Genomic DNA, 55,847 nt, shown 5'->3' on the forward strand with positions numbered 1-55,847 from the left:
CCGCGGTCGTCACGGTTGAAGCCACCCGACGGACGGTCGTCACGGCGGAAACCACCGGACGGACGGTCGTTGTCACGACGCTCGAAAGAACGGCCACCGCGGTCGTCACGGTTGAAGCCACCCGACGGACGGTCATCGCGGCGGAAACCACCGGACGGACGGTCGTTGTCACGACGCTCGAAAGAACGGCCACCGCGGTCGTCACGGTTGAAGCCACCCGACGGACGGTCGTCACGGCGGAAACCACCGGACGGACGGTCGTTGTCACGACGCTCGAAAGAACGGCCGCCACGGTCGTCACGGTTGAAGCCACCCGACGGACGGTCATCGCGGCGGAAACCACCGGACGGACGGTCGTTGTCACGACGGAAGCCACCCGAGGGGCGGTCGTCGCGGCGGTAGCCGCCACGGTCGCCACCGCGGTCGCCGCCACGGTCACGGCGCTCGTAGTTGCCGCGCTCGTCGCGGAACGCCGGGCGCTCCTCACGGCGCTGCTCCTCGGCGCGAGCGGCACGCTCGGCCTCGACGGCGGCCGCGGCGACCTCGGCCTCGGCGGCCTCGGTGACCTCGGCGACAGCGGCCTCGGGGTCCTCGCCGCGCTCACGGGCGGCGCGGGCCACCAGGCGGTCGGCCTCCTCGCGGAGCTCGACGGCGCGGCGCTGCAGGCGCTCCAGCTGCTTGGTCAGGTCGACGACCTCGCGCTCGGCCTGCTTGGCCGAGTTGTTCGCGGAGTCGGCCTGGACCTCGGTCAGCGAACGGGCGCCGGTGATCTCGGCGACCTCGGGGTCGAACGCGCCGGCACCGCCGACGATGTGGCGCGAGGCGTCGACGCCCGCGTCCTCCATCAGACGGAAGATCTGGCGGCGCTGGTGCGGCAGGGCCAGGGAGACCACGACACCGGAGCGGCCGGCGCGGGCGGTGCGGCCCGAGCGGTGCAGGTAGTCCTTGTGGTCGCCGGCCGGGTCCACGTTGAGGACCAGGTCGATGCCGTCGACGTGGATGCCTCGGGCGGCGACGTCGGTCGCGACGAGCGCGTTGACGTAGCCGTCCTTGAAGTCGGCCAGGGTCCGCGTACGGGCGCCCTGGGTCATGCCGCCGTGCAGCGCGTCGGCCTTCACGCCGGAGTCGCGGAGCTGCTCGGCGATGCGGTCGGCGCCCAGCTGGGTGCGGACGAAGATGATGGTGCGGCCCTTGCGGGCGGCGATCGCCGCGGTGACCGGGGCCTTGTCCTTCGGCTTCACGACGAGGACGTGGTGCGTCATGGTCGTGACGGCACCGGCGGACGGGTCGACCTCGTGCGTGATCGGGTCCACCAGGTAGCGCTTGACCAGGCTGTCGATCTCGTTCTCCAGGGTGGCGGAGAAGAGGAGGCGCTGGCCGCCGACCGGGACCTGGTCGAGGAGCTCGGTGACCTCGGGCAGGAAGCCCAGGTCGGCCATCTGGTCGGCCTCGTCGAGGACGGCGATCTGGACGTTCTCCAGGGAGCAGGCGCCGCGGTTGATGATGTCGCGGAGACGGCCCGGGGTGGCGACGAGGATGTCGACGCCGCGCTCGAGCGCGTAGATCTGGTTGCCCATGGACGTACCGCCGCAGACGACCTTCATCTTGAGGCCGAGCACGTCGCCGTAGGGCTGGAGGGCGTCCGCGACCTGCATCGCGAGCTCACGGGTCGGGGTGAGGATGACGCCGCGGGGCTTCTTCTTGTCGGTGTGACCGCCGGCCAGGGTGGCGAGCAGCGGGAGACCGAAGGAGAGGGTCTTGCCGGAGCCGGTGCGGCCACGGCCGAGGATGTCCTTGCCGGCCAGGGCGTCCGGGATGGTCGCCGCCTGGATCGGGAAGGGGGTCGTCACGCCGTTCTGCGCGAGCTTGCGCACGACGCCCTCGGGCAGACCGAGGTCGCCGAAGGTGATGGTGGGCTCGGCGGGCTCCTGGGCGGAGTCGTCCGCGTCGGTGCCGAGGTCGTCGCCGTCGACGGCGTCGATCATGTCGTCGGCCTCGATGACAGCCGTCTCGACGCTCTCGGTGGCCACTACGGCCTCGACGATCTCGTCGTTCTCGGGCATGACGGCGTGGTCAGAACTGAAAATGGACATGCGAAATGCGAAACCTTCCGGAGTCTCGGCACGCGCCCGTCAACTCCGTGAATTCGCAAATCGACCGCCTCAATGCGGTCAGCCACGGCTAGGGAGAGTACGCGCCACACGGCGCTCTTCTGTGTCGGCGCCGGGCAATGGGATCAAACGATCTACCACCATACGCACCCTCCCCCACCTATGGCAAACCGGACTACGTCACACCGGCCCGACCTGCGGTGACGCGGACGGCTCCGAAGGGGCTCCCGGCCCGTCCGCGGCCCGCATCGCGCCCAGCTGGGTCTCGGGCCCCGGGGTCGGCGGATCGGTGGGGTTCGAGGTCGGCTCCGGCGTCGGCTCCGGGGTGGGTTCCGTGGTCGGCTCCGGGGTGGGTTCCGTGGTCGGGTTCGGCGTCGGCTCCGGCGTCGGGGTCACCCCGCCGCCGCCCGGGCCGCCGGCCCCGCCGCCGTTGTCACCGCTCCCCGCGCCGCCGTCACCGCCGCCGCTGCCCCCGCTGTCCCCGTTCCCGCCGGCGCCCCCGCTCCCGCCGTTCCCGCCGCTCCCGCCGCTGCCTCCGTCGACAGGACCCCCGCCCGAGCCCTGACCGCCGCCCGCGCCGCCGGCCCCGCCGCCCGCCTCCCCGGGCTTCGAGGAGCCGTCGGTGCCGACCGGCCCCGTCGAGGGCGCCACCGCGCCCGGCGAGGGCTTCGCGGAGCCCGTCGGCGAGCCGCTCGGCACCGGGGACTTCCCGCCCGCGCCGTCCGGCTCGGGCCCGCCGTGCTCCGAGCCCCCGTCCCAGGAGCCGCCGCCCCCGTCCTGGCTGCCGGCGCCGCCCGCGGCCTCGGCCGCCACACCGCGCTTCCCCCCGGACGCGCCGGGCGCCGGCTTCGCCCCCTCGTCACTCACACTCATACAGCCGCTCAGACCGGCGCAGGCGGCGACGGCCAGCGCCGCGGCGACCCATCGCACGCGGGCGGGCAAACGGGTGGGCAAATGGCGCACGGGGGCACCTCCAGGACACAACAGGCAGGGAAGGAACGCGTCGTCCTGCCCAACTCCCTCGGCGCCGCAAGGGACACGCCCCGGCTCAGCCGTAGCCCAGCGCGTGCAGCCGCTCGTCGTCGATGCCGAAGTGGTGGGCGATCTCGTGCACCACCGTGATCTCGGTCTCGGCGACGACGTCCTCCCGCGACTCGCACATCCGCAGCGTCGGCCCCCGGTAGATCGTGATCCGGTCCGGCAGCACCCCGGCGTACCACTCGCCGCGCTCGGTCAGCGGCGTTCCCTCGTACAGCCCGAGCAGCTCGGGATCGTCCGGGGCGGGCTCGTCCTCCACGAACACCGCGACGTTGTCCATCAGCCGGGCGAGTTCCGGAGGGATCCGGTCCAGGGCCTCGGCGACAAGTTCCTCGAACTCCTCGCGCGTCATCTCCAGCACGCGCCCATTGTCCCCCCGTCAGGGGGACTCGCCGGGGGTGCGCGGAAACCGTTTTGGCGATCGCGGCCGACATCCCATATGCTTCTCACGTCCCCGACGCACTGAGAAGTGCGCAGGTGGGCCCTTAGCCCTCATCGTCTAGTGGCCCAGGACGCCGCCCTTTCAAGGCGGTAGCACGGGTTCGAATCCCGTTGGGGGTACGCAGTAAACGTGTGCGAGACTTGCTCTCGCACCACGCAAGGCTCTGTGGAGCAGTTGGTTAGCTCGCCACCCTGTCAAGGTGGAGGTCGCGGGTTCAAGTCCCGTCAGAGTCGCTGAAGCTGGAAACAGCTTCGTGGCTGGGTAGCTCAGTTGGTACGAGCGATCGCCTGAAAAGCGATAGGTCGCCGGTTCGACCCCGGCCCCAGCCACAAACAGAAGGCCCCGTTCGCAAGAACGGGGCCTTCGTCGTTCCCCGCCGTTCCCGGTTCTTCCAGGACGAGTTCGTACGGGTTCCCGGGACGGGTCCATACGGGGAAGGGGCCCGCGCCCCCTCCCCGTGGACGGTCACGCCTCCTCGCGCTCCCGCGTGCGGCTCCCCCGCCGGCCCCGCAGCGCGAGTGCCCCCGCCACCACGGCCACCACCGCGACGAGCAGCGCCCAGTCCGGCACCGCCCGCCCCAGCTCGGCCACCCGCTGCTCCACCGCGAACGAGGCGTCCACCGAGAGCAGCCCCGGCAGCGCCGTCGTCCCGTCGAAGACGAGGAAGAGCGTGCCGAGGGCGATGAAGAACAGGCCCGAGAGGACCGAGGTCGAGTGGAGCGTGAGGGGGCCGACCCGGAGCGGCCGGCCGCGCAGCCAGCGCCGTCGGCCCAGGTCGAACCGCTCCCAGAGCAGCGCGAGGACGAAGAGCGGGACGGCCATCCCCAGCGCGTACACGGCGAGGAGCAGCCCGCCGTACACCGGGCTGCCGCTCAGCGCCGCCACCGTCAGGACGCTGCCCAGGATCGGGCCCGCGCAGAAGCCCGCGAGGCCGTAGACCAGGCCGAGGGCGTAGACGGAGAGCGCCGAGGTGGGCCTGATCCGGCCGCTCGCCTCGGCGATGCGGCGGGAGGCGAAGCCCAGGCCGAGGAGCTGGAGGACGCCGAGCGCGACGATCAGCCAGCCGCCGACGGTCACCAGGAGGTCGCGGTTGCCGTAGAAGAACCGGCCCGCGAGGGAACCGGCCGCGCCCAGCGGCACGAGGGTGGTGGCCAGGCCCGCGTAGAGGATGCCGGTCCTGGCCACCAGCTTCGCGCGCGTGTCGATCGAATACGCGAAGAAGGCCGGCAGGAGCAGGGCGCTGCACGGGCTGAGGAGGGCGAGCAGACCGCCGAGGAACGCGGCGAAGTACCCGATGCCGGAGGTCACCGCTCGCCCTTCGCGGCGGCGCTCTTCGCCGCCGCCTCGATGGCCTCGGTGAAGGTCTCCAGGGGCTGCGCTCCGGCGATCGGGCGCCCGTTGACCAGGAAGGACGGCGTGGAGGTGGCGCCGAGCGCGTACCCCTGCTCCTGGTCCTTCCTGACCGCCGCACGGGCCGCCGTCCCGTCCGTGTCCTTGGCGAACCGGGCCGCGTCGGGGACGCCGGCCTCCTTCGCGAGGGCCGCGAGGCGGTCCTTCCCGAAGCCCTTCTCCTTGGCGCCCTCGGCGTACGCGGCCTTGTGGAACTCCCAGAACCGGCCCTGCTGCCCGGCCGCCCAGGAGGCGCGGGCGACGGCCTCCGACTCCTCGCCGAAGATCGGGAAGTTCCGCCACTCGATGCGCAGGACGCCCTCGTCCACGTACTTCTTCACGAGGACCGGCTCGGTGTCCCGGGCGAACTTCCCGCAGTAGCCGCACTTGAAGTCGGCGTACTCGATGAGGACGACGGGCGCGTCGGCCCGGCCCAGGGCGAGCTTGTCGGCGGCGTCGCGACGGGCGTACGCCTCCAGCTCGGGGTAGACGCCGGCGGACGGGTCCGCGGAGACCTCGGCGACGGCGGAGGAGCCTCCCGCGCCGCCGGAGGACGGGGCGGTGGCGGTGTAGGAGACGACGCCGAGCAGTACGGCGGCGGCCGCCACCGCGGAGACGATCACGATCGGCTTGGACTTGGACGTGGACATGCGGAAGTGCTCCTGAGGAGGGAGAGGGAAGGGCGAACGAGAGGGACGGCTCGGTGCGGCCGTCCGTCTACACCCTCATCAGGGTCGACAGCTCCACGGGTGACGGCGCCACGCGCTCGGGCGGCTCCCGCCCCGGCGTGCTCCCCCGCCCCGCCGGCTCCCCGTGCCGGGCCGAGGACGGCGTCCGGTCGGCGGCCGGTGCGGGCAGCAGCTCCGCGCAGCCGCCGGGGCGCGGCGGTACGACGGGACCCGAGGCCCCGGTGATGGCGTGGCCCGGATCGCAGCCCGGCACGACGGCACCCATGACCGGGGCAGCGCCGGGGGCGGGGGAGATGCTCGGAGCGAGGGCCGCGGACGCGGTCTGCCCCGTCCCGTGCACCAGCAGGCCCAGCACCAGACCCGCCAGGGCGGCGAGGACCGCCAGGGCGCGGGTGGTGCGGAACATGCGATACCTCTCGGGTCCGGTCGACGTGCCCGAAATAGTACGCACCCCCCACCCGGAAATCGGTTCGCCGCTTCTCGGCCGCAGGTGCGATCCTGGGATCCGTATGTCTACTTCCTTCGCCGCCCTCCAGTCCGTCCTGGCCGAGGTCTCGCTGCGGGACTCCCACCGGCTCGGCCGTCGTCTCGAAGGCGCCCGCCGCATCCGTAAGCCCGAGGCCCGTGAGGCCGTCCTGGACGAGATCGCCGCCGAGGCGGCCAAGGCCAAGGAGCGCGTCGACGCGCGTGCCGGCCGTGTGCCCGCGATCACGTACCCCGAGCAGCTGCCCGTCTCGCAGAAGAAGGACGAGATCCTGGAGGCGATACGCGACCACCAGGTCGTGATCGTCGCCGGTGAGACGGGGTCGGGCAAGACGACCCAGATCCCGAAGATCTGCATGGAGCTGGGCCGGGGCGTCCGGGGCATGATCGGGCACACGCAGCCCCGCCGGATCGCCGCCCGCACGGTCGCCGAGCGCGTGGCCGAGGAGCTGCGGACCCCGCTGGGCGAGGCCGTCGGCTGGAAGGTCCGCTTCACCGACCAGGTGAACCCCGACGCGACCTTCGTGAAGCTGATGACGGACGGCATCCTGCTCGCCGAGATCCAGACGGACCGCGAGCTGCGCGCCTACGACACGATCATCATCGACGAGGCCCACGAGCGGTCCCTCAACATCGACTTCCTGCTCGGCTATCTGGCCCAGCTGCTGCCGAAGCGCCCCGACCTCAAGGTCGTCATCACCTCCGCGACGATCGACCCGGAGCGCTTCTCACGCCACTTCGGCGAAGCTCCGATCGTCGAGGTCAGCGGCCGTACGTACCCGGTCGAGGTCCGCTACCGGCCGCTCCTGGAGGAGGACTCCGAGGAGTCCGACCGGGACCAGATCACCGCGATCTGCGACGCCGTCGACGAACTGCAGAAGGAGGGCCCGGGCGACGTCCTGGTCTTCCTCTCCGGCGAGCGCGAGATCCGCGACACCGCGGACGCGCTCACCAAGAGGAACCTCTTCAACACGGAGATCCTGCCGCTGTACGCCCGGCTCTCCCACGCCGAGCAGCACCGCGTCTTCCAGGCCCACTCCGGCCGCCGGATCGTCCTCGCGACGAACGTCGCCGAGACCTCGCTGACCGTCCCCGGCATCAAGTACGTGATCGACCCGGGCACCGCCCGCATCTCGCGCTACTCGCACCGCACCAAGGTCCAGCGCCTGCCGATCGAGCCGGTCAGCCAGGCCAGCGCCAACCAGCGCAAGGGCCGCTGCGGCCGTACGAGCGACGGCATCTGCATCCGGCTGTACTCCGAGGACGACTTCCTCACCCGCCCGGAGTTCACGGACGCCGAGATCCTCCGGACGAACCTGGCCTCCGTCATCCTCCAGATGACCGCCGCCGGGCTCGGCGACATCGAGAAGTTCCCCTTCATCGACCCGCCGGACCACCGCAACATCCGGGACGGCGTCCAGCTCCTCCAGGAGCTGGGGGCGATCGACCCGAACGAGAAGGACCCCAAGAAGCGGCTCACCCAGCAGGGCCGGAAGCTCTCCCAGCTGCCCGTGGACCCCCGGCTCGCCCGGATGGTCCTGGAGGCCGAGAAGAACGGCTGTGTCCGCGAGGTCATGGTCATCGCGGCCGCGCTCTCCATCCAGGACCCGCGCGAGCGGCCCTCCGAGAAGCAGGCGCAGGCCGACCAGCAGCACGCCCGCTTCAAGGACGAGACGAGCGACTTCCTCGCCTTCCTGAACCTGTGGCGGTACGTCCGCGAGCAGCAGAAGGAGCGCGGCTCCAGCTCCTTCCGCCGGATGTGCAAGCAGGAGTACCTGAACTTCCTGCGCATCCGCGAGTGGCAGGACATCTACGCGCAGCTGCGGACCGTCGCCAAGCAGATGGGCATCCACCTCAACGAGGAGGACGCGCCGGAGCAGTCCGTGCACGTCTCGCTCCTCGCCGGCCTGCTGTCCCACATCGGTCTGAAGGACGTGAAGGAGTCCAAGGACGGGGCGAAGGACGGCTCCCGCCGCGAGGGCGGCCGGGGCGGCGAGTACCTGGGCGCGCGGAACGCGAAGTTCGCGATCTTCCCCGGCTCCGCGCTCTTCAAGAAGCCCCCGCGCTTCGTCATGTCGGCCGAGCTGGTCGAGACCTCGCGGCTCTGGGCCCGGGTCAACGCCCGGATCGAGCCCGAGTGGATCGAGCCGCTCGCCCAGCACCTGGTGAAGAAGACGTACAGCGAGCCGCACTGGGAGAAGGACCAGGCGGCCGTGATGGCCTTCGAGAAGGTGACGCTGTACGGCGTGCCGATCGTCGCCGACCGCAAGGTGAACTACGGCCGGATCGACCCGGAGGTCTCCCGCGACCTGTTCATCCGGAACGCCCTGGTCGAGGGCGACTGGCGGACCCACCACAAGTTCTTCGCCGACAACCGCAAGCTGCTCACCGAGGTCGAGGAGCTGGAGCACCGGGCCCGGCGCCGGGACATCCTCGTCGACGACGAGACGCTCTTCGACTTCTACGACAAGCGCGTCCCCGAGCACGTCGTGTCCGGCGCCCACTTCGACTCCTGGTGGAAGCACAAGCTCCACGAAGGAGGCTCTGCGGCGGAGTTCCTCGACTTCGAGCGCGAGATGCTCATCAACGAGAAGGCGGGGGCCGTCACCAAGGACGACTACCCCGACTCGTGGCGGCAGGGCCCGCTGAAGTTCCGCGTGACCTACCAGTTCGAGCCGGGCGCGGACGCGGACGGCGTCACCGTCCACGTACCGCTCCAGGTGCTCAACCAGGTGACGGACGAGGGCTTCGAGTGGCAGATCCCGGGTCTGCGCGCGGAGGTCGTCACGGAGCTGATCCGTTCCCTGCCGAAGCCGATCCGCCGCCACTACGTCCCGGCGCCGAACTTCGCGAGCCGCTTCCTCGACGCCGTCGTGCCCGTGCAGGAGCCGCTGGCGGGCGCGCTCGCCCGGGAGCTGCAGCGGATGGTCGGCGTCCCGGTCACCGCCGAGGACTTCGACTGGGCGAAGGTGCCCGAGCACCTCAAGGTGACCTTCCGGATCGTCGACGAGCGGCGCCGCAAGCTGGCCGAGGACAAGGACCTGGAGGCGCTGCGGCTCCAGCTGCGCCCCAAGGCCCGCAAGGCGCTCTCGCAGGCTGCCGCGGCGGCCACGGGCGGCCGGGACGGCTCCGGGCCCTCCCTGGAGCGCACGGGCCTCAAGGACTGGACGATCGGCGCCCTCACGAAGGTCTTCGAGACCCGGCGGGCCGGGCAGCCGGTCAAGGCGTACCCGGCGCTCGTGGACGAGGGCGAGAGCGTGGCCGTGCGGCTCTTCGACACGGAGGCCGAGCAGGCGCAGGCGATGTGGCGGGGCACCCGGAAGCTGATCATGCTGAACATCCCGGTGAACCCGGCGAAGTTCGCCTCGGACAAGCTGACCAACCAGCAGAAGCTGGCGCTGTCCTCGAACCCGCACGGTTCGATACAGGCGCTGTTCGACGACTGCGCCACCGCCGCGGCCGACAAGCTGATCGCCGACCACGGCGGCCCGGCCTGGGACGAGGAGTCCTTCCGGAAGCTGTACGACAAGGTCCGCGCGGACCTCGTGGACACGACGGTCCGGACGGTGGGTCAGGTCCAGCAGATCCTGGCGGCCTGGCAGGCCTGCCAGCGCCGGCTGAAGTCGACGAACAGCCTGGCCCTGATCAACAACCTCACGGACGTGCGCGAGCAGCTGGCCTGGCTGGTGCCGGCGGGCTTCGTCACCCGAACGGGGCTCAAGCGGCTGCCGGACCTGATGCGCTATCTGGTGGCGGTGGACCGGCGGCTCCAGCAGATGGCGACCGGGGTCCAGCGGGACACCACCCGGATGGAGAAGGTCCACGAGATGCTCGACGAGTACGCGTGGCTGCTCGAACAGCTCCCGAAGGGCCGCCCGGTGCCGACCGAGGTGACCGACATCCGCTGGATGATCGAGGAGCTGCGGGTGAGCTATTTCGCGCACGCGCTGGGCACGGCCCACCCGGTCTCGGACAAGCGGATCGTGAAGGCGATCGACGCGGCGGCGCCCTAGGGCGTGTTGCGAAAGTCCCGCCTGCCCGACGGCGAGTTCGACCGCACCCCCTGACCTGCTGTACAGTCTGTCTCGCAGCCGCTCACGAGAGGCTGCGAGCAAGGCTCTGTGGAGCAGTTGGTTAGCTCGCCACCCTGTCAAGGTGGAGGTCGCGGGTTCAAGTCCCGTCAGAGTCGCTTCAACGAAGGCCCGCATCGCGAGATGCGGGCCTTCGTCGTGTTCCCGGGTGTATGCGCCGTGTATTGACGGCGCGGGGCGCCCGCCGGTACCCCGGACTCAGGGAGTCGGAGCCCCGGCGGAGGTGGTGGCGCATGGCGGCGGCGTCAGCGGCACGGCACGACACGCGTGCGCTGCTGCGTGCCCATCTGGCGGCCGCTTCCCGGTTCGGACACGTCACGGACCGCTGCGCGGTCTGCCATCGCCTCCTGCGGCTCGTCATGGAGCTTCCCGACCCCGAGGAGGACGAGGGGCCCGAGGGGGACGAAAGTCCCACCGACCCATGACCAACGGCGGGTTGGAAGCGTTCCCGCGAGTGGCAGGCTGGTGATTGGCAAGGCTTCGCCGGTGTGACGGGAGTCACCGAAAGAGTTTCAGGAACCCCTTCACTTACACCCCTCCTACACCGGCCCGATTTAATATGTGCAATTGCACCACCAGGCGACGGAGTGGCGCAGGGCACAAAAAAGATCGCGCCAGACCCGGCGGAGTCCAGCGCGATCGTTGACGAAGGCCTGTTGGGGCAGGAATCCGTCGGCAGTACTAGGGGTGGGCGACCGGATTGGGGGATCCGGACAGGCCCGGTGTTACAGGGTGCTGCGGGGTGTTGAGCGAGCCTCAGGCCTCGCTGCGCTGCTGCGGAATACCCGCGAGCAGTGCGCGAACCTCGGCCTCGCGGTAACGGCGGTGCCCACCCAGGGTGCGGATGGACGTGAGCTTGCCCGCCTTCGCCCAACGGGTCACCGTCTTCGGGTCCACACGGAACATCGTGGCAACCTCGGCAGGGGTCAGCAGCGGCTCGGCATCAGGGGTGCGAGCGGTCATGAGCGGCCTCCTCGGAGAACCGAACCAATCTCGGTTCTTTCCTCTAAATTCTGCACCTTGACCCGCGTTGCCCGAAATGGCAGAAGCGGGTCGAGTCGGTTATAGGACGAACGGCTTGTCCTCGGCACTACAACTACACCATCCGTCCAGCCACGTCGGCCAAACCGATGGAATTGCCCTCGCAGGTGTTCATCAGCGGCGGAAGTCGATGGACCATGCCATAACGGACAGTCACGCGCCTGTGACGATCAGTCACAGGGCGATCAGGAGTCCTCAGACCCCCCATAGAGTGCAATGCTGAGCGTTCCGCCCAAACTTGGGCGGAAGGAACCCTCCCCGGACTCCTTGTCCTATTTTGGCACGAGGATGGGTGATGGACGCAAGGGTGCGTTAAGTGCTGTCCGTCACGCTTGAGCCAAAGGCCCGGATCGGGACCAACGTCCTCGTCACCCATGTGCCGAAAGACCCCGGCGCGCAGCACGCGCCGGGAGAGCCGGGAGGCACCCGGAGCCGATCGGTCCGGATGCCTGAAGATCATTTACCCCAGCCGGACATGTCTTGTCGATGGCGACCTGACGAAGATGCCCGACTGATGTCAGTTCGCGCCCCGCAGGTCCCTGACGACCCGCCAGCGCTCCGCCAGCCGCCCGTAGACCTCGCCGGCCCGCTCGCCGTCCCCCGCCCGCAGCGCCGCGATCCCCTCCGCCATCTCCGCCGCCGACCGCTCCGCCGCCAGCCACTCCTCCCCGACCGCGTGCACCAGGCCGCCGAAGTCCAGCTCCACGAGCGCCCGCGGATGGAACTCCTCCAGCCACCGGCCCACGTCGACCAGGCCCTCCGTCATCGGGCCCTCCTCGATCGACTCCCGCAGGGCCCGCAGCGCCCGGGCCAGCCGCCGCCGCGCCTGCGCCATCGTCGTCCGGTAACGCAGCACCGGCGGCCGCCCCGGCTCCGTCCCGCCCTCGCCGGCCGGCACCCCCGGCTCGTACCGCCGGTCCTCGTCCCCGAAGAGCGCGAACCAGCGCAGCGGCACCTGCCAGACCGCCGTACGGATCCACGGCCGCGCGTCCGGGTTCCCGGACAGCCAGCGCTCGTAGTCACCGGCGATCTGCGAGCGCACGACCGGCGGCAGCATCGCGTCCAGCACCGGCCCCGGATACCCGTCGGCCACCAGCTCCTCGACGGCCAGCCAGCTCCGCAGCCGGGTCCGCCACGGGCAGATCACCACCACCCCGTCCAGATGTGCGACGAACGCCTCCCCGCTCTCCTGGACCGGCACCGGCACCGGGGGCGTCGACAGGAGGTCGGCCAGCGAGCGCCGCAGCTCCTCCTGCGCCCCCGGGGTGCGCGGCCGGCGCGCGTACCGCGCCCAGTGACTCCGCTCCGGCTCCGGAAACGCGGCCAGCGGCTCGTACACCCGCAGATAGGACGCATAGGGGACGAGGACCGAGGAGGCGACCGACATGCGGCGAATCCTTCCACGGAGGCACTCCCGGAGGGGATGATCCCGGAGTACAGAGGGTGATCCTGAGCACTGCTGCCGATCTACGCACAGGTAGGACTTACTCTCTTGCCGAACTGGTCCTCCCCCACCCGCAGGGAGGGCCGCAACCGCCGCTTCGTACTTGGGAGTCACCACCGTGACCGATGTGACCGGCGTTCCTGTCGTTCCCGCAGACGTGCTGCACACCCTGTTCCACTCGGAGCAGGGTGGCCACGAGCAAGTCGTGCTCTGCCAGGACCGTGCCACCGGCCTCAAGGCCGTCATCGCCATCCACTCCACCGCCCTGGGCCCGGCCCTCGGCGGAACCCGCTTCTACCCGTACGCCACCGAGGCCGAGGCGATCGCCGACGCGCTCAACCTCTCGCGCGGCATGTCGTACAAGAACGCCATGGCCGGCCTCGACCACGGCGGCGGCAAGGCCGTCATCATCGGGGACCCGGAGAAGATCAAGACGGACGAGCTGCTGCTCGCCTACGGGCGCATGGTGGCGTCCCTCGGCGGCCGCTACGTCACGGCCTGCGACGTCGGCACCTACGTCGTCGACATGGACGTCGTCGCCCGCGAGAACAAGTGGACCACCGGCCGCTCCCCCGAGAACGGCGGCGCCGGCGACTCCTCGGTCCTCACCGCCTTCGGCGTCTTCCAGGGCATGCGCGCCTCCGCGCAGACCCTGTGGGGCGACCCGACGCTGCGCGGCCGCAAGGTCGGCGTCGCGGGCGTCGGCAAGGTCGGCCACTACCTCGTCGAGCACCTCCTGGAGGACGGCGCCGAGGTCGTCATCACCGACGTGCGCGAGGAGTCGGTCCGCCGGATCACCGACAAGCACCCGCAGGTCACCGTCGTCGCCGACACCGACGCGCTGATCCGCGTCGAGGGCCTGGACATCTACGCGCCCTGCGCGCTGGGCGGCGCCCTGAACGAGGAGACCGTCCCGTTCATCACCGCGAGCATCGTCTGCGGCGCGGCCAACAACCAGCTCGCCCACCCCGGCATCGAGAAGGACCTCATGGAGCGCGGGATCCTCTACGCGCCCGACTACGTGGTCAACGCCGGTGGCGTGATCCAGGTCGCCGACGAGCTGCACGGCTTCGACTTCGACCGCTGCAAGGTGAAGGCGACGAAGATCTTCGACACCACCCTCGAAATCTTCGCACGTGCGAAGGCTGACGGCATTCCGCCGGCCGCCGCGTCCGACCGGATCGCCGAGCAGCGCATGGCGGAGGCCCGACGGGGCTGAGCCCCGGCCCGGCCGCACAGAGGTTCGACCCGCCGTCGGGGGCGCCCGGAGGGCTCCGGAAGGACACCGGAGCGACACCGGAGAGACATCCCTCACCCCCCTCGGCGGGTCGACCCTCAAGAAGAGGTTAAAATCGCGATTGACCAGCGAGGAAAGGGCACCTCGAAGGTTCTGTACCGAGGTATGTGATGCGCACGGCGTACCGTAGACCCGAGGAAACAGGTACCGTTGAAGCCCTACGGGCCGGTCTCTCTGTCGAGAGTCCGTTCCGAATCATGAACGCGTGTCAAGACTCTGGGGCCATCGAGCCCCGTCACCGAGGGGGTCGAGCCATGGGGCGCGGCCGGGCAAAGGCCAAGCAGACCAAGGTCGCCCGCCAGCTGAAGTACAGCAGCGGCGGGACTGACCTGTCGCGTCTGGCCAATGAGCTGGGCGCTTCGACTTCGAACCAGCCGCCGAATGGCGAGCCGTTCGAGGACGACGACGAGGAAGACGACCCGTACGCGCAGTACGCGGATCTCTACAACGACGACGAGGACGAGGACGACGAGTCCGGTCCGTCGTCCCCGCGTCGCGCTTGACCTTCTGAATCACCGAAACCCGGTCCGGTACACCCGGCCCGGGTTTCTGTGCTGCCCGCGCGGTACGGACGGCGACGACGGCCACGGGTACATGCCGACGGCCCGGCGCCACCCCTGAGGGGTGCCGCCGGGCCGTCGCCGTAGGCCCGCCCGCTTCCGGGCGCCGTGCCTACTTCGCGTAGTCGCCGACCAGCTCCGCGCCGGTCGTGTGCGCGCCGCGCTCGGTGATCTCGCCCGCGACCCAGGCCTCGACCCCGCGGTCCGCGAGGGTCGTCAGGGCCACGTCCACGGACTCGGCCGGCACGACGGCCATCATGCCGACGCCCATGTTCAGCGTCTTCTCCAGCTCCAGGCGCTCCACCTGACCGGCCTTGCCGACCAGGTCGAAGATCGCGCCCGGGGTCCAGGTGGAACGGTCGACCGTGGCGTGCAGGCCGTCCGGGATCACCCGGGCCAGGTTGGCGGCGAGACCGCCGCCCGTGATGTGGCTGTACGCGTGGACGTCCGTGGTCCGGGTGAGGGCCAGGCAGTCCAGCGAGTAGATCTTGGTGGGCTCCAGGAGCTCCTCGCCGAGGGTCCGGCCCAGCTCCTCGACCCGCTGGTCCAGGGTCATCCCGGCGCGGTCGAAGACCACGTGCCGGACGAGCGAGTACCCGTTGGAGTGAAGACCCGAGGAGGCCATGGCGATGACCGCGTCCCCCGTACGGATGCGATCGGCGCCGAGCAGCCGGTCGTGCTCCACGACACCCGTGCCGGCGCCGGCGACGTCGAAGTCGTCCGGGCCGAGGAGGCCCGGGTGCTCCGCGGTCTCGCCGCCGACGAGGGCACAGCCGGCGAGGACGCAGCCCTCGGCGATGCCCTTGACGATGGCGGCGACCCGCTCGGGGTGGACCTTGCCGACGCAGATGTAGTCGGTCATGAAGAGCGGTTCGGCGCCGCAGACGACGATGTCGTCCATGACCATGGCGACCAGGTCGTGGCCGATCGTGTCGTACACGCCCATCTGGCGGGCGATGTCGACCTTCGTGCCGACGCCGTCGGTCGCCGAGGCGAGCAGCGGACGCTCGTAGCGCTTGAGGGCGGAGGCGTCGAAGAGACCGGCGAAGCCGCCGAGGCCGCCGAGGACCTCGGGGCGCTGGGTCTTCTTCACCCACTCCTTCATGAGCTCGACGGCGCGGTCGCCCGCCTCGATGTCGACGCCCGCGCTCGCGTAGCTGGCGCCGCTTCCGGCACTGGTGGACTCAGACATGCTGAAGAACTTTCGTGTCGTACTGCGGGGTGTGCAGCGGGGTCTTACGGGCGGCGCAGGGCGTCGGAGGCCGCGGTGGCGGCCGGTCCCGCGGCCAGCTCGGTCTCCAGGAGCTGCTTGCCGAGGAGCTCGGGGTCCGGAAGCTCCATCGGGTACTCGCCGTCGAAGCAGGCACGGCAGAGGTTCGGCTTCTGGATGGTGGTCGCCTCGATCATCCCCTCCAGGGAGATGTACGAGAGCGAGTCCGCCCCGAGCGACTTGCCGATCTCGTCGATCGACATGCCGTTGGCGATGAGCTCCGCGCGGGTGGCGAAGTCGATGCCGAAGAAGCAGGGCCACTTCACCGGCGGCGAGGAGATCCGGATGTGGATCTCGGCCGCGCCGGCCTCGCGGAGCATCCGGACGAGCGCGCGCTGGGTGTTGCCGCGGACGATCGAGTCGTCGACGACCACCAGGCGCTTGCCCTTGATGACTTCCTTGAGCGGGTTCAGCTTCAGCCGGATGCCGAGCTGGCGGATGGTCTGGGAGGGCTGGATGAAGGTGCGCCCGACGTAGGCGTTCTTCACCAGGCCGGCCCCGAAGGGGATGCCCGAGGCCTCGGCGTAGCCGATGGCCGCCGGGGTGCCCGACTCCGGAGTCGCTATCACCAGATCGGCCTCGACGGGCGCCTCCTTCGCGAGACGGCGGCCCATCTCCACGCGGGAGAGGTAGACGTTCCGTCCGGCGATGTCGGTGTCGGGGCGAGCCAGGTACACGTACTCGAAGACACAGCCCTTGGGCTTCGCTTCCGCGAATCGCGAGGTACGGATGCCGTTCTCGTCGATCGCGATCATCTCGCCCGGCTCGACCTCGCGGACGTAGCTGGCACCGCAGATGTCGAGGGCGGCGGACTCGGACGCGACGACCCAGCCGCGCTCCAGCCGGCCGAGGACCAGCGGGCGGATGCCCTGCGGGTCGCGGGCCGCGTAGAGCGTGTGCTCGTCCATGAAGACGAGGGAGAAGGCGCCCCGGACGTCGGGGAGGACCTTCGCGGCCGCCTGCTCGATGGTGAGCGGCGTGCCGTCCTCGTCGACCTGGGCCGCGAGGAGCGCGGTGAGCAGGTCGGTGTCGTTGGTCGCGGCCACCCGGGGCGAGCGGCCTTCCTTCTTGGGAAGGTCGGCGACCATCTCGGCGAGCTGCGCCGTGTTCACCAGGTTGCCGTTGTGGCCGAGCGCGATGGAGCCGTGGGCGGTCGCCCTGAACGTCGGCTGCGCGTTCTCCCACACGGACGCCCCGGTGGTCGAGTAGCGGGCGTGACCGACCGCGATATGACCTTGGAGGGAGCCGAGAGAGGTCTCGTCGAAGACCTGGGACACGAGGCCCATGTCCTTGAAGACGAGGATCTGGGAGCCGTTGCTAACCGCGATACCCGCGGATTCCTGGCCCCGATGCTGGAGGGCGTAGAGCCCGAAGTACGTGAGCTTTGCGACCTCTTCACCCGGAGCCCAGACACCGAAGACGCCACAAGCGTCCTGGGGGCCTTTCTCACCGGGGAGCAGGTCGTGATTGAGTCGACCGTCACCACGTGGCACGTTTCCGAGTGTAGACGGGCTCGACCACTGGTCCGAATTGAAGAAAAGTGGCGACTGTGCCACTCGTGGGATCGCACAAAATGATCATCTCGGGCTTGGAGAGGCCTACGAAGCAGGCGCGGGAAGGGATTCCCGTCCCGGGACCCCGATGAGCAGACGCTCGTACCAGCCTTCGGGGTCCCCCGCGATGTGACGGAGTGCACCTTCTTTCGAGGGCTGCTACCCCGCCGCCGTGGCCGTGAGGCCCTCTCCCGAGGGGTCCGTGAGGGTCAGCGTCCGGTGGTCGAGGCGGTACGTGAGCGGGCCGTCGAGGAGCTCGTACAGCGAGGTCTCCAGCTTCATCTCCGCGCTCGCGCAGATCATGCGGGTGGTCGCCGCCGGGCCCTCGACGGTGAGGGTGGTGCCGTCGACCCGGGCGGTCGCGGAGAAGTTGTTGCAGCCCAGGTTGCCGGTGACCCGGCCGTCCTCGCCGAGGACGATCCGCGCCTTGCCGCCGCTGCCGGCGGGCAGGGAGGCGGCGGTCCCGCCGGAGACCAGCGAGTCGATCTTCCAGGTGGTGCCGCGCAGCGGGGCGCCCGGCTCCGAGGACAGTTCGAGGCCGTTCCGGCCGTCGGCCGAGGCGAGGGTGAACCGCTCCCCCTTGATCGTGCCCTTGAGCTCACCGGAGAAGGCCTTGAGCAGCTGCTTCTCGAAGCGCTCCCGGTCACCGGGGCAGCCGATCTCGGTGATCTCGTCCTGCGTGACGGTGAGGGTGTCGCCGTTCACCGCGACGGTGGCGCCGAAGTGGTTGCAGCCGGTGTTCCCCTGGGCCCGGCCGGCCTCCTCGAACGCGACGCGCGCGTCGGCGGGGGCGGTCGACCTGCGCCCGTCGACCGTGACGGCCTTGATCGACCAGTGCGTCCCGCTGACGGGCAGGGCGGGGTCGGCGGTCCCGGCCGGGCCGGCGCCGGGGCCCCGGTCGGTGCCGCAGGCGGTGGCGCCGGCGGCGAGCAGCAGGAGCGGGACCAGGGCGGCGAGGGCTCGTGGCTTCGGCATGGAGATGGGACGGGCGGCCGGGGATTCCGGTTCCGCGCGGTTCTCGCGTGCGGTTGTCCCGGGCGGCCACGCGGTTGTTCCGTGCCGCCACGCGGTTCTTCCCCGCGGTTCGTCCGCGCGCGATCGGGACTTTCGCAACACGCCCTAGGAGAGGACCGGCAGGACGGCCGAGAGGTCCGCGCGTTCGCCGCTCGCGCTCACGTGGGCGGCCTCCTTCTCCTCCGCCCACCCCGCGCGGCCCGTCGCCAGTCTGATCCAGGTCAGCGGGTCCGTCTCGACGACGTTGGGCGGCGTGCCCCGGGTGTGCCGCGGGCCCTCCACGCACTGCACGACCGCGTACGGCGGGATCCGCACCTCGACGGCTCCGCCGGGGGCCTTCGTCGCGAGGGCGTCGGCGAGCAGCCGGACGCAGGCGGCGAGGGCCTGCCGGTCGTACGGGATGCCGGCGCCGGTCGCCGCGTTCAGGTCGTCGGTGTGGACGACGAGCTCGACGGTCCTGGTCACCAGGAAGTCGGCGAGGGTCATGGCGCCGAAGCGGGTCGGGACGAGCCTCTCGTCGGTCGCGCCCGCGACCAGCTCCTCGTACCGCGCGGCCGTCCGGCCGAACAGCTCCGCCAGGTCGGCCGCGTCGATCGCCCGGGTGTCCTCGTCGATGCGCGCCGAGGCGGTGGCGGTGGCCAGGGGCCAGTCCAGGAGGGCGAGTTCCCGCCGCGTCGGCTCGGGCTCGCCGAGGTAGCGCGCGACCGCGCCCAGGGCCATCGTCACGTGGGCCGCCAGCTCCCGCACGGTCCACTCCCCCAGCCGCGTCGGCGCGTCCAGCCGCTCGGGCGGGAGCGCCGCGACCCCGTCCCGTACGTGCGCGAACTGCGCGAGGACGGCGGCCCGGATCTTGGCGGAGTCGTAGCTGCGGGTGCGCTTCTTGGCCGGTGGCATGGGGGCGAGGGTAGCCGGAGACTGGAGGGGGGAGGGCTTCCCGCACACACCTCAACGCGTACGAGAGGGGTCGAGCAGCCATGGCTGAGCACCCTGACATCGCTCTGGTCCGCCGGGGATTCGCCGCGTGGACCAAAGGGGACATGGAGACCGTCGGCAGCCTGATGACGGCGGACTGTACGCACCACTCCCCCGGCGAGAGCCAGATCTCCGGGCACTTCAAGGGCCGCGACAACATCCTCGCCATGTACGGAAAGATGTTCGAGCTCACCGGTGGCAAGATGCAGGTCCAGCTGGACAGCGTCTCCGTCGACGGCCGCGGCCACGCCGTCGCGGCGAACACGTTCTTCGCCGAACGGGGCGACCGGGGCATCGAGATGAAGGGCGCGCTGATCTTCACGATCATGGGCGGCAAGATCACCGACATCGACGAGTGCGTCGAGGACATCGAGCAGTCGGACGCCTTCTGGGGTCAGGCCGCCGCCGGATGACCCGAGGCGGTGAACGTCTCGCCGTTCGCCGGTACGCCGATGCCGCGCCAGGTGAACGGGATGCCCCGGGCCGTCTCCAGGTCCGGGCCGTCCATCAGCTGGAAGTGGACGTGGGGCTCGGTGGAGTTCCCGGAGTTGCCGCACCGGGCGACCTCCTGGCCCGCCACGACCCGGTCGCCCGGCCGGACGGCGAGCGAGCCGCGCCGCAGGTGCGCGTACATCGCGTACGTACCGTCGCCGAGGTCGAGGACCAGGTGGTTGCCGGTCACGCGGCGGGCGCCCGCGAGGGCCCGTACCGCGGACTCGATCAGCATCAGATAGACCAGCGCGGGCAGGGAGTTGCGGCTCAGGTGGTCGCGCTGGCCGTCCTCGGCGTGCACGACGGTCGCGTCGGCGACGGCGAGCAGCGGCGCGTCGAAGGCCGGGAAGTCCCGGTTGCCGCGGACGAGGGGCCAGAGCCGGGCGAAGGCGGGGCGCGGGCGCTCCTCGTCCTCCTCCACGATGTCGATGGCGTACGTCTGGGCGTACTGGTGCGTGCCGTGGCTCGGTGTCCGGTCGGCCGGGCTGTTCAGCGCCGACCAGCGGCCGGCGACGGGCGGGCCCACCTCGATCGTCGCGCGCGGCGCCGAGGCGACCCGGCGGCGCGCGGTCACGAAGAGGCCGGTGCCGACGGCGGCGGCGGCGAGGGCCGGCAGCCAGCCCGCCCAGTACGGATACGGCGGGTCGAAGGCCACCGAGGCGAGCGCCTGCGCGGCGAACAGCAGCCACAGCACGCGGTGGAGCAGTAAGACGGTCTTGCGAGAAGGCATGGACGTTCCCCCTGTGTCGGTCGCTAAGGGCGGGCGGCGGTGAGCATCACCAGGAGCGGGACGACCCGCGCCCCGGGGACCTCGTAGCGGCCGCGGCCCGTCGTGTGGAGCCAGCCGGCGCCGGTCAGCTGCTTCAGGTGGTGGTAGATCTGGCCGGTCGTGCCGATCTCCGCCAACTCCGCCAGTTCCGCGGCGGTACGGCGGCCGCCGAGGATCTCCCGCAGCAGCCGGAGCCGTACGGGATGGCCGAGCGCGGCGAAGGAGTCGGCGGCACCGGCCCACTCCTCGTCGAGCAGCCGCTCGGTGAGCGCGCCGAACTGCCACTCGTACCGCTCGTCGGTGGGCAGCCGGACCGAACCCGTGAACAGCACACCGCCGTCGGCGCCCCGCTCCCCGGCCTCGGCGAGCTCCGCCTTGAACCCTTCCAGGGCCCAGAACGTCGCGTCGACGGCCTCGGGTGCGGGGCGCTCGGCACCCTCCAGGGCGGCCATCCGCCGTTCCAGCTCGGCCACCCGCTCTTCCAGCTCCATTCCTCGAAGATTACGTAATTACGTAATTTCGCGCAAGCGGACAACGCGCAAGCCCCCGCCCGGAAGGGGCGGGGGCTTGCGCGCAGAGCGTCGGATCCGTCGGATCAGGCCAGCAGGCCCGGGATCGTCGCCTCGTGGGCCGTACGCAGCTCCTCCAGGGAGAGCGCGAACTCGCCCTGGACGTCGACCGCGTCACCGTCGACGACACCGATCCGGGTCGCCGGCAGACCCCGCGCACCGCACATGTCGGTGAAGCGGAGCTCCTCGCTGCGCGGGACGGCGACGACCGCACGGCCCGCCGACTCGCTGAAGAGGAACGTGAAGGCGTCCAGGCCCTCCGGGACGACCAGGCGCGCGCCGTTCCCGCCACGCAGGCAGGACTCGACGACCGCCTGCACGAGACCGCCGTCGGACAGGTCGTGCGCCGCGTCGATCATGCCGTCGCGGGAGGCCGAGATCAGGATCTCGCCGAGCAGCTTCTCGCGGTCGAGGTCCACGGCCGGCGGCATGCCGCCGAGGTGCTGGTGGATCACCTCGGACCAGGCCGAGCCGCCGAACTCCTCACGCGTGTCGCCGAGCAGGTAGAGGAGCTGGCCCTCTTCCGCGAAGGCGATCGGCGTACGGCGGTTGACGTCGTCGATCACACCGAGCACGGCCACGACCGGCGTCGGGTGGATCGCGGTCTCGCCCGTCTGGTTGTACAGGGAGACGTTGCCGCCGGTGACCGGGGTGCCGAGCTGGAGGCAGCCGTCCGCGAGACCACGGGTGGCCTCGGCGAACTGCCACATCACGGCCGGGTCCTCGGGCGAACCGAAGTTCAGGCAGTCCGAGATGGCGAGCGGCTTGGCACCGGACGCGGCGACGTTGCGGTACGCCTCCGCCAGCGCGAGCTGCGCACCCGTGTACGGGTCGAGCTTCGCGTACCGGCCGTTGCCGTCGGTCGCCATGGCCACGCCGAGGTTGGTCTCCTCGTCGATACGGACCATGCCCGCGTCCTCGGGCTGCGCCAGGACCGTGTTGCCCTGCACGAACCGGTCGTACTGGTCCGTGATCCAGGACTTCGAGGCCTGGTTCGGGGAGGAGACCAGCTTCAGGACCTGGTCCTTCAGCTCCTCGCCGTTCTGCGGCCGGGGCAGCTTGCCGGCGTCGTCGGCCTGGAGCGCGTCCTGCCAGTCCGGGCGCGCGAACGGCCGGTGGTAGGTCGGGCCCTCGTGGGCGACGGAGCGCGGCGGCACGTCGACGATCTGCTCGCCGTGCCAGAAGATCTCCAGGCGCTCGCCGTCGGTCACCTCACCGATGACGACCGCGATGACGTCCCACTTCTCGCAGATCTCCAGGAAGCGGTCGACGTGCTGCGGCTCGACGATCGCGCACATGCGCTCCTGCGACTCGCTCATGAGGATTTCCTCGGGCGAGAGCGTGGCGTCGCGCAGGTGGACCTTCTCGAGGTCGACGTGCATGCCGCCGGAGCCCGCGGAGGCCAGCTCGGACGTGGCGCAGGAGAGCCCGGCGCCGCCGAGGTCCTGGATGCCCGCGACGAGCTTCTCCTTGAAGATCTCCAGGGTGCACTCGATGAGGAGCTTCTCCTGGAAGGGGTCGCCGACCTGGACGGCGGGCCGCTTGGTCGGCTTGGTGTCGTCGAAGGTCTCGGACGCGAGGACCGAGACGCCGCCGATGCCGTCGCCGCCCGTGCGGGCGCCGTAGAGGATGACCTTGTTGCCCGGGCCGGAGGCCTTGGCGAGGTGGATGTCCTCGTGCTTCATCACGCCGATGCAGCCGGCGTTGACCAGCGGGTTGCCCTGGTAGCAGGAGTCGAAGACGACCTCGCCGCCGATGTTGGGCAGGCCCAGGCAGTTGCCGTAGCCGCCGATGCCGGCGACGACACCGGGCAGCACGCGCTTGGTGTCGGGGTGGTCGGCCGCGCCGAAGCGCAGCGGGTCGACGACCGCGACCGGGCGGGCACCCATGGCGAGGATGTCGCGGACGATGCCGCCGACGCCGGTGGCCGCGCCCTGGTAGGGCTCGATGTACGAGGGGTGGTTGTGCGACTCGACCTTGAAGGTGACCGCGTACCCCTGGCCCACGTCGACGACGCCGGCGTTCTCGCCGATGCCGACGAGCATGGCGTCGTTCTCGGGGACCTTCTCGCCGAACTGCTTCAGGTGGACCTTGCTGCTCTTGTAGGAGCAGTGCTCGGACCACATGACGGAGTACATGGCGAGCTCGGCGCCGGTGGGACGACGGCCCAGGATCTCGCGGATGCGCGCGTACTCGTCCTCCTTGAGGCCGAGCTCCTTCCAGGGCTGCTCGCTGTCCGGCGTCTCGCTCGCGTGCTTGACGGTGTCGAGGCTCATCAGGCGTTGACCAGCTTCTTGAGGATCGAGGTGAAGAAACCGAGGCCGTCCGTCTTGCCGGTGCCGACCAGCGGCTCGACGGCGTGCTCCGGGTGGGGCATGAGGCCGACCACGTTGCCCGCGGCGTTGGTGATGCCCGCGATGTCGCGCAGCGAGCCGTTGGGGTTCATGTCCAGGTAGCGGAAGGCCACCCGCCCCTCGGCCTCCAGCTCGTCGAGCGTGCGCTCGTCGGCGACGTACCGGCCGTCCATGTTCTTGAGCGGGACCTCGATCTCCTGGCCGCGCTCGTAGTCGGACGTCCAGGCGGTCTCCGCGTTCTCCACCCGCAGCTTCTGGTCGCGGCAGATGAAGTGGAGGTGGTTGTTGCGCAGCATCGCGCCCGGCAGCAGATGGGCCTCGGTGAGGATCTGGAAGCCGTTGCAGATGCCGAGGACGGGCATGCCCGCCTTGGCCTGCTCGATGATGCTCTCCATCACCGGCGAGAAGCGGGAGATGGCCCCGGCCCGCAGGTAGTCGCCGTAGGAGAAACCGCCGGCGAGAACCACGGCGTCGACCTGCTTGAGGTCCTTGTCGCGGTGCCAGAGCGAGACGGGCTCGGCGCCCGCGAGGCGGGCGGCGCGCAGCGCGTCCTGGTCGTCGAGCGTTCCGGGGAACGTGACGACGCCGATGCGTGCGGTCACGACTCGACCTTCACGACGAAGTCTTCGATCACGGTGTTGGCAAGGAAGGTTTCGGCCATCTCATGGATGCGGGCGAGGGCGGCGTCGTCGACCGGTCCCTCCACCTCCAGCTCGAAGCGCTTCCCCTGACGGACGTCGGCGATTCCGGCGAATCCCAGGCGGGGCAGTGCACGCTGCACCGCCTGCCCCTGAGGGTCCAGAATCTCCGGCTTGAGCATGACGTCGACTACGACGCGTGCCACTGGCACTCCCGGTGGTGTGTTGCGTGGGCGGTCCCCTCAGCGTACCTGCCTCCAAATTCTACGCGGGTAGAGATCTGAAGGATCCTACAAAGAGATCCCCAAAGACCCATGAACGGACCACGAACGGGCAACGAACGCCGCCCACCCCCTACAGGCACATCCGCGAGCAAAATTCCAGCGAAATATTGCGGACCTCAATCCGGCGGGACACGCTGAAGTAATTGCCGGGGCTTCACAATGCGACGCCTACCGCTGTACAAAGGAATCCAGAGGAAAGCAGCATTGTCCCGGCACAGCCGAACGGTCGGCATCGTCGCACGTCAGAGGCGCCACAAGCGTCGTTCCGACTCCGGCGGCCGCAGGAAAGGACCGATATCCGTGGCTCAGCGTGTGGTGGTCACTCTCTCCGATGACATCGACGGCGGAGAAGCTGCTGAGACGGTCGCGTTCGGCCTCGACGGGAAGATGTACGAGATCGACCTGAATGCTGCCAATGCAAAGAAACTCCGCAAGACCCTCGCCCCCTACCTCGCCGCCGGCCGCAAGCAGTCGGCGGGCGCGAAGGGCGGAGCGGGAGGCGTGAAGGGCGGCACCGGTGGCCTGAGGGGCGGGGCCGAGACCTACACCCGCACCTCGCTCGCGCCCGACCCGGCGGCGGTCCGCGCCTGGGCCCAGTCCAACAAGATGGACGTGCCCGCCCGGGGCCGCATCCCGAAGAAGGTCTACGAGGCCTTCCACGCCGCGAGCTGAACCGCCGCGAGCGGGACCGGCACAGAGACACGGGCAGAGGGACGGGCCAGAGGGACCGGACAGAGGGGGTCGGCACGGGCCGGACCGACGCCGGCCGAGCCGATTTGCCATGCACCCCCCTTGATCCGCTAGAGTCTGGATCACGCCGAGGGGCAAGGCCGAAAAGCCGAACCTCACGCAGCGTGCGGGTGTAGTTCAGTAGCAGAACATCCCCCTTCCAGGGGGAAGGCGCAGTGTGCAATTCCTGTCACCCGCTCTGCATCGCATTACCGAGCACTCCGGTGCATCAGGTAGAGTGGTGCTCGCACCGCCCGATGAAAGTCGGTCGGGAGCAATGCGGACGTGGCTCAGTTGGTAGAGCATCACCTTGCCAAGGTGAGGGTCGCGAGTTCGAATCTCGTCGTCCGCTCAGGAAGTCGAAGGCCCCGGTTCTCTGGAACCGGGGCCTTCGTCGTGTCCATCACCCTGACCGGACCCGACCGGCCCCCCGGCCTGACGCCACGCCATGACATTTGTCAGAAGCGGCGATGACAGCGCGCACTGCCGGACGGCCCCGGGCGCCGGGAGTCTGGACACATGACCAACGCGATCGAAGCGGAAGGCCTGCGCCGCGGCTACTCCGGCGGCTTCGAGGCCGTGCGCGGCATCTCCTTCACCGTCCCCCACGGCGAGATCTTCGCCCTCCTCGGCACCAACGGCGCCGGCAAGACCTCCACCGTCGAACTCCTGGAGGGCCTCGCCGCGCCCAGCGCCGGAACCGCCCGCGTCCTCGGCCACGACCCGTACCACGAACGGGCCGCCGTCCGCCCCCGCATCGGCGTCATGCTCCAGGAGGGCGGCTTCCCCAGCGACCTGACCGTCGCCGAGACCGTACGGATGTGGGCAGGCTGCACCACCGGCGCCCGGCCCGCCGGCGAGGCACTGGAGGCCGTCGGCCTCGGCTCCCGCGAACGGGTCCGGATCAAGCAGCTCTCCGGCGGCGAACGGCGCCGCCTCGACCTCGCCCTCGCACTCCTCGGCCGCCCCGAGGTCCTCTTCCTCGACGAACCGACCACCGGACTCGACGCAGAGGGACGGCGCGACACCTGGAACCTCGTGCGGAGACTGCGCGACGAGGGGACGACCGTGCTCCTCACCACGCACTACCTGGAGGAGGCCGAGTCCCTGGCCGACCGGCTCGCGATCATGCACCAGGGCCGGATCGTGCTCACCGGCACCCCGGACGAGGTCACCGCCGCCCGGCCCGCCCGCATCCGCTTCACCCTCCCCGAGGGAGTCGCACCCGCCCGCCTGCCGCTCGCCCTCAAGGCCGCCGCGCACGGCCGGCGCGTGGAGATCCGTACCCACGCGCTCCAGGACGCGCTCGGCGAACTCCTCGCCTGGGCCCGCGAGACCGACGTACGGCTCGACGCGCTCGACGCCCGCTCGGCCACCCTCGAAGAGGCGTTCCTGGAGATCGCCTCCCGCACCGACGCCCTCGACCAGGACCTGAACGGCGACCTGGCGACCGACCTGGAGGGTCTGCGATGAACGCGACCGCACGCCGCATGGCCTCGCTCGGGCGGGCCGAACTCACCCTGCTCGGGCGGAACAAGAACAACCTCTTCATCGCCCTCCTGATGCCGCTGCTCATGATCTTCCTGCTGCGGTCCTCCCTCGGGCAGATGAGCCCCGAGGAACTGCCCGGCGGCATGGCGGGCACCACCCTCATCGGCGGCACCGGCATGGTCCTCGTCCTCGTCGTCTACATGGGGCTCGTCTCCGCCCTCGTGGCCCGCCGCGAGGAGCTCGTCCTCAAGCGGCTGCGCACCGGCGAGGCGACCGACCTGGAGATCCTCGGCGGCGCCGCGCTCCCCTCCGCCGCCATCGCCCTCCTCCAGTGCGCCGTCCTCTCCGTCGGCGGCGCCATCGCCCTCGACGTCCCCGCGCCACGACGGCCGGACCTGCTCGTGCTCGGCCTGCTCGCCGGCGTCCTGCTGCTCGCCGGACTGGCCGCCGCGACCACCGCCATCACCCGGAACGTCGAGAGCGCGGGCCTCACCACCCTGCCGTTCTTCCTGATCTCCGCCATGGGCTCCGGACTGATGGTCCCCCGCGACCTCCTGCCCGACCTCCTCGCGAACCTCACCCGACTCCTGCCGTTCAGCGGGGTCATGGAGCTCGTCCGGGCCGGCTGGCTCGGTGTCGGCCACACCGAGGACCTCCTGACCGCCCTGCTCAACACGCTGGCCTGGGGCGTCCTCACCGTGTTTGCTGTCCGGAAGTGGTTCCGCTGGGAACCCCGCAGGTAGGCGGGGACGGGTAAGGGGGCAGGGAGCGTGTCCAGGCTGACGGGGTGGTGGACCCGGCGCGGCAGCGCGGCCAAGGTCGAGCTGTACACCCGGTGGAGCTTCCACTTCTTCACGGTGATCGAGATCGGTTCGATCGCCCTGGTGCCACTCGCGGAAGCCGGTGACGGCCTGACGGCCCGCCCCCTCGGCCTCCCTCTGGGCCTCGCGCTCGCACTGTTCGTCTGCGCGCACGCCGCGCTGACCGCCGTGCTCTCCTCGCGCGCCCTGGACTGGGCCCTGGACCGGCGCGACCGGCCGGTCCGGCTCGCGACCGCGCTCGTCGCCCTGACGGCCGGCGGTGCGCTGACCGTGATCGCGCTGCGGGCGACGGGGGTGCTCGCGGATCCCGCGGTCGGCACCGCCGTCGTCACCGGGATCGTCGTCTTCTCCCTGGGCGGCCTCGTGCTCTGCGTGCGCCGCCCCCGGCGCATGCTGTACGTCGTCCCGGCCGTCGCGCTCGCGACCGGCGGCGCGATCGCGGTGATGGGCCTCCACCCGGCCGAGGGCCTCGGCTCCGCGATCGGGATCCTCCTGGGCGGCTACGGCCTCGCCGCCGCCTGCGGCTTCTCCGGCTGGCTCATGAAGATCGTCTGGGAGCTGGAGCGCTCCCGCGACCTCAAGGCCCGGCTCGCCGTCGCCGAGGAGCGGCTCCGCTTCGGCCGCGACCTGCACGACGTCATGGGCCGGAACCTGTCCGTCATCGCCCTCAAGAGCGAGCTCGCCGTCCAGCTCGCCCGGCGCGAACGCCCCGAGGCCGTCGACCAGATGATCGAGGTCCAGCGCATCGCCCAGGAGTCCCAGCGGGAGGTCCGGGACGTCGTACGCGGCTACCGCGAGGCGGACCTGCGGGTCGAGCTGGAAGGCGCCCGGGGCGTCCTCGGCGCCGCCGGGATCGACTGCGCCATCGCCTCCCCCTTCGGCCCGACCGGGACCGAGCTGCCCGACGAGGTGCAGTCGGCGCTCGGCTGGGTGGTCCGGGAGACCACCACGAACGTGCTGCGGCACGGGGACGCGCGGCGCTGCGCGATCTCCGTCCGCGAGGAGGAGGACGAGGTGCTGCTGACCGTGGAGAACGACGGCGCGGGACAGCCGGGCACCGAGGGCGGTGCGCGAGGCGGTACGGGGCCCGGGTCCTCGTCCTCCACGGGGCTCGGGTCCGGGCTCGGGTCCTCGCTCGGGTCCGGGCTCGAGTCCTCGCTCGGGTCCGGGCTCGGGACCGCGCTCGGTGCCGGGCTCGGGACCGCGCTCGGTGCCGGCGGCGGTTCGGGGCTCGCCGGGCTCCGGGAGCGGCTCGCGGCCGTCGGCGGGACCCTGGAGGCGGGTCCGGGCGGCGACGGCACGTTCCGGGTCGCGGCCCGGGTGCCCCTGCCCCGTACACCCGGGAAGTCCGGTGCGAGAGTGGCCCGATGACCGTCCCCGCTCCCGCCCCCGTGCGCGTGCTGCTCGCCGACGACGAGCATCTGATCCGCGGCGCGCTCGCCGCGCTGCTCGGCCTGGAGGACGACCTCGTCGTCGTCGCGGAGGCGGCGACGGGCCCCGAGGCGCTCGCCATGGCCCGCGCCCACCGGCCCGACGTCGCCGTCCTCGATCTGCAGATGCCCGGCGCCGACGGTGTGACGGTCGCCACGGTCCTGCGGGACGAACTGCCCGGCTGCCGCACCATGATCGTGACCGGTCACGGCCGCCCCGGCCACCTGAAGCGGGCCCTCTCCGCCGGCGTCCGCGGCTTCGTCCCGAAGACCGTCAGCGCCCAACGGCTCGCCGAGATCATCCGTACCGTGCACGCCGGAAACCGTTACGTGGACCCGGAGTTGGCCTCCGACGCCATCGCCGCCGGGGACTCCCCGCTGACCGCCCGGGAGGCCGAGGTCCTCGAACTCTCCGCCGACGGAGCACCCGTCACGGAGATCGCCCGGCGCGCCTCGCTCTCCCCCGGAACCGTCCGGAACTACCTCTCCTCGGCCGCCGCGAAACTCGGTGCCGAGAACCGTCACACGGCCGTGCGTCTCGCGCAGGCGAAAGGTTGGGTATAGTTAGCCCCGCGCTACGGCGCATGCGGACGTGGCTCAGTTGGTAGAGCATCACCTTGCCAAGGTGAGGGTCGCGAGTTCGAATCTCGTCGTCCGCTCCATGAAGAAGCCCCCCGGTCGATCCGACCGGGGGGCTTTCTCGTGCCCCTAGAAGCGGTCGGACCAGGCCTCGCCGGTCAGCAGCTCGTACGCCTCCAGGTACTTGGCGCGCGTCGCCTCGACGATCTCCTGCGGGAGCGGCGGCGGGGGCGTCTCGCTCTTGCGGTCCCAGCCCGAGGCCGGGGACGTCAGCCAGTTCCGCACGAACTGCTTGTCGTACGAAGGCTGGGCGCGGCCCGGCTGCCACTGGTCGGCCGGCCAGAAGCGCGAGGAGTCCGGGGTGAGGACCTCGTCCGCGATGACGAGGCGGTCGCCGTCCGGGGTGCTCTCGAAGCCGAACTCGAACTTGGTGTCGGCCAGGATGATCCCGCGCTCGCGGGCGATGTCCCGGGCCCGGGAGTACACGGCGAGGGTCGTGCTGCGCAGCAGCTCGGCCGTGTCGTCGCCGACCTGGCGGGCGACCTCCTCGAAGGAGACGTTCTCGTCGTGGTCGCCGACCGCGGCCTTGGTCGCCGGGGTGAAGATCGGCGCGGGCAGCTCGGAGCCGTCGCTGAGCCCCTCGGGGAGTTCGAGGCCGCAGACCGTGCGGGACTCGTTGTACTCGACGAGGCCGGAGCCCGTGAGGTAGCCGCGGGCGACGCACTCGACCGGGACCATGTTCAGCGACTTGCAGAGGAGGGTGCGGCCCGCCCAGTCGGCGGGGGCGCCGGCCGGCAGCTCGGTGGAGAGGACGTGGTGCGGGACCAGGTCGGAGAGCCGGTCGAACCACCACAGCGAGAGCTGGGTGAGGACCCGGCCCTTGTCGGGGATCTCGGTGGGCAGGACCCAGTCGTACGCGGACATGCGGTCGCTCGCCACCATGACGAGGTCGCCCGCCTCGTTCCGGTACAGGTCGCGGACCTTGCCCGTGTGGAGATGGGTGAGGCCCGGGACCTGGACAGGTTCGGGCTTTTCTACGAATCCGGACACGGTTCCTCCGCGTAGGTTGATCCAGGAGCGTCTCCGATTCTCTCGCACGGAGAGCCGGGGACGACGTCCGGGCCCCGCGGCGAGCCCTCCTCCCGGTGGGCGGGCGCCTACTCCCTCTTGCAGATCCGGTCGAGGAGGTTCGCGGTGGCGCGCTGGACCCGCGCGTCGACATGGCCCGGCCGGTCGAGCGCCGGGGACCAGGCGAAGGTGCCGGAGGCGAAGACCCACGCGCCGGACGGCGCCCGGTAGAGCGAGGTCTCCTGGTGGCGCACCGCTCCGTCGCCGTCCCGGTAGGGCGAGTGGGCCAGCAGGATGCGGCCCTGGTGCTCGGGGAGCGCGGTGCGCGGGAAGTAGCGGTCGGCCTCGCCCGCGACCATGCCGGGGAGCTCGTCGCCGTCGCCCGCCCCGGTGGCCTCCCAGAGCCAGTGCTCGGCGTTCCGTACGACCATCGGGTGCGGTTCGGGCACCCGGCCCGCGTACTGGATGCCGAGGAGCCGCTGTTCGGGCTTGTCGACCTCGCGCCAGAGGGCGGGCCGGCCGGGGCCGCGGCGCTTGCGGCAGGTGAGGAGGCGGTCCGGCACCCCCGACGGGGACGGGCCCAGCTCCACCTGCCAGTACATGGTGTTGGCGGAGAGGAAGACGAGGGACGTGCCCTGGTCGCGGGCGAGTTCGGCGGTCCTGCGCATCGGGGCCGACCAGTACTCGTCGTGCCCCGGGAAGACCAGGCCCCGGTAGCGGCTGGGGTCGACCCGGCCCGCGTGCAGGTCGCGGGTCTCCGCGTACGCCAGGTCGTAGCCGTACCGCTCGGCCCAGCGGATGAAGTCGTAGGCGTGGCCGACGTGCAGGGGCAGACCCGCGCCCGCGTAGGGGCGGTCGAAGGAGACGGTGACGGCCGCGTCCTCCTCGCCGAGCAGCCGGCCCTCCTCGTCCCACGCGTGGTAGAGGCTGGCGCCGGTGCGGCCGTCCTCCGGGTAGAGGTTGTACGCCTGCCAGGTCACGTCCGGCAGGACGAGGAGGAGGTCCGCCGGGTGGCTGTCGCGGACCGTGAACGGGATGTGCGAGCGGTAGCCGTCGGCCGTGGTGAGGACCGCGACGTACGCGCCGATCGACCAGTACGAGGGGACCTGGAGCCGCCAGGACTGCCACCAGTGGTGGCAGGAGACCGTGCGGTCGGCGGTGAGCGGGGCGGGCTGGACGATCCCCGAGAGCCGCGGGCTCGTGGTGATCTTCGCGGCGCCGTCACCGCCGTAGTGGCCGATCCGGTAGACGTCGACCAGGAACTGCTGCGGCGGGTCCACGGTGATGTGGAAGTCGATCGACTCGCCGGGCGCGACGGCCCCGGTCGAGGCGAAGCCCTTGATCTGGCGCCGGACGTCGTCGGCCGTGCGCGGGCCGCCCCCGCCGCCGCGGGCCAGGATCTCGTCCGCGTACCAGGGGACCATCTGACCCGTGTCGTCGAAGTAGTTCTCCGAACCGCGGAGCCAGGGCAGCGGGCCCTGTCCGAAGGGATCGCTCACGGCGTGCGCCAGCGCGCCGGACTCCCACCGCCTGATCTGCTCGGCCCCCATGCTGCGCCCCTCCCTCGACTCCCCCGGTCGGCTCGGTCAGTGCCTCTGGTTCTTGCCTTTGTCAGTGACGGTCTCCAGCACATCACATAACGCACGCACTCCGTCACCGTTCGTCGTGAATTGACGAGAGTGGAAGCCGAGGCTCCGGGACGCGGGCTTCGGGGGCGGGTCCCAGGGGTGCTCAGACCAGGCGCACGGGCTTCTCCGGGCGGACTCCGGTGCGGGCGAGCCAGGCCCGCAGGGGCTCCGGGTCGCCGTCCTCGACGAGCGCGAGGACCCGGGGGCCGAGGTCGACCGTGCGCTCGCCGCCGACGAGCAGGGCGGGCCCGTCGAGCCAGTCGAGGCCGGGGGCGGCCTCCGCGGTGTCGACGGCCGCGCAGCAGACCATCGCGGTCACGTGGTCGGCGAGCAGGTCACGGCCGGTGCGGGGCGGCTGGAGCGGGAAGAGCGGCAGGGGCCCGTCGGGACCGCTGACGCCCACGTGCGGGGCCGGGGCGGGTCCGGAGGCCTGGGCTGCGGTCCGCGCCGCCGTCTTCGCCGCCTCGGCGGCCGCGCGGGCCTCCCGGGCCGCCTCCTCACGCGCGACGAACGCGCTGAGCGCGGCGGCGAGGGCGTCGGCGGCGGGGTTGGCGTGCGGCTCGTCGTCGAGGCCGGCGTCCTCGTCGTCGAGAGCGTCGCCCTCGTCGTCGGGGTCCGCTTCGGGCCCCGCGTCGGGGCCCGCGTCGACGCCCGCGTCGAGGCTGTCTTCGAGGCCGGCGTCGGGACTCGCGTCGAGGCTGTCTTCGAGGCCGGCGTCGGGACTCGCGTCGAGGCTGTCTTCGAGGCCGGCGTCGGCGGCTGCGCCAGCGGTCTTCTCGGGCGCGGTCTCGGCAGCTGCTCCGGAGGTCTCCTCGGGCGCGGTCTCGGCAGCTGCGTCGGAGGGCTTCTCGGCCGCGGCTTCCCCGGGCGTGTCCAGGTCCCGCGGGGCCTTCGGGTCGGGGGTGGCGGTGCCGGGGGCCGGCGGAGTGGTGGACAGGTGGGCCATCACCCGGGTCAGCGTCGGGCCGCCGGAGGCGGACGGGGACCCGGCGGCCGCGTCGGCGACGCCCAGCCGGTCGAGGACTTCGTGGAGCCGGGCAGCGTCCGTACGCCACTTCCGGTCGACGACCTCCTCCGGGTACTGGCTCCACTCCACCGGGGACCAGTCGGGACCGGCCTCGGCCGGGCCGCCGTGGAAGAGGCGGGCGGCGAGCAGCGAGGCCGCCTCGTCGACCGCGCCCGGCTCCTCCAGCAGGTCGCAGGCCGGGCGCTCGCCGAGCCGGGAGGAGAAGGCGTCCGCGAGCCGGTCGCGGCGGGAGAGCTCGGTCAGCGCGGAGACCACGCCCGCGTCGAGCTTGGCGGGCCAGCGGCCCATGCGCCAGGCGGGCAGCGCGACCCGGGTCAGGAGCCGGTCCCAGCCCGCGTAGGCCAGACCGACCTGCTCCTGGGCGACGATCCGTACGCCGTAGTCCACGGACTGCGCGCGCTCCGAGCCGGCGGCGGCGACACCGCGCTCCATCTCGGCCGCGTGCCCGCGGCAGGCGCGCAGCAGGACGCGGGCGACCTGCCCGACGCCCTGGGCGCCGGCCCTGCGGAAGGGGTCGAGGCCGGGGGTCTCGGGTACGGCGACGGCGGCGTCGAGACCGCGGATGAAGCGGCGGGCCGCGGCTATGTCGGGGTGGGCGGCCGGGCCCGTACCGGCGACGACCGGGGCGAGGACCGCGCGGAGTTCGGCGACCCGCATCCACCAGAGGAACGGGGAGCCTATGACGAGGACGGGGGCGCCGTCGTCGTCGGGCGCGGTGCGGAGCGCGCGGTGGGCCCGGTGGGTGCGGTCCTCCAGCCAGCTGTCGCAGTCCGGGGTCAGGGCTACCGCGGAGGGCGCGGGGACGTCGAGCCGGTCGGCCAGGTCGCGCACGAGCCGGTAGAGGTCGGGGGCCGCGGTCTCGGAGAGCTCCACGGTGGGCGTGGCGGCGGGCCGGGCGCGGGCGACGACGAGGGCGACGGCCGTGGCGGCGAGGAGGACGACGACCGCGAGGACGGTCACGACCCAGCGGGCGGTGTCCCAGCCGGACCCGGTGAAGTGGCCGGTGGCCCCGCCCGCGTACAGGACGACGGCCACCGCGGCGGGGAGCACGGCGAGGCCGAGGGCCCTGCCTCGGACACGGAGGACGGCGAGTGCCCGGGAGCGCGCGGCGCGCGCACCCCACTCCTCGCCGACAACGGCGCCGGTACCGGACACGCCGTACATCACCCCCTCCTGCCCATGTCGGGACTGCCTGTGGCGGTGTTGCTCACTCCCCCACTGTGGCACCCGTCACTGACATCGCAATGCCGGTGGGCCAAGTGCCGGAACGCCTCCGCCGCACCCTAGTTGGGGCGTTGGCGGCCGTCATCCGGATGGCCGAGCCGTCACTCGATGGAATGGCTTTGGGCAAAGGTGATGGCGCTCGTGCGGCCGTACGGTTCACCGCACGGCCGCACGAGAGAACGGCGGAAACGCCGTGCCGGGTCAGGCCTCGGCGGCCTTCCGCGCGATGTCCGTACGGTGCTGCGAGCCGTCGAGCCGGATACGGCCGACCGCCGCGTAGGCACGCTCGCGGGCCTGCGCCAGGTCCGTTCCGGTGGCGGTGACCGAGAGGACGCGGCCGCCCGCGCTCACGATCGCGTCGCCGTCCCGCTTCGTCCCCGCGTGGAGGACGTACGCGTGCGGGGCGTCCTGCTCCGCGACCTCGTCGAGGCCCTCGATCGGGTCGCCGGTGCGCGGGGTGTCCGGGTAGTTGTGGGAGGCGACGACCACGGTGACGGCGGCCTCGTCGCTCCAGCTCAGCGGCGCCTGGTCGTCCAGGGTGCCGTTGGCGGAGTTCAGCAGGACGCCCGCGAGCGGGGTCTTCAGGCGGGCGAGGACCACCTGGGTCTCGGGGTCGCCGAAGCGCGCGTTGAACTCGATGACCCGGACACCGCGGCTTGTGATCGCCAGACCGGCGTACAGCAGGCCGGAGAACGGCGTGCCGCGGCGGCGCAGTTCGTCGACCGTGGGCTGGAGGACGCTGTCCATGACCTCGTCGACGAGCTTGGGGTCGGCCCAGGGCAGCGGCGAGTAGGCGCCCATGCCGCCGGTGTTCGGGCCCTCGTCGCCGTCGAGCGCGCGCTTGAAGTCCTGCGCGGGCCGGAGCGGGAGGACGGTGACGCCGTCGGTGATCGCGAAGAGGGAGACCTCGGGGCCGTCCAGGAACTCCTCGATGACGACGCGCTCGCACGCGAGGGCGTGCGCACGGGCCTTGTCGAGGTCCTCGGTGACCACGACGCCCTTGCCGGCGGCGAGGCCGTCGTCCTTGACGACGTACGGAGCGCCGAAGGCGTCGAGCGCCTCGTCGATCTCCTCGGGGGTGGTGCAGACGTAGCTGCGGGCGGTGGGCACACCGGCACCGGCCATGACGTCCTTGGCGAACGCCTTGGAGCCCTCCAGCTGCGCCGCTTCCCGCGACGGGCCGAAGACCGGGATGCCGGCCGCGCGGACGGCGTCGGCGACACCGGCGACCAGCGGGGCCTCCGGGCCGACGACGACCAGTTCGGCGCCGAGCTCGGTGGCGAGGCGCGTGACGGCTTCGCCGTCCAGCTGGTCGACGGGGTGCAGCTCGGCGACCTCCGCGATTCCGGCGTTGCCGGGCGCGCAGTGCAGAGCGGTGACGTCGGGATCGAGGGAGAGAGAGCGGCACAGGGCGTGTTCGCGGGCGCCGCCGCCGATGACGAGGACCTTCACGCCAGCCAGGGTAGCCCGCTGGCCGGGATGCCCCTTGTGCGGGCCACCGAGCGAGACGGCCCTAGTCGTTCGTGTATTCCTCCACAACGGTGGCTCCGAGCTCGCGCACGATCAGGTCGTGCCCGGAGAGCGCGGAGTCGACGAGGTCGGGGTCGTCCTCCTCCGGCACGTCGTCCTCGGGCGCCACGGGCTGCGGCGCGGGCGGCGTGTACGCGGGGGCAGGCGCCGGCGCGGGGGCGGCGGCCTGCGGGAAGCCGCCCGCGGGGGCGGACTGCGGGAAGCCGCCTGCCGGGGCGGACTGCGCCTGGACGGGCGGGGGCGGCGGGGCCTGCTGGAAGGAGGGGGCGGCCTGCGGGCGGCCGCCGCCGAAGTTGGCCGCGGCGGGCGGCGGGGAGGCGCCGCCCGAGGGGTCGATGATCGCCTCGACGCGCCACTGCACGTTGAACTGCTCGGCGAGGGCCTGCTTCAGGACCTCCTCGCTGCCGCTGCTCGCGAAGTTGTCGCGGGCGCCGGCGTTAAGGAAGCCGAGCTGGAGGGTGGTGCCGTCGAAGCCCGCCACCTGCGCGTTCTGACTGAGCAGGATCCAGGTGAAGCGGCGCCGGTTCTTGACGGCGTCGAGGATCTGCGGCCAGAGGTTGCGCACCTGCGCCGTGTCCCCGCCGCCGGTGGCGGCGGGAGCCGGGGCCTGCGGCGCGGGCTGCGCCTGTACGGGAGCGGGGGCGGCCGCCACCGGAGCGGGGGCCGCCGCTCCGGGCCAGGAACCGGGCGCGCCGCTGCCGGGAGCCGCGGCCCCGGGCCAGGCGCCGGGCCGGGAGGCGGGGGGCTGGTCCTGCACCGGGGCGGCGGGGGCGGCAGCGGGCGCGGGCTGATGCTGGGGCTGCTGGGCGGGGGCCGCGGCCGGCGGGAGCGGGGGCGGGGCGAGCGGGGTGTGGGCCTCGGGCCCGGGCACGTACGCCATGGCGGGCGCGGCCGACGCGGGCGTGAACACGGGCGCGGGCCCGGCTCCGACGGCGACGCCGCGCTCCAGCCGGTCGAGGCGCGCCTGGAACGACCGCTCGTCGTCGAAGGCGGCGGGCAGCAGCACGCGCGCGCAGATCAGCTCCAGCTGGAGCCGGGGGGAGGTGGCGCCGCGCATCTCGGTCAGACCGGTGTTGACCAGGTCGGCGGCCCGGCTGAGCTCGGCGGCACCGAAGACGGACGCCTGCGCCTGCATGCGCTCGATGACGTCGACCGGCGCGTCGATGAGCCCCTTCTCGGCGGCGTCCGGCACGGCGGCGAGGATCACGAGGTCCCGCAGCCGCTCCAGCAGGTCGGCGACGAACCGGCGAGGGTCGTTGCCGCCTTCGATGACCCGGTCGACGACCTCGAACGCGGCGGCGCCGTCGCCGGCCGCGAAGGCGTCCACGACGGAGTCGAGCAGGGACCCGTCCGTGTAACCGAGGAGCGAGGTCGCCATGGCGTAGGTCACACCGTCGTCGGCGGCACCGGCGAGCAGCTGGTCCATCACGGACATCGAGTCACGCACGGACCCGGCGCCGGCGCGCACGACGAGCGGCAGCACGCCGTCCTCGACCCGGGCGCCCTCGCGCCCGCAGACCTCGCCCAGGTACTCCCGCAGGGTGCCGGGCGGCACGAGGCGGAAGGGGTAGTGGTGGGTCCGCGACCGGATGGTCCCGATGACCTTCTCGGGCTCGGTCGTGGCGAAGATGAACTTGAGGTGCTCCGGCGGCTCCTCGACCACCTTCAGCAGGGCGTTGAAGCCCGCCGAGGTGACCATGTGCGCCTCGTCGATGATGTAGATCTTGTACCGGCTGGAGGCGGGCCCGAAGAAGGCCTTCTCGCGCAGGTCACGGGCGTCGTCCACACCACCGTGGGACGCGGCGTCGATCTCGATGACGTCGATCGACCCCGGCCCGTTCCGCGCGAGGTCGCGGCAGGACTGGCACTCGCCGCAGGGCGTGGGCGTGGGCCCCTGCTCGCAGTTCAGACACCGCGCGAGGATGCGCGCACTGGTCGTCTTGCCACAGCCGCGGGGCCCGCTGAACAGGTACGCGTGATTGACCCGGTTGTTCCGCAGGGCCTGCTGCAACGGGTCGGTGACATGCTCCTGCCCGATGACCTCGGCGAAGGACTCGGGGCGATAGCGGCGGTACAGCGCGAGAGACGACACGTATACGAGGTTATAGGCGCCCACCGACAACCCGGGAAAAACCACCGACCGATCCCGGCGCCACCGCTCCCCACACCCGACGGCTCCTGACACCCGGCGGAGTCCACTCCACGGGGGACCACCCCACCGGGGACCACCGCGCCTGCTGGGGACGGATCCGCCCGGGGCGCCCGGGGACCGATCCACCCGGGGACAGATCCGCCCGGGGACCACTCCGCTCCGGGGAACGCAAGCGCCCCCCACGCACCCGCCAGAGCCAACCTACCCTTGCTGCCTTCCGGCCCTGGGGGAGTTCAGTCAGATAGCGCCGCGTGAGGGGCTCCGCCCAGCCTACCCGATCCCGGCAGCCCCTCGGCCCACCCACCCCCCTCCCGACTCCTCCCCGACTCCTCACCGACCCCGGCTCGGAGCGAGTGATCGAATCGAGTTCGCGAGCACCCTCCTCGGTCATGTAATGTTCCGAGCGGAGGATTCGCCTAGAGGCCTAGGGCGCACGCTTGGAAAGCGTGTTGGGGGCAACCCCTCACGAGTTCGAATCTCGTATCCTCCGCCAGCCCAGAGGGCCGGACCGCATCAGCGGTCCGGCCCTCTGGCGTTTCACCCGGCCGCCGACGGGAGGCCGCCGAGTGCCCCTTCCAGGAGATCGAAGACGTGGGTCGCCTCCGGGGCCAGGGTGGCGGCGATCACATCGTTGGACTCGCCGGCCAGGGTGAGCTCCTGGATCCGCCGGAACAGCAGACGGTGCGCGGCCCCGAGGAGCGCGGCGGCGGCGCGGGGCGCGACGGAATCGGCGGCGGCGGGTTCGGCCTCCGCGAGGGCGACGGCCAGGGCTTCCTCACGCTGGTCGTGCAGATCACGCAGGCGGGCGGTGAGGGTGGGACTGTCGGCGACCATGCGGGCGAACTCGGGGCCGGCGAAGCCCGCGACGGGGTTGCGGGCGTCGAGGGCGGCGGTGAAGTCCCGGCGCAGCGCGGCCAGCGGCGACTCGTCGTCCGCGCGGCCGACGACCGCGGCGGCCAGGCTCGCGGTGAACTGCTCGTGATGGTCGAGGGCCAGGTCCTCCTTGCGCGGGAAGTAGTTGGTGACCGTCTTCTTGGCCACCCGGGCCTCGGTCGCGATCTCGGCGATCGTCGTCTGCTCGAAGCCCTGCGCCAGGAACAGGCGGGTGGCGTGGTCGGAGATCAGCTGCCTGGTCTCCTGCTTCTTGGACTCACGGAGTCCCATGCTCTCGATACCCATGGAAAGAATCTTACCCTCGTAGCAAAAATACGCTTGACACACCTTGAAGGTCGTGCGTAAAGTTACGTCCGTCGTAAAGTTCTCTTCGAGGAGTCACCCTGAACGTCACCACCTCCACCCTCTCCCTCACCGTCGCCGACGTCACCGCGTCGCAGGAGTTCCTCACCACCCACCTCGGCTACCAGGTCGCCATGGCCGCCGACGGCTTCGCCTCCCTGACCCGGGACGACGCCGCCGTCGACATCGTGCTGCTCCGCCAGGGCACCGAGGTCCTCCCCGCCGAGCAGCGCGACCAGCGGGCGGGCGGCCTGATCCTGGCGCTCACCGTCAGCGACCTCAGCGCGCACGAGGCCCGACTGCGGGAGGCCGGCGCGCCGATCACGATGCCGCTGCGCGAGGAGCCGTGGGGCGAGCGCCTCTTCCAGCTGACCGACCCGAACGGCGTCGTCGTCCAGCTGGTCGAGTGGGTCACCCCGTCCGGCGACGCGGCCGGGGGCGGGACCTGGGACGAGTCCGGGCCCGACGCCTCCTGAACGACGAGAAGGGCCCCACCTCTCCGGGTGGGGCCCTTCTCCGTTCCCCCGGCACTGCGCGGGGCAGGGCCGGCACTCCAGGCCCAGCTCCCGGTCGACGCCGTACTCGTCCGCGTCGAGGCGTCGACGACCTGCCGCCAGGAGCCGTACTTGGCGTACAGCTGATCAGCGGTCGGGCCGAAGGGGCTGCCGCACTTGGCGATGCTCCGCCCCTCCAGTCCCCCAGTCCCCCAGCCCTCCGGGACGTGGACCTCCCCCAGGGGCATACCGGCGCGAGTGATCTCCTTCGCCTGGTTCCACATGTCGACGAGCTCCCGGGCGGCCTCCTCGTCGATGAAGCCCGCCTCGCACATGCCGGCCTCAGTGCGGTGCATGTCCTCCAGGGGCGCGTGGCACCGCATCCGCGCCCGCTGGGCCACGACCTTCTCGTCCATCGCCAGGACGCGGATCCGGCACACGACCGGGTGGGCGGGCGCTGGGGCAGGTCTCGTCGGCGGACCGGGCCGGGCGAGCAGGCCGTGACGATCGATCCGCACGCCTCGGCGGTGGTGCGGCGGCGCGAAGGGGCCGACGAAGGGGCGCGGCGCGCGGCGGAGGAAGAGACCAGGGAAGGCGCAGGCCCGCCACCCGGACGAGAGCGCCCCCGTTCACGCAGGCGCACCGCGGATCACCCTCACGGAACCCGACCCACGCGGCATCCGCATGCACCGCACGCACCGGGACGCGGGAGCGGCTGGCGGCCACCGGCTCTGACCGCGAAACCCGGAACGGCCCAAGCCCGCCGGCGCGGCAACCGAGCCGCTCCCGGCTCTCGTCCGACTGCGCCGACGCCGACGCCGACGCAGGCGCGAAGTCTGCACACCCTGGCGGGAGTTCACGGAGTCGATCCCGAGGAGCGGCGCCAGACCCCTCGTGGACGCTCGTCGCAGGCGGACAGAGCCACGAAGCCCAACCCACGACTCCGGGCAGGCCGAAGGCAACTTCGCCGTCGCCCAGCGAGGGTTTTGTTCACCGGTTAGAGCGGTGCTGCGAGAGAGGGACGTTCCTGCGACCACCAGTGTGTAGTGATGCCGATACTTTCTGTGATGACCTACCGGTTCGACCAGACAGGGGTTATCGATGAGGAAGTTGGCGACTGCGGTGGTGGCCGCGGGGCTGTTCTTCGGAGGAATGGGGGTGGCGGTGGCGGACTCGGAACACACACTCCGAATGACGGACCCCGGCGTCGAGTTCGTTGGCACCTACCAGTGGGAGTCCGCGAGCAAGGTACCGAGCGGGCTGCACGTAAAGGGCGAGCTGAAGGACTCCAGCCCCGAAGACGGCCATAACGTCTACCTCCGCAGCAAGGTTGCAGGCTATCCCTGGGGCCGAATCAAGGGTGTCCAACGGAAGAACATCAAGGTCAACGAGGTCTTCTTCGACGGCGCGGTTCTGAAGACGAGGGATGTGCGACTGCAGGTGTGCCGCGACCGCGGCTCCCTGCGGCCGGACAACTGCTCCCCGGAGCGGCTGTTCACCCGCCGATAGTCGACGACCCTGGGAGCCGCATGTGTGCGGCTCCCAACCTGTAGGGAGCCCACCACCATGGATGTCATCCTCCGCGCCGAGGGCGTGGATCTTTCTTACGGCACGCATCAGGCGGTAAATGGCGCTGACTTCACGCTCAAGCGCGGCGAAGTGGCTGCCATCATGGGGAGCAGCGGGTCGGGGAAGTCGTCCCTTCTCTACTGCCTTGCTGGCGTCCTTCCGCCCTCCTGCGGCACAGTGACCTTCGACGGGGTCCACCTCTCCTCTTTGCCCGACGGCGAACTGAGCGCCCTGCGTCGTACTCGCCTGGGGTTCGTCTTCCAGTACGGAGAGCTGCTTCCTGAGCTGACCGTGGAGGAGAATGCTGCGCTTCCCCTCCGGCTTGCCGGAATCAGCAAGCCACACGCTCATGCGATGGCCGCGCAGATCCTGGGCAGGCTCGGCATGGGTGACCTGCTCCGGCGTAGGACGTCGAAGCTGTCGGGTGGCCAGAGTCAGCGCGTGGCAGTGGCACGGGCGCTGGTACACCGCCCGGACGTGGTGTTCGCGGATGAGCCAACCGGTGCCCTCGACAGCGTTAACGCCACTGCCGTTTTGGAGGAGTTCCTCCAACTCGCGCGGCGGCAGAAGACAGCCGTGGTTATCGTCACGCACGACCCGGACGTCGCAGCAAAAGCAGACACGCAGTACACAATGTCGGACGGTCTGCTGACCCAGCGGGTGGCAGTGTGAACGCGTTCCTCCTCGGGCTCCGCCTGCTTTGGGGCAGTGGGCGCAGAGGGCGGGTTCGCTTCCTCCTGATGGCGCTCGGATCCGCGCTCGGAGTGGCCTGCCTTGCTGCAGTGCTCACCATTCCGTCGATCCTCACCGCTCACGATGCCCGCACTCACGCCCGGGAACCCCGACCGGGCAATAGCAATGTCATCTATCGCGAGTTCCGGGATCCGTACGGGTCTCAGCCGTTCCATCGAGTCTTTGTCGCACGCACGAGCCCAGGGTCGACAAAGGTCCCACCGGGTATCGACAAACTTCCCGAGGCCGGTGAAGCGATCGTTTCGCCGAAACTGCTAGAGATCCTGGCAGCCAACCCAAAAGCAGCTGGGCTCGTACCCGGGCGCGTCACCGGAACAATCGCACCAGAGGGACTGGGTGACGCCAATGATCTGTACGCCTACATCGGCACAACTCCGGCCGAGCTGAGCGGAGCAGAGGCGCTTGGTGGCTTCGGCATCGGCACGTCCTGGCGGCAGATCGTCGACCCGTCGACTCTCGACATCCTGCGGTTCACCCTCGGCTGCATCGTGCTGCTCCCACTAGTCACCTTCCTCTCCGTCTGTGCCCGCCTCTCCGGCGAGTCCCGGGCCCGCCGATTGGCCGCCCTGCGGCTCGTCGGCCTCAGCATGAAGGACACCCTGCGGGTCAACGCGGGGGAAAGCGTGGTCGCCGCATTCGCCGGGGCCGTACTCGGGCTCGTCGGGTATCTCGGGGTCAACGAGATCATGGCGCGTGTCGGGCTACCCGGGCTGCGCTGGTATCCACCAGACGGGCGGCCCTCGTGGTCCACTGTTGCCCTGTGTCTCCTCGGGTGTCCTGCCCTCGCGTGGGTGGTCGGGCAGTTCAGTGCGCGGCGAGCCGCCCTGTCGCCGATCAGTGTCCGGCGGACCGGGGAAATCAAGCCTCCGAGGATGTACGGGACGTTGCTACTGGTACCAGGACTCGGGATCATCGGCGGGTACTGCGTGCTGAGTGTGCTGGGGCGTGACCCGTCCGGGGGTTCTGCCAGTTCCGTGCTGGTACCCGGCGCCGTTCTGTTGACCGGGGCCGGACTCGTATTCGGCTTGGCGCCGATCACAGCATGGATTGCGCGACGGCTGGCCAGGATGGCGAAATCTCTGCCCGTGGCCTTGGCGATGCGGCGCACTGAGGTCGACCCCGGATCATCGTTGCGCGTGGTCACCGGTCTCGTACTACTGGTATTTGGAGCCTCGCTCACGCAGGGAGTTCTCGTCGAGCTGGACCAGGTCAGTCGAAGGACGGCACCCGTTCAGGAGTACCAGATCAGCCTCAGCGACTTAACTGCCGAGCAAAGGCATCAACTCACAAAGATCCCTGACACGCAGACGCATGTGATCGCGTACAGCTCATGGGATTCGCCAGGTGACGACGTGTGGCGGCACGTCGATCTACTGGTCGCGAACTGCGCACAGCTCGCCGCGACTACTCAGTCAACGAAGGGCTGTGTGGACGGCAGGATCATGCAGCTATACGAAGCCAATTCTGCTTATCCGGAGGACCCCCAGCCTGGTGACCGGTTCCCCTTCGAGACCCGCGACGGGCGAAAGAGCTTCCTCACCGTTCCCCATGAGCGGATTGACATGACGACGTACCAGCCGTCCGTCTTTCACACCAGCGCCCTGCTCGTCCCGCCCTCCCTCGCTCCCGCGAACCTGGCTGACTCGGCCGGCACTCTGACTCTCGTCAGCGACGCCGACCCAGCCACCGTCCGGGCCGTGCTCGACGGTGTCGGGGCCGTTGCTCCCACCGCTTCCGTCGAGCCCGTCGGGATCGTGATCGATGCGCTTGCGCAGCTCACCGTGATTCGGAGTCTGCTTGCTGTCGGGATGGTGCTGGGGCTGGTCATCGGGGTGGCCGCGTTCGTCGTGTCCGTGGCCGATCGGGCCATGGAGCGGCGGGGGCAGGTGACCGCGCTCGCTCTGTTGGGGGCCCGGGCCGGGACCCTGCGGGTCGTGCAGGTCGTGCAGGTCGGGTTGCCGCTCGTCGTGGGGCTGGGGGCGGCCATCGTCACCGGGTGGCTCGCCGAGTCCAGCTATCTGATCACCGGGGGCGGCGCGGTCCACTGGGACTGGGAGGGGCTGCCGCTGCTCTTCGCCTGTGCCCTCGGCGTGCTGATCGCCGCAGGCCTCGCCTCCGTACCCATGGTCCGGCGGCACATCGATCCCGAGCACATTAGGCGGGATTGACGTGCTCGGGATCGATGCTCCGGCAGGCGATGAGTTTCGGTCGGGTGGGGGGTCGTAGTGGTGACGTCTTCGTTCCTGCCGTGAGGAGAGCTCCATGTCCACCAGCGCCCCCAAGGGTCCCGCCAGCTACTTCCCCTCCATCGAGAAGAAGTACGGGCGGCCCGTCTCCGAGTGGCAGGAGCTCATCCGGTCCTCGCCGCTCACCAAGCACATGGAGCTCGTCTCCTGGCTCAAGGCCGAGCACGGTCTTGGGCACGGGCATGCCAACGCTCTCGTCGCCCACACCTTGGCCGAGGGCGAGTAGGGAGAGGACGGGAGGGGGTTCCGCCGCACGCGCCGGTGTCAGGCCGCCAGGTCGTGCGGGTGGCGGCGGTCGACCCTCTTCGTCAGCGCCAGCGTCGCCGCCGCGGCCGCCGAGCCCGCCAGCAGGGCCGTCCACCACAGCACGGCCGGACCCAGCGTCGTGTACGCGGCCACTCCCACCGTGAGCGCCCCGAAGCGCGCCACGCCCCAGGTCCAGCTGAACGCCCCCTGGTAGCGGCCCCGGGCGTGGGCCGGGGCGAGGTTGGCGACGACGCCCGCGGCGATGCCGGCGACCACGACCTCGCCGAGCGACCAGACCACCACCGACACGGTGTAGCCGACGATCCCGTCCGCCAGGCCCGTGAGCGCCACGCCCACCGCGATCAGCACGCTGCCCGCGCTCTGCACCGCGAGCTGCGGCAGCCGGGCCAGCCGGGCGGTCAGGAAGGGCTGGAGGGCGACCACCAGGACCGCGTTGACCGCTGCCATCGCCCCGTACACCGCCGGGGAGAGCCCGCTGTCGCGGATCGCGAGCGGCAGGGCGACCTCGGTCAGCGAGTACACGAACAGCTGGATGCCGAACAGCGGGAGCAGCAGCAGGGCGAGGCGGTCGCGGAGGACGACTCCGTAGCCGATGCCGTCCTTCTCCGGGGTCTTCGCGCGGGCCGGTTCCTCGAGGCGCGTCGCCACCACCCCCGCGTACAGCAGCATCGAACCCGCGTCCACCGCGAACAGCAGCCAGTAGCCGTGCGCCGCCAGGTAGCCGCCGAGGACGCCCGCCACCGCGGTGCCGATGTTCACGCCCCAGCCGAAGAGGGCGTACGCGCGCTGCCGGCGTTCACTGTCGACCGCGTCGGCCAGCAGTGCGTACGCCGCCGGTGACACCGTGCTGCCCGCCGTGCTGACCAGCAGCGACGCCACCGCCATCGTCCACACCCCGGGCGCCAGGAACAGCGCGCCCTGCGCCGCCGCCGCGCCGGTAAGGCCGATCAGCATCGTCGTACGGCGGCCTACGCGGTCCGCCAGGATGCCGCCGACGACGGGGCCGATGAGGTTGCCCGCGCCGAGGGCGCCCAGGACGTACGTGGTGTCGGTGCCGGTCACTCCGCGCGAGGCGAGGAAGAAGACCAGGAACGGGGTGACCAGGTAGCCGAGACGGTTGACGATCGTTCCGGCGAAGATCGTCCAGACGATCGGCGGGAGGCCTCGGAAGAGGGAGGGGGAGGGGGAGGGGGAGGGGGAGGGGGAGGTGGGCATGGGGGAGTTTTGCCTTGGGTCGGTTCGGGGCTCCAATGATTAAGCTCAGGACGAATCCATTCGACTGCGACGGCGACGTGTCGCCTACCAGGACGGTGACTCCATGGAATCCGGGCTCCGTTTCTCCGCCGCCGATCTCGCCCAGACCCGCTTCGCGGTCTCCCCCATGTGGGAGGTCGTCACCAGCTTCCGCCTCCTCGCCCGGCAGCCCGACACCACCGGCGCCTCCCCCCACCGGCGCTGGGCCGCCCAGGTACGCCCCAGGCTGGTGCGGGCCGGGCTCGACCGGGGCTGGCTCGCCGCCCTCGTCCCCGCCCACGGCTACCTCGCCGACTTCCTCAACCCCACCCCCACCGGCCCCTTCCCCACCCTCGGCGCCGAGCTCGACGCCATCCGCCGCACCCCTCCCGAGCAGGTACGCGACGACCTCGGGCGCCTCGCCGTGGAAGGCGGCGACGGGCCCCGGCGACGGCTGCTCCACGAGGCTCCCGAAGCCGCGCTCCGCAAGGTCGCCGACGAGATCGACACCTACTGGGAGCTCGCCCTCGCGCCCTACTGGGCCCGCATCCAGAAGCTCCTGGAGGCCGACGTCTTCCACCGGGCCCGCCAGGTCGCCGAGCACGGTTCGGCCCGGGTCCTGAGCGAGCTCCACGAGACCGTGCGGTGGGACGACGGCACCCTGCGGCTCGTACGCCGCCACTGTGCGCTCACCCGCGACCAGGCCGGCTCCGGGCTGCTGCTCATCCCCTCCGCCTTCGCCTGGCCCAAGGTCCTCACCCGCTCCGTCCACCCCGACCCGCCCCAACTCGCCTACCCCGCACGGGGCATCGGCACCCTGTGGGAACCCCGCGCGACCGCCGCCACCGACGCCGTCGCCGCCGTCCTCGGCCGCTCCCGCACCCTGCTCCTCACCGAGCTCGACACCCCGGCCTCCACCACCCAGCTCGCCACGCACTGCGGCCTGTCCGCCGCGGGCGTCTCCCAGCACCTCATCGCCCTGCGGAACGCCGGCCTGGTCACCGCCCACCGCAGCGGGCGCTCGGTCCTCTACGCCCGCACCGCCGTCGCCGATCAGCTCCTCCAGCCGTGAGGGAGGATCGTCGGGTGACGGATTCCCTGTGCTCCTTCCAGCAGGCCGAGCCCGGCGCGCCGGGTGCCGGTCCCGTCGAGCGGGTCGTCCTCGCTCCCGACGGCGTACGGCTGTCCTGCCGTGACTGGGGCGGCTCCGGGGACGACGTCCTCCTCCTCCACGGGCTCGCCGGGCACGCCGGGGAGTGAGACGCGACCGCCCGCGCCCTGCGGGACGCCGGACACCGCGTCCTCGCCCTCGACCAGCGCGGGCACGGCGGCAGCGAGCGCCGGCCCGGGGACGTCTCACGCGCCGCGTACGTCGCCGACGTCGTCGCCGTCGTGACGGAACTCGGGCTCCGGCGGCCCGCGTTGATCGGGCAGTCGCTCGGCGGTCACACCGCCCTGCTCACCGCCGCCGCCCATCCCGGACTGCCCCGCGCCCTCGTCCTCGTCGAGGCCGGGCCCGGCGGCTCGGACCCGGGCCTCCAGGCGGGCATCGCCGCGTGGTTCGCCGACCGGCCGGTGCCCTTCCCCAGTCGGGAGGCGGCCGTCGCGTACCTCGGCGGCGGCAAGCGGGCCGTCGGGGAGGGCTGGGCGAGCGGGCTGGAGGAGCGCGGCGACGGGCTGTGGCCCCGCTTCGACGCCGACGTCATGGTCCGGTCGCTCGACGAGCTCGCCCGCCGCGCCTTCTGGGACGAGTGGGCGGCGATCACCTGCCCCGTCCTCGCCGTCCTCGGCCAGGGCGGGCACGGCGGGATCATCGGCGCCGAGGAGTACGCCGAGATGGCCCGGCTCCGGCCCGGACTCCGCGGCGCCGGCGTGCCCGGCACCGGGCACGACACGCACCTGGAGCGGCCCGAGGTGCTGCACGCCCTGGTCACGGCCTTCCTGGGCTGAACTCGGGCGCGGGCGGGGCGATTTCCTCTTGCCTTCGAGCGCACTCTCATTCCTACAGTGCGCACATGCGCTATCGAACACTCGGCGGGACCGGGATCGACGTCAGCACCTACTGCCTCGGCACCATGATGTTCGGTGCCGTCGGCAATCCGGATCACGCGGACTCCGTACGGATCATCCATGCCGCCCTCGACCGGGGCGTCAACTTCGTGGACACCGCCGACATGTACTCGGGCGGCGAGTCCGAGGAGATCGTCGGCAAGGCGCTGCGCGATCCGCGGCGCCGGGAGTCGACCGTCCTCGCGACGAAGGTGTACTTCCCGATGGGCGGCGAAGGCCCCAACAAGGGCGGACTCTCCCGGCGTTGGATCACCCTCGCCGTCGAGAACAGCCTGCGGCGGCTCGGCACCGACTGGATCGACCTCTACCAGGTCCACCGGCCCGACCCCCGCACCGACATCGAGGAGACCCTCGACGTCCTCGGCGACCTCGTCACGCAGGGCAAGATCCGGACCTTCGGCTGCTCCACCTTCCCCGCCGAGGAGATCGTCGAGGCGCACGCCGTCGCCGACCGCCGCGGGCTGCGCCGCTTCCGCTCCGAGCAGCCGCCGTACTCGCTGCTCGCGCGGGGCGTGGAGGCGTCCGTGCTGCCCGTGGCCCAGCGGTACGGGATGGGGGTGCTGACCTGGAGCCCGCTCGCCTCCGGCTTCCTCACCGGCCGGTACCGCAAGGGCGCGCCGATCGACCTGAGCAGCGGCCGGGCCGCGCTCCATCCGCACCGCTTCGACCCCTCGCTCCCCGTCACCGCGGCCAAGCTCGACGCCGTCGAGGAGCTCGTCGCGCTGGCCGACGAGATCGGGTGCAGCCTCCCCGAGCTGGCGATCGCCTTCGTGACCGCACATCCGGCGGTGACCTCCGTGATCATCGGGCCGCGCACGATGGAGCAGCTGGAGGGGCTGCTGAAGGGGGCGCCGGTGGTCCTGACGGACGAGGTCCTCGACCGGATCGACGCGATCGTGCCGCCCGGGACGAACGTCTACCCGCCGGACGGCGTCTGGCGCCCCCGCGCCCTCACCGAACCGGCCCTGCGGCGACGACCGCTGGAGGAGCGGGCGGCCGGCTGACGGCACACTGCCCACGGCTGACGGCTGACGGCTGACGGCTGACGGCACACTGCTCACGGCACACTGTTCACGGATGACGGCTCGCGGCTCGCCGTGGCGGATCCGTGGATCCACTCGGTTCCCGGCGTGCCCGAGGCCATGCTGGTCGCATGAGTGGGACGCGTACGAGAACGATCGGCGACGCGGAGCGCCGGGCCCGGCTCGCGGTCCGGCACCGGCTGGCCGGGGTCGCGCGGGCCGGGACGGCCGTAGAGGTCGGGGAATCCGTGGTGGCACTGCACGGGACGGACCCCGCGAGCGTGTTCCTCGCGGTCGGGGCGCGACTGGCGGGTGACGGCGGGCCGGTCGGGCCGCTCGGGCGGGCGCTGTACGAGGAGCGGTCCCTGGTCCGGATGCACGGGATGCGGCACACGGTCTTCGTCTTCCCGGCCTCCCTCGCGCCCGCCGTGCAGGCCTCGACGACCGGCCCCGCCGCCGCCCGCGAACGTGCCTTGCTGCTGCGGCACTTGGCGGCGGGCAGCTCCTTCGACGAGTCCTGGCTCATCGGGACCGAGCGGCTCGTCCTCGCCGAGCTGGCCGCACGCGGGGAGGCGACCGGAGCCGAACTGGGCTCGGCCGTACCGAGGTTGCGGGAGACATACGTGTACGGGCCGGGCACCCGTCAGGAGGGCGTCCAGTCCGTCGCGAGCCGGGTGCTGCGGGTCCTGGGCATGGAGGGGCGGATCGTCCGTGGCCGGCCGCAGGGGACGTGGACGTCGAGCCGGTTCCGGTGGGCGCTCGCCGAGGAACACCCGGCGGTGCCGCCGGCCGAGGCGCGGGCCGAGCTGCTCGGGCGGTGGCTGGCGGCCTGCGGGCCGGCGACCGAGGCGGACCTGAAGTGGTGGACGGGGTGGAAGGTCACGGACGTGCGGGCGGCGCTCGCCGCCGTGGGGGCGGCGACGGTGACGCTGGCGGCCGGGACCGGTTTCGTCCTGCCGGACGACCTCGACCCCGTACCGGCGCCGGAGCCCTGGGCGGCGCTGCTGCCCGCGCTCGACCCGACGGCGATGGGCTGGCAGGCCCGGGACTGGTACCAGGACCCCGGGCACCGGGCGGCGCTGTACGACCGCAGCGGGAACATCGCGCCGACCGTGTGGTGGGACGGCCGGATCGTCGGGGTCTGGGCGCAGCGGCCGGACGGCGGGATCGTCCACCGACTCCTGGCCGACGTCGGCGGGGAGGCGGAGGCGGCGATCGGCGCGGAGGCGGCGCGGCTGGCGGGGTGGGTGGGGGACGTACGGGTGACGCCCCGGTTCCGCACCCCGCTGGAGCGGGAGCTGGCCGCGGCCTAGGGGGCGCCTCTTCCGGATCGCGCCGTGGGCCCGGCCCGATCGGCAGGAGACACCCCCTAGGCCGTGTTTTAGAAGTGGGTTCGTTCCCTCGTCCTGTGCCGTGATGATCTCGGGGTGGGGCGAGGGGATCTTTCTGACGAGCAGTGGTCGGTGCTGGAACCGTTGTTGCCGGTTGCGGTGTTGGGTAGACCGTCTCTGGGCCGGCGGAAGCTGATCGACGGTATCCGGTGGCGGGTGAGGACCGGTGCTCCGTGGCGGGATCTGCCGACGGACTACGGGCCGTGGCAGACGGTCTACGGACTTTTCCGCCGCTGGCAGCGCGACGGCACCTGGCCTGAGCTGCTGACCAGACTGCAGGCCCGGGCGGACGCGGCCGCGCTGATCACGTGGGAGGTCAACGTCGACTCCACGATCTGCCGGGCCCACCAGCACGCCGCGGGCGCCCGCCGCGACGGACAGGCCCAGAAGGAACCGCCAGGCGGTGTCCAGGCCGAACCCGGCGACCATGGCCTGGGCCGGTCGCGGGGAGGATTCACCACCAAGATCCACCTGACCTGCGAACAAGGCCAGCGGCCTTTGTCTTTGCTGGTCACCGCAGGTCAGCGCGGTGACAGCCCCCAGTTCGCCACAGTGCTGGAAAGCATCCGAGTACCCCGCACCGGGCCCGGCCGTCCGCGTGTCCGTCCGCTGCGAGTGCGGGGCGACAAGGCGTATTCGTCCCGCGCCAACCGGGCCTACCTGCGAAAGCGCGGGATCCGGTGCACGATCCCGGAGCCCGCCGACCAGGCCAGGAACCGCAAGCGGAAGGGGAAGGCCGGCGGGCGGCCTCCGGCCTTCGACCACGAGGACTACAAGGCCCGGCACGCGGTCGAGTGCGGGATCAACCGGCTCAAGCGCAACCGGGCGGTGGCCACACGGTTCGACAAACTCGCGGTCCGCTTCGAGGCCACCGTCGTGATAGCCGCGATCGGCGAATGGCTGTGACCTGCCGCTGCTGTTGGCCACGCATGCCATGCTGACCGCATTCACGGTGGACAGAGCGAGGAGCGACAACGATGGGGGCTCAGTACTACGGCGCCGACAGCGAGAACGGTGACCGCATCGACGACCCGTCCGAGGACGCACTGTTCATGCTGATCAGCGACCTCAACGACTCCGACAACACCTTCGTGGTCGTCCAGCCCGACGATGACGACCCTGTCTGGTTCGCCTCAGTGGGTGTCCTGGACGAAGGCGGCTACGAGATCGTTCGCCGTGACACCACCCGCAACGAGCACGAGGTCACTACCTCGAACAGCATCAACGACATCTCCCGCGACCTCACCATCTGGATGGCCGCCCGCAGTATCAGCGCTTGCTAGCCCTGATCTCACCCCGGCGTCGAACGTCTGCGGCCTGTTCCCGTGCTGCTGCCGCCTCCGCTCTGGCCCTGACTCTGTCCTCTTCGAAGACCAGCACGGGGGCCAACGCGTCCAAGGCCCCAGCGATCCTCTCCCGCCAGTCAGCGAACTCGGCAGAGCACGCATCGGACGGCTGCTGCGACTTCACAGAGCGGAGACGGCGCAGGGCGTGCTTGAGCGCGGGGTCAACCACGAGGCTTCTTTCGATCGGTACGCGGTCGACCCCATCGTGCACCACTTTCAAAACACGGCCTAGTGGCGGTCTCCGAGGTTGGGGACGCCCAGGTCGTAGAGGCCGTCGAGGACGAGGTCGACGCCGACCGCGGCGAGGAGCAGGCCCAGGAGGCGGCCGAGGAGCTCGATGGTGGCGTGGTGGGTGCGTTGCAGGAGACGGGTGAGGAGCAGGACGCAGACGAGGTCGAGGGCGATGACGCACACGTACGCGCCGACGACCGTCGAGCGCCAGGTGAAGGAGTCGCGTGCGGCGGCCTCGATGAGGACGGCCGTCATGGCGAGCGGGCTCACGACGTACGGCATGAGCAGCTCGCGCACCCCGCTGACCAGGTCGGGCGCGTCCTGGTGGGAGCCGTCGGAGCCGAGGTGGAGGCCGAGGACGAGTCCGACGGCGTAGAGGAAGAAGATGACGCCGCCCGCGATCTGGAGGGCCGGCGTGCTGATGTGGAAGAGGTCGAGGATCCAGGGCGCCAGGATGCCGGTGACCAGGCCGACGAGGACGGCCGCGCCCGAGGAGATGAGCGCGATCGTGCGGAGCTGGCCGACGGGGTGGGCCTGGGCGAGTCCGGCGAAGGTGAGGAGGACCTTCGGGGGGCCGACGACGGAGAAGAAGGTGATGAAGGCGGCGGAGAAGCTGAATACGTCCACTCGGGAATCATGGGGCGGTCGGGTGATTTCTCCCTTTTTTCCGGCTTCTGACCGCGCGGTGTCGAGAACCTCCCGTCGGCTCCGACTCTCCTGCGAGAGGCAGAACCGGACACGGACACGAGGAGGACGTCGTGAAGTACCTGATGATGGTGCAGGGTTCCCAGGCCGACTACGAGGCGATGGTGGGCCGCGGTTCCGCCGAGAGCCCCGCCTGGACCAAGGCGGATCTCCAGGCGATGTTCGACCACATGAACACGATCAACGCCGAGCTGACCGCCAACGGCGAGATGCTCGACGGCCAGGGCCTCGACTCCCCGTCCACGGCCCGCTTCGTGACGGTGGACGGCGACGGCAGGCCGGTCGTCACGGACGGCCCGTACGCGGAGACCAAGGAGGTCCTCGCCGGCTACTGGCTCCTCGACTGCGCCTCCCTGGACCGCGTCACGGAGATCGCCGCCCGGGTCGCCCGCTGCCCGGCCCCGGCCGGCGCACCGGAGTACGCGGTGGTGATCCGGCCGGTCGACGAGCGGGGTCCCCGCCAGGACTGAGCCGGGCGCGGTCCGTGGCCGGCCCTCAGTGGACCCCGTGGGGGCCGCCCGTGTGGTGCGGGGTGCCCCGGGGGACGAGGAAGGGAGCCGCCAGGGACGCCGCTGCCGCTGTGGCCGTGCACAGGGTGAAGGCCGTCGTGAAGCCCGTGACGGTGACGGGACCCGGGGCGGAGACCGCCGTCGTGGTGGTGAGGGCGAGGGTGGAGACCGCGGCCACGCCGATCGAGCCGCCCACCTCGTGGAAGGTGTTCACGATGCCCGAGGCGAGGCCCGCCTCGTGCGGGGTGAGGCCGAGGGCCGTCGTCGTCGCCGCGACGAAGACCGCGCCGAGGCCGAACGACGCCGTGGCCAGGCCCGGCAGCAGGGTGGCCCAGGGGTTGGCGCCCGGAGTGAGGAACGTCAGCGGCAGACACCCCAGGGCCGCCAGCGCCAGGCCGCCGGCCGCGCAGGCGCGCGGGCCCCTCGTCGTCACGAGGCGCGAGCCGAGGTGGGCGCCGATCGCGGTCGTGAGGGCGATCGGAAGGAAGAGGAGGCCGGTGCGGAGGGCCCCGAGGCCGTGGACGTGCTGGAGCTGCAGGGAGCCCAGGAAGAAGAACGAGATCAGCAGCGCGGTCGCGACCAGCATCAGGAACGAGCCCGCGACGACCGGGCGCCGCCTCAGCATCCCGAGGTCCATCAGCGGGGCCGCGCTCGCCCGCTCGACCGCGGCGAAGGCCCCGTAGAGCGCGAGCGCGCCGAGCAGCGGCAGCAGGGTCTCGGCGGAGGCCCAGCCGGAGTCGCCCGCCTGGACCAGGCCGTAGACGAGCGCGCCGGTGGCGGTGGTCACGAGGAGCGCGCCCGGGACGTCCAGCCGGCCGCCGCCCGTACGCCGCTGCCGCCCGTCCGCCGGCAGGACCCTCGGGAGCGCGGCCAGCAGGGCCAGGCCCACCGGGACGTTGACGTGGAAGACCCAGGGCCAGCCCGGGCCCTCGGTGAGGGCGCCGCCGAGTAGGACGCCGACGGCCGAGCCGGTGCCGCCGATCGCCGCCCACGCGCCGAGGGCCCTGGCCCGCTCGGCGCCGTGGAAGGCGGTCGTGACGAGGGCGAGCGCGGCCGGGGAGAGGAGCGCGGCGCCCACGCCCTGGGCGATCCGGCCGCCGAGCAGGACGGGGGCGCTCGCGGCGAGGCCGCAGGCGAGGGACGCGGCGGTGAAGAGCGCGAGCCCGGCCAGGAGGACGCGGCGGGCGCCCAGGGCGTCGGCGAGCCGGCCGCCGAGCAGCATGAGCCCGCCGAAGCACAGGGTGTACGCAGTGACGACCCAGGTCAGGGCCGTACGGCCGAGGTCGAGGTCGGCGGAGAGGGCGGGCAGGGCGACGTTCACGACGGTGACGTCGAGGACCAGCATGAACTGGGCCGCACAGATCAGCGCGAGGGCCGTCCAGCGGCGTGGATGCGTGGGGGCAGGGGTCGGTACGGCGATGTCGGTGGGCATAACTGAACTGTACGGCACAGTACAGTTGAACTCAACGGTACAGTTGACTTGGTACGGTTCGGGGCATGAACGCGCAGCCCGACCCCCCCAGGCCCGCACCCGGCGGAGCCCGCGCCGCCCGCAAGCGCCAGGCCGTCGTCCGGGCGGCCCGCGACCTCTTCCTCCACGAGGGCTTCGGCGTCGGCATGGACGCGATCGCCGCCGAGGCGGGCGTCTCCAAGGTCACCGTCTACAACCACTTCGGCAGCAAGGAAGCGCTCTTCACCGCCGTCGTCGCGGGCGCCCTCGACGAACCCCTGCACCAGGGCGCCGAAGGCCCCGACCTCTCCCGGCTGGCCGAGGCCGAGGACCTGCGCGCCGCCCTCACCGAGGCCGGCCACGCCTGGGCCCGCGCCGTACGGGCCGACGAGGAGGGCCGCGCGCTGCGCACCCTCGTCGCCACCGAGCTCCACCGCTTCCCCGAGCTGGGCCGCGCCTGGCGGGCCCACGGCCCGGCCGGCCACCACCCCGCGGTCGCGGACGCACTGCGCACCCTCGCCGACCGGGGACTCCTGGAGATCCCGGACCTGGAGGTCGCGGTGCTCCAGCTCTACTCGCTGCTCGTCTTCCCGCAGATGGTCTTCGAGCAGTACGGGACCGAGCTCGCCGAGGACCTGGCCGAGCGGCTCGTCGCCGACGGGGTCGAGATGTTCCTCCGCCGCTACGCCCCCTGAGCGAGCGGGGTCCGCCCGCGGCAGGTGTCATCCTTGGCCGTAGTCCCGCACGGGGGAGTAAATTACCCCCTGGGGTATCTGTGGAGGTATGGCTGTGGAACTCGATCTCGCGGGCGCGGAGCTCAAGGCGGTACTGAACCGGCTGCGCCGGGCCCAGGGCCAGATCTCCGGCGTGATCCGGATGATCGAGGAGGGCCGGGACTGCGAGGAGGTCGTGACCCAGCTCGCCGCCGCCTCCCGCGCCCTCGACCGGGCCGGGTTCGCGATCATCGCCACCGGGCTCCAGCAGTGTCTGACCGACATCGAGGACGGCCGGAAGGACGGCGAGGACCGCGAGGCCATGCGGGCCCGGCTGGAGAAGCTCTTCCTGTCGCTGGCGTAGAGCCGTAGGCGTGGAGCCGTAGGCGTGGACGCAGTTGGACGGCTGTGGACGCAGGCGGTTCCCGGAACG

Annotated in this window: 51 protein-coding genes, 8 tRNA genes and 1 other RNA gene; 33 read left to right on the forward strand and 27 right to left on the reverse strand. The window is 71.6% G+C overall.

Features of this window, described 5'->3' with window-relative positions; genetic code table 11:
* From ACF08F_RS00150 to ACF08F_RS00160, 3 genes are all read right to left on the reverse strand, one after another.
* Window positions 1-2,093 (reverse strand): DEAD/DEAH box helicase (locus ACF08F_RS00150; RefSeq protein ID WP_392296254.1); only part of this gene is annotated, 2,093 nt, incomplete at its 3' end.
* A gap of 198 nt (window positions 2,094-2,291) precedes the next feature.
* Entirely contained in the window at window positions 2,292-2,984 is a 693-nt protein-coding gene (locus tag ACF08F_RS00155; RefSeq protein WP_392296255.1) for a hypothetical protein, read from the reverse strand.
* 175 nt (window positions 2,985-3,159) lie between these two features.
* Entirely contained in the window at window positions 3,160-3,510 is a 351-nt protein-coding gene (locus tag ACF08F_RS00160) for a metallopeptidase family protein (protein ID WP_055642303.1), read from the reverse strand.
* A 127-nt stretch (window positions 3,511-3,637) separates the two neighbouring features.
* On the opposite strand from ACF08F_RS00160, the gene ACF08F_RS00165 reads away from it, so the two are divergent.
* The 3 genes from ACF08F_RS00165 to ACF08F_RS00175 all read left to right on the forward strand — a co-directional run bounded on the left by ACF08F_RS00165 (window position 3,638) and on the right by ACF08F_RS00175 (window position 3,920).
* Window positions 3,638-3,710, forward strand: a tRNA-Glu gene (locus tag ACF08F_RS00165).
* A gap of 40 nt (window positions 3,711-3,750) precedes the next feature.
* Window positions 3,751-3,824: transfer RNA gene (locus ACF08F_RS00170), tRNA-Asp, on the forward strand.
* 22 nt (window positions 3,825-3,846) lie between these two features.
* Window positions 3,847-3,920, forward strand: a tRNA-Phe gene (locus ACF08F_RS00175).
* Window positions 3,921-4,056: 136 nt separating this feature from the next.
* Here ACF08F_RS00175 and ACF08F_RS00180 read toward each other — a convergent pair.
* The 3 genes from ACF08F_RS00180 to ACF08F_RS00190 all read right to left on the reverse strand — a co-directional run bounded on the left by ACF08F_RS00180 (window position 4,057) and on the right by ACF08F_RS00190 (window position 6,075).
* A complete protein-coding gene (locus ACF08F_RS00180; RefSeq protein ID WP_392296256.1) occupies window positions 4,057-4,899 on the reverse strand; it encodes a cytochrome c biogenesis CcdA family protein in 843 nt (280 codons plus the stop codon).
* Window positions 4,896-5,630 (reverse strand): DsbA family protein, encoded by a 735-nt coding sequence (locus ACF08F_RS00185; RefSeq protein WP_392296257.1) that lies wholly within the window; start codon window positions 5,628-5,630, stop codon window positions 4,896-4,898. Before ACF08F_RS00185 ends, ACF08F_RS00180 begins: the two co-directional genes overlap by 4 nt.
* 67 nt (window positions 5,631-5,697) lie before the next feature.
* Window positions 5,698-6,075 (reverse strand): hypothetical protein, encoded by a 378-nt coding sequence (locus ACF08F_RS00190; RefSeq protein ID WP_392296258.1) that lies wholly within the window; start codon window positions 6,073-6,075, stop codon window positions 5,698-5,700.
* A gap of 103 nt (window positions 6,076-6,178) precedes the next feature.
* Here ACF08F_RS00190 and hrpA point away from each other — a divergent pair, with 103 nt between their 5' ends.
* The 3 genes from hrpA to ACF08F_RS00205 all read left to right on the forward strand — a co-directional run bounded on the left by hrpA (window position 6,179) and on the right by ACF08F_RS00205 (window position 10,668).
* Window positions 6,179-10,165, forward strand: a complete 3,987-nt coding sequence (hrpA, locus tag ACF08F_RS00195) for an ATP-dependent RNA helicase HrpA (RefSeq protein WP_392296259.1) — start codon at window positions 6,179-6,181, stop codon at window positions 10,163-10,165.
* Window positions 10,166-10,267: 102 nt separating this feature from the next.
* A tRNA-Asp gene (locus tag ACF08F_RS00200) sits at window positions 10,268-10,341 on the forward strand.
* A 135-nt stretch (window positions 10,342-10,476) separates the two neighbouring features.
* Entirely contained in the window at window positions 10,477-10,668 is a 192-nt protein-coding gene (locus ACF08F_RS00205; RefSeq protein ID WP_392296260.1) for a DUF6274 family protein, read from the forward strand.
* A gap of 331 nt (window positions 10,669-10,999) precedes the next feature.
* On the opposite strand, the gene bldC is transcribed toward ACF08F_RS00205, so the two are convergent.
* Together bldC and ACF08F_RS00215 are read right to left on the reverse strand one after the other, a co-directional pair.
* Window positions 11,000-11,206, reverse strand: a complete 207-nt coding sequence (gene bldC / locus ACF08F_RS00210) for a developmental transcriptional regulator BldC (RefSeq protein ID WP_003949541.1) — start codon at window positions 11,204-11,206, stop codon at window positions 11,000-11,002.
* A gap of 595 nt (window positions 11,207-11,801) precedes the next feature.
* The gene (locus ACF08F_RS00215; RefSeq protein WP_392296261.1) at window positions 11,802-12,671 is read right to left on the reverse strand and encodes a hypothetical protein; all 870 of its coding nucleotides are present in this window, start codon (window positions 12,669-12,671) and stop codon (window positions 11,802-11,804) included.
* A gap of 175 nt (window positions 12,672-12,846) precedes the next feature.
* Between ACF08F_RS00215 and ACF08F_RS00220 the strand changes: the two genes are divergently transcribed.
* Window positions 12,847-13,947, forward strand: coding sequence for a Leu/Phe/Val dehydrogenase (locus tag ACF08F_RS00220; protein WP_392296262.1), 1,101 nt, complete (start codon window positions 12,847-12,849; stop codon window positions 13,945-13,947).
* A 332-nt stretch (window positions 13,948-14,279) separates the two neighbouring features.
* Window positions 14,280-14,528: a DUF3073 domain-containing protein gene (locus tag ACF08F_RS00225; RefSeq protein ID WP_150267955.1), complete on the forward strand. Its 249-nt coding sequence runs from the start codon at window positions 14,280-14,282 to the stop codon at window positions 14,526-14,528.
* Window positions 14,529-14,697: 169 nt separating this feature from the next.
* On the opposite strand, the gene purM is transcribed toward ACF08F_RS00225, so the two are convergent.
* The 4 genes from purM to ACF08F_RS00245 all read right to left on the reverse strand — a co-directional run bounded on the left by purM (window position 14,698) and on the right by ACF08F_RS00245 (window position 19,316).
* Window positions 14,698-15,777 (reverse strand): phosphoribosylformylglycinamidine cyclo-ligase, encoded by a 1,080-nt coding sequence (gene purM / locus ACF08F_RS00230; protein ID WP_392296263.1) that lies wholly within the window; start codon window positions 15,775-15,777, stop codon window positions 14,698-14,700.
* 44 nt (window positions 15,778-15,821) lie between these two features.
* Window positions 15,822-17,348, reverse strand: a complete 1,527-nt coding sequence (purF, locus tag ACF08F_RS00235) for an amidophosphoribosyltransferase (protein ID WP_392296264.1) — start codon at window positions 17,346-17,348, stop codon at window positions 15,822-15,824.
* A gap of 219 nt (window positions 17,349-17,567) precedes the next feature.
* A complete protein-coding gene (locus tag ACF08F_RS00240; RefSeq protein WP_392296265.1) occupies window positions 17,568-18,383 on the reverse strand; it encodes an META domain-containing protein in 816 nt (271 codons plus the stop codon).
* A 144-nt stretch (window positions 18,384-18,527) separates the two neighbouring features.
* The gene (locus ACF08F_RS00245; RefSeq protein ID WP_392296266.1) at window positions 18,528-19,316 is read right to left on the reverse strand and encodes a sterol carrier family protein; all 789 of its coding nucleotides are present in this window, start codon (window positions 19,314-19,316) and stop codon (window positions 18,528-18,530) included.
* An 80-nt stretch (window positions 19,317-19,396) separates the two neighbouring features.
* Here ACF08F_RS00245 and ACF08F_RS00250 point away from each other — a divergent pair, with 80 nt between their 5' ends.
* Window positions 19,397-19,807, forward strand: a complete 411-nt coding sequence (locus ACF08F_RS00250) for a nuclear transport factor 2 family protein (RefSeq protein WP_392296267.1) — start codon at window positions 19,397-19,399, stop codon at window positions 19,805-19,807.
* On the opposite strand, the gene ACF08F_RS00255 is transcribed toward ACF08F_RS00250, so the two are convergent.
* From ACF08F_RS00255 to purS, 5 genes are all read right to left on the reverse strand, one after another.
* On the reverse strand, window positions 19,789-20,616 hold the full coding sequence (locus ACF08F_RS00255) for a M23 family metallopeptidase (protein ID WP_392296268.1): 828 nt from the start codon (window positions 20,614-20,616) through the stop codon (window positions 19,789-19,791). The genes ACF08F_RS00250 and ACF08F_RS00255 overlap by 19 nt on opposite strands.
* 23 nt (window positions 20,617-20,639) lie before the next feature.
* On the reverse strand, window positions 20,640-21,146 hold the full coding sequence (locus tag ACF08F_RS00260; protein WP_392296269.1) for an ArsR/SmtB family transcription factor: 507 nt from the start codon (window positions 21,144-21,146) through the stop codon (window positions 20,640-20,642).
* Between the two features lie 104 nt (window positions 21,147-21,250).
* Window positions 21,251-23,500 carry a phosphoribosylformylglycinamidine synthase subunit PurL gene (gene purL / locus ACF08F_RS00265; RefSeq protein ID WP_392296270.1) on the reverse strand — a complete coding sequence of 750 codons (2,250 nt, stop codon included), beginning with the start codon at window positions 23,498-23,500 and terminating at the stop codon, window positions 21,251-21,253.
* Window positions 23,500-24,180, reverse strand: a complete 681-nt coding sequence (purQ, locus tag ACF08F_RS00270) for a phosphoribosylformylglycinamidine synthase subunit PurQ (protein ID WP_056654072.1) — start codon at window positions 24,178-24,180, stop codon at window positions 23,500-23,502. Before purQ ends, purL begins: the two co-directional genes overlap by 1 nt.
* Complete coding sequence (purS, locus tag ACF08F_RS00275) at window positions 24,177-24,422, reverse strand: phosphoribosylformylglycinamidine synthase subunit PurS (RefSeq protein ID WP_015035032.1); 246 nt, start codon at window positions 24,420-24,422, stop codon at window positions 24,177-24,179. Before purS ends, purQ begins: the two co-directional genes overlap by 4 nt.
* A 378-nt stretch (window positions 24,423-24,800) precedes the next feature.
* On the opposite strand from purS, the gene ACF08F_RS00280 reads away from it, so the two are divergent.
* The 8 genes from ACF08F_RS00280 to ACF08F_RS00315 all read left to right on the forward strand — a co-directional run bounded on the left by ACF08F_RS00280 (window position 24,801) and on the right by ACF08F_RS00315 (window position 29,633).
* Window positions 24,801-25,172, forward strand: coding sequence for an Lsr2 family protein (locus tag ACF08F_RS00280; protein ID WP_392296271.1), 372 nt, complete (start codon window positions 24,801-24,803; stop codon window positions 25,170-25,172).
* Window positions 25,173-25,356: 184 nt separating this feature from the next.
* Window positions 25,357-25,428: transfer RNA gene (locus ACF08F_RS00285), tRNA-Gly, on the forward strand.
* Between the two features lie 80 nt (window positions 25,429-25,508).
* Window positions 25,509-25,581: transfer RNA gene (locus tag ACF08F_RS00290), tRNA-Gly, on the forward strand.
* A 167-nt stretch (window positions 25,582-25,748) separates the two neighbouring features.
* Window positions 25,749-26,702, forward strand: a complete 954-nt coding sequence (locus ACF08F_RS00295; protein WP_392296272.1) for an ABC transporter ATP-binding protein — start codon at window positions 25,749-25,751, stop codon at window positions 26,700-26,702.
* Window positions 26,699-27,463 carry an ABC transporter permease gene (locus ACF08F_RS00300; RefSeq protein WP_392296273.1) on the forward strand — a complete coding sequence of 255 codons (765 nt, stop codon included), beginning with the start codon at window positions 26,699-26,701 and terminating at the stop codon, window positions 27,461-27,463. The genes ACF08F_RS00295 and ACF08F_RS00300 overlap by 4 nt, the downstream gene beginning before the upstream one ends.
* A gap of 27 nt (window positions 27,464-27,490) precedes the next feature.
* Window positions 27,491-28,912 carry a sensor histidine kinase gene (locus ACF08F_RS00305; protein WP_392296274.1) on the forward strand — a complete coding sequence of 474 codons (1,422 nt, stop codon included), beginning with the start codon at window positions 27,491-27,493 and terminating at the stop codon, window positions 28,910-28,912.
* Window positions 28,909-29,535, forward strand: a complete 627-nt coding sequence (locus ACF08F_RS00310) for a response regulator (protein WP_392296275.1) — start codon at window positions 28,909-28,911, stop codon at window positions 29,533-29,535. The genes ACF08F_RS00305 and ACF08F_RS00310 overlap by 4 nt, the downstream gene beginning before the upstream one ends.
* Window positions 29,536-29,557: 22 nt before the next feature.
* Window positions 29,558-29,633: transfer RNA gene (locus ACF08F_RS00315), tRNA-Gly, on the forward strand.
* Between the two features lie 46 nt (window positions 29,634-29,679).
* Here the strand turns inward: ACF08F_RS00315 and ACF08F_RS00320 are convergent.
* The 6 genes from ACF08F_RS00320 to ffs all read right to left on the reverse strand — a co-directional run bounded on the left by ACF08F_RS00320 (window position 29,680) and on the right by ffs (window position 38,443).
* Entirely contained in the window at window positions 29,680-30,600 is a 921-nt protein-coding gene (locus tag ACF08F_RS00320; RefSeq protein ID WP_392296276.1) for a phosphoribosylaminoimidazolesuccinocarboxamide synthase, read from the reverse strand.
* A 107-nt stretch (window positions 30,601-30,707) separates the two neighbouring features.
* Window positions 30,708-32,168 carry a N,N-dimethylformamidase beta subunit family domain-containing protein gene (locus ACF08F_RS00325; RefSeq protein ID WP_392296277.1) on the reverse strand — a complete coding sequence of 487 codons (1,461 nt, stop codon included), beginning with the start codon at window positions 32,166-32,168 and terminating at the stop codon, window positions 30,708-30,710.
* 181 nt (window positions 32,169-32,349) lie between these two features.
* Window positions 32,350-34,437, reverse strand: a complete 2,088-nt coding sequence (locus ACF08F_RS00330) for a hypothetical protein (RefSeq protein ID WP_392296278.1) — start codon at window positions 34,435-34,437, stop codon at window positions 32,350-32,352.
* A 261-nt stretch (window positions 34,438-34,698) separates the two neighbouring features.
* Window positions 34,699-35,949 (reverse strand): phosphoribosylamine--glycine ligase, encoded by a 1,251-nt coding sequence (purD, locus tag ACF08F_RS00335; protein WP_392296279.1) that lies wholly within the window; start codon window positions 35,947-35,949, stop codon window positions 34,699-34,701.
* A gap of 61 nt (window positions 35,950-36,010) precedes the next feature.
* Window positions 36,011-38,119 carry a DNA polymerase III subunit gamma and tau gene (locus tag ACF08F_RS00340; RefSeq protein ID WP_392296280.1) on the reverse strand — a complete coding sequence of 703 codons (2,109 nt, stop codon included), beginning with the start codon at window positions 38,117-38,119 and terminating at the stop codon, window positions 36,011-36,013.
* A 225-nt stretch (window positions 38,120-38,344) separates the two neighbouring features.
* Window positions 38,345-38,443: signal recognition particle sRNA small type (gene ffs / locus ACF08F_RS00345), an RNA gene on the reverse strand.
* 141 nt (window positions 38,444-38,584) lie between these two features.
* Here ffs and ACF08F_RS00350 point away from each other — a divergent pair.
* Window positions 38,585-38,672 (forward strand) — tRNA-Ser (locus tag ACF08F_RS00350).
* Window positions 38,673-38,716: 44 nt separating this feature from the next.
* Here the strand turns inward: ACF08F_RS00350 and ACF08F_RS00355 are convergent.
* Entirely contained in the window at window positions 38,717-39,358 is a 642-nt protein-coding gene (locus tag ACF08F_RS00355; RefSeq protein WP_392296281.1) for a TetR/AcrR family transcriptional regulator, read from the reverse strand.
* A 98-nt stretch (window positions 39,359-39,456) separates the two neighbouring features.
* On the opposite strand from ACF08F_RS00355, the gene ACF08F_RS00360 reads away from it, so the two are divergent.
* The 5 genes from ACF08F_RS00360 (at window position 39,457) to ACF08F_RS00380 (ending at window position 44,703) form a co-directional block, all read left to right on the forward strand.
* Window positions 39,457-39,891: a VOC family protein gene (locus ACF08F_RS00360; RefSeq protein WP_392296787.1), complete on the forward strand. Its 435-nt coding sequence runs from the start codon at window positions 39,457-39,459 to the stop codon at window positions 39,889-39,891.
* Between the two features lie 1,119 nt (window positions 39,892-41,010).
* Window positions 41,011-41,418 (forward strand): hypothetical protein, encoded by a 408-nt coding sequence (locus tag ACF08F_RS00365; protein WP_392296282.1) that lies wholly within the window; start codon window positions 41,011-41,013, stop codon window positions 41,416-41,418.
* A 57-nt stretch (window positions 41,419-41,475) separates the two neighbouring features.
* On the forward strand, window positions 41,476-42,150 hold the full coding sequence (locus ACF08F_RS00370; protein WP_392296283.1) for an ABC transporter ATP-binding protein: 675 nt from the start codon (window positions 41,476-41,478) through the stop codon (window positions 42,148-42,150).
* A complete protein-coding gene (locus ACF08F_RS00375; protein WP_392296284.1) occupies window positions 42,147-44,399 on the forward strand; it encodes an FtsX-like permease family protein in 2,253 nt (750 codons plus the stop codon). The genes ACF08F_RS00370 and ACF08F_RS00375 overlap by 4 nt, the downstream gene beginning before the upstream one ends.
* Window positions 44,400-44,493: 94 nt before the next feature.
* The gene (locus ACF08F_RS00380) at window positions 44,494-44,703 is read left to right on the forward strand and encodes a DUF4287 domain-containing protein (RefSeq protein WP_392296285.1); all 210 of its coding nucleotides are present in this window, start codon (window positions 44,494-44,496) and stop codon (window positions 44,701-44,703) included.
* A gap of 38 nt (window positions 44,704-44,741) precedes the next feature.
* Here ACF08F_RS00380 and ACF08F_RS00385 read toward each other — a convergent pair whose 3' ends face one another.
* Entirely contained in the window at window positions 44,742-45,959 is a 1,218-nt protein-coding gene (locus ACF08F_RS00385; protein WP_392296286.1) for an MFS transporter, read from the reverse strand.
* Window positions 45,960-46,062: 103 nt separating this feature from the next.
* On the opposite strand from ACF08F_RS00385, the gene ACF08F_RS00390 reads away from it, so the two are divergent.
* The 7 genes from ACF08F_RS00390 (at window position 46,063) to ACF08F_RS00420 (ending at window position 51,743) form a co-directional block, all read left to right on the forward strand.
* On the forward strand, window positions 46,063-47,049 hold the full coding sequence (locus tag ACF08F_RS00390; protein WP_392296287.1) for a DUF5937 family protein: 987 nt from the start codon (window positions 46,063-46,065) through the stop codon (window positions 47,047-47,049).
* Window positions 47,050-47,063: 14 nt separating this feature from the next.
* Window positions 47,064-47,237: a hypothetical protein gene (locus tag ACF08F_RS00395; RefSeq protein WP_392296288.1), complete on the forward strand. Its 174-nt coding sequence runs from the start codon at window positions 47,064-47,066 to the stop codon at window positions 47,235-47,237.
* A gap of 18 nt (window positions 47,238-47,255) precedes the next feature.
* Window positions 47,256-47,927, forward strand: a complete 672-nt coding sequence (locus ACF08F_RS00400; RefSeq protein WP_392296788.1) for an alpha/beta fold hydrolase — start codon at window positions 47,256-47,258, stop codon at window positions 47,925-47,927.
* Window positions 47,928-47,992: 65 nt separating this feature from the next.
* Window positions 47,993-49,051, forward strand: coding sequence for an aldo/keto reductase (locus ACF08F_RS00405; protein WP_392296289.1), 1,059 nt, complete (start codon window positions 47,993-47,995; stop codon window positions 49,049-49,051).
* 149 nt (window positions 49,052-49,200) lie between these two features.
* Window positions 49,201-50,382: a winged helix DNA-binding domain-containing protein gene (locus ACF08F_RS00410; protein WP_392296290.1), complete on the forward strand. Its 1,182-nt coding sequence runs from the start codon at window positions 49,201-49,203 to the stop codon at window positions 50,380-50,382.
* Window positions 50,383-50,496: 114 nt separating this feature from the next.
* Window positions 50,497-51,366 carry an IS5 family transposase gene (locus tag ACF08F_RS00415; RefSeq protein WP_392296291.1) on the forward strand — a complete coding sequence of 290 codons (870 nt, stop codon included), beginning with the start codon at window positions 50,497-50,499 and terminating at the stop codon, window positions 51,364-51,366.
* 71 nt (window positions 51,367-51,437) lie between these two features.
* Entirely contained in the window at window positions 51,438-51,743 is a 306-nt protein-coding gene (locus tag ACF08F_RS00420; protein WP_392296292.1) for a hypothetical protein, read from the forward strand.
* Window positions 51,744-52,034: 291 nt separating this feature from the next.
* On the opposite strand, the gene ACF08F_RS00425 is transcribed toward ACF08F_RS00420, so the two are convergent.
* Window positions 52,035-52,664, reverse strand: a complete 630-nt coding sequence (locus ACF08F_RS00425) for a MarC family protein (protein ID WP_392296293.1) — start codon at window positions 52,662-52,664, stop codon at window positions 52,035-52,037.
* Window positions 52,665-52,795: 131 nt separating this feature from the next.
* On the opposite strand from ACF08F_RS00425, the gene ACF08F_RS00430 reads away from it, so the two are divergent.
* Window positions 52,796-53,212, forward strand: a complete 417-nt coding sequence (locus ACF08F_RS00430) for a YciI family protein (RefSeq protein ID WP_392296294.1) — start codon at window positions 52,796-52,798, stop codon at window positions 53,210-53,212.
* A gap of 25 nt (window positions 53,213-53,237) precedes the next feature.
* On the opposite strand, the gene ACF08F_RS00435 is transcribed toward ACF08F_RS00430, so the two are convergent.
* Complete coding sequence (locus tag ACF08F_RS00435) at window positions 53,238-54,683, reverse strand: MFS transporter (protein ID WP_392296295.1); 1,446 nt, start codon at window positions 54,681-54,683, stop codon at window positions 53,238-53,240.
* 65 nt (window positions 54,684-54,748) lie between these two features.
* Here ACF08F_RS00435 and ACF08F_RS00440 point away from each other — a divergent pair, with 65 nt between their 5' ends.
* The gene (locus ACF08F_RS00440) at window positions 54,749-55,396 is read left to right on the forward strand and encodes a TetR/AcrR family transcriptional regulator (protein WP_392296296.1); all 648 of its coding nucleotides are present in this window, start codon (window positions 54,749-54,751) and stop codon (window positions 55,394-55,396) included.
* Between the two features lie 94 nt (window positions 55,397-55,490).
* Complete coding sequence (locus tag ACF08F_RS00445) at window positions 55,491-55,778, forward strand: metal-sensitive transcriptional regulator (protein ID WP_366303252.1); 288 nt, start codon at window positions 55,491-55,493, stop codon at window positions 55,776-55,778.
* Window positions 55,779-55,847 lie beyond the last annotated feature (69 nt).

It is taken from the genome of Streptomyces sp. NPDC015130, assembly GCF_043080005.1.
Classification (GTDB): Bacteria; Actinomycetota; Actinomycetes; order Streptomycetales; family Streptomycetaceae; genus Streptomyces.

Coding starts and splice junctions, on each gene's coding strand:
- ACF08F_RS00155 (WP_392296255.1), bottom strand. CDS start 2,984: ATGAGTGTGAGTGACGAGGGGGCGAAGCCGGCGCCCGGCGCGTCCGGG.
- ACF08F_RS00185 (WP_392296257.1), bottom strand. CDS start 5,630: ATGTCCACGTCCAAGTCCAAGCCGATCGTGATCGTCTCCGCGGTGGCG.
- ACF08F_RS00190 (WP_392296258.1), bottom strand. CDS start 6,075: ATGTTCCGCACCACCCGCGCCCTGGCGGTCCTCGCCGCCCTGGCGGGT.
- hrpA (WP_392296259.1), top strand. CDS start 6,179: ATGTCTACTTCCTTCGCCGCCCTCCAGTCCGTCCTGGCCGAGGTCTCG.
- ACF08F_RS00205 (WP_392296260.1), top strand. CDS start 10,477: ATGGCGGCGGCGTCAGCGGCACGGCACGACACGCGTGCGCTGCTGCGT.
- bldC (WP_003949541.1), bottom strand. CDS start 11,206: ATGACCGCTCGCACCCCTGATGCCGAGCCGCTGCTGACCCCTGCCGAG.
- ACF08F_RS00215 (WP_392296261.1), bottom strand. CDS start 12,671: ATGTCGGTCGCCTCCTCGGTCCTCGTCCCCTATGCGTCCTATCTGCGG.
- ACF08F_RS00225 (WP_150267955.1), top strand. CDS start 14,280: ATGGGGCGCGGCCGGGCAAAGGCCAAGCAGACCAAGGTCGCCCGCCAG.
- purM (WP_392296263.1), bottom strand. CDS start 15,777: ATGTCTGAGTCCACCAGTGCCGGAAGCGGCGCCAGCTACGCGAGCGCG.
- ACF08F_RS00240 (WP_392296265.1), bottom strand. CDS start 18,383: ATGCCGAAGCCACGAGCCCTCGCCGCCCTGGTCCCGCTCCTGCTGCTC.
- ACF08F_RS00245 (WP_392296266.1), bottom strand. CDS start 19,316: ATGCCACCGGCCAAGAAGCGCACCCGCAGCTACGACTCCGCCAAGATC.
- ACF08F_RS00250 (WP_392296267.1), top strand. CDS start 19,397: ATGGCTGAGCACCCTGACATCGCTCTGGTCCGCCGGGGATTCGCCGCG.
- ACF08F_RS00255 (WP_392296268.1), bottom strand. CDS start 20,616: ATGCCTTCTCGCAAGACCGTCTTACTGCTCCACCGCGTGCTGTGGCTG.
- ACF08F_RS00260 (WP_392296269.1), bottom strand. CDS start 21,146: ATGGAGCTGGAAGAGCGGGTGGCCGAGCTGGAACGGCGGATGGCCGCC.
- purL (WP_392296270.1), bottom strand. CDS start 23,500: ATGAGCCTCGACACCGTCAAGCACGCGAGCGAGACGCCGGACAGCGAG.
- ACF08F_RS00295 (WP_392296272.1), top strand. CDS start 25,749: ATGACCAACGCGATCGAAGCGGAAGGCCTGCGCCGCGGCTACTCCGGC.
- ACF08F_RS00300 (WP_392296273.1), top strand. CDS start 26,699: ATGAACGCGACCGCACGCCGCATGGCCTCGCTCGGGCGGGCCGAACTC.
- ACF08F_RS00310 (WP_392296275.1), top strand. CDS start 28,909: ATGACCGTCCCCGCTCCCGCCCCCGTGCGCGTGCTGCTCGCCGACGAC.
- ACF08F_RS00325 (WP_392296277.1), bottom strand. CDS start 32,168: ATGGGGGCCGAGCAGATCAGGCGGTGGGAGTCCGGCGCGCTGGCGCAC.
- ACF08F_RS00330 (WP_392296278.1), bottom strand. CDS start 34,437: ATGTACGGCGTGTCCGGTACCGGCGCCGTTGTCGGCGAGGAGTGGGGT.
- ACF08F_RS00355 (WP_392296281.1), bottom strand. CDS start 39,358: ATGGGTATCGAGAGCATGGGACTCCGTGAGTCCAAGAAGCAGGAGACC.
- ACF08F_RS00365 (WP_392296282.1), top strand. CDS start 41,011: ATGAGGAAGTTGGCGACTGCGGTGGTGGCCGCGGGGCTGTTCTTCGGA.
- ACF08F_RS00370 (WP_392296283.1), top strand. CDS start 41,476: ATGGATGTCATCCTCCGCGCCGAGGGCGTGGATCTTTCTTACGGCACG.
- ACF08F_RS00380 (WP_392296285.1), top strand. CDS start 44,494: ATGTCCACCAGCGCCCCCAAGGGTCCCGCCAGCTACTTCCCCTCCATC.
- ACF08F_RS00385 (WP_392296286.1), bottom strand. CDS start 45,959: ATGCCCACCTCCCCCTCCCCCTCCCCCTCCCCCTCCCCCTCCCTCTTC.
- ACF08F_RS00390 (WP_392296287.1), top strand. CDS start 46,063: ATGGAATCCGGGCTCCGTTTCTCCGCCGCCGATCTCGCCCAGACCCGC.
- ACF08F_RS00405 (WP_392296289.1), top strand. CDS start 47,993: ATGCGCTATCGAACACTCGGCGGGACCGGGATCGACGTCAGCACCTAC.
- ACF08F_RS00410 (WP_392296290.1), top strand. CDS start 49,201: ATGAGTGGGACGCGTACGAGAACGATCGGCGACGCGGAGCGCCGGGCC.
- ACF08F_RS00420 (WP_392296292.1), top strand. CDS start 51,438: ATGGGGGCTCAGTACTACGGCGCCGACAGCGAGAACGGTGACCGCATC.
- ACF08F_RS00435 (WP_392296295.1), bottom strand. CDS start 54,683: ATGCCCACCGACATCGCCGTACCGACCCCTGCCCCCACGCATCCACGC.
- ACF08F_RS00440 (WP_392296296.1), top strand. CDS start 54,749: ATGAACGCGCAGCCCGACCCCCCCAGGCCCGCACCCGGCGGAGCCCGC.